The following is a 55,289-nucleotide window of genomic DNA, read 5'->3' on the forward strand; positions in this document are numbered from 1 at the left end:
GCAATCACCAAGTGGGGGTGGTTAGCATGGCTGGGTTGACGAAACCGACGAACGGGGGCCTGGACAGCCATGGAACATGGTTCCTCGGGGTCTCCCACGGCGTCTCCGGCACCCCCTCCTGTGCCCGGTGCGGCGCGGCAGCGCGTCGACCGACTGGTGCGTGAGGCCGTCAAGTTCGGGGCGGTGGGCGGGGCCGGGGTCCTGGTCAATCTGCTCGTGTTCAACCTCACGCGGCACACCACCGACCTCCAGGTCGTGCGGGCCAGCGTGATGGCGACGGTCGTGGCGATCGTCTTCAACTACGTCGGGTTCCGCTACTTCACCTACCGTGACCGCGACAAGAGCGGGCGGACCAAGGAACTCACGCTGTTCCTGCTGTTCAGCGTGGTCGGCCTGGTCATCGAGAACGGCGTGCTCTACGTGGCGACCTACGGCTTCGGCTGGGACAGCCCGCTGCAGAGCAACATCTTCAAGTTCCTCGGCATCGGGATAGCCACGCTCTTCCGTTTCTGGTCGTACCGCACCTGGGTGTTCCGCACACTTCCGGCCAAGGTGACCGTGGCCGACGCGGAGTCGATTCTGGCCACGGAGGCCAAGAAGCCGCGGCCCACGCAGCGCGTGCCGTAGGAGCGGGTCCCGGTTCCCCGTCTCAGCGAACCGTCGTCGGCTCGTCGTCCTGTGCCGACGCCTTCCTCAGCGGCGTACGCGACAGGAACAGGCCGAACACCGGTGGCTGCGTCTGGAGCATCTCCAGGCGGCCCCCGTCGGCCTCCGCGAGGTCCCGGGCGACCGCGAGGCCGATGCCCGTGGAGTTGCGGCCGCTGATCGCCCGCTCGAAGATGCGGGCGCCCAGATCGGCGGGGACCCCCGCCCCCTCGTCCGTGACCTCGATCACCGCCTGGTTGCCGGTGACGCGGGTGCGCAGCGCGACCGTGCCGCCGCCGTGCATGAGGGAGTTCTCGATCAGCGCGGCCAGCACCTGCGCGACCGCCCCGGGCGTGCCGACCGCCTGGAGGTGCCGTTTGCCGGAGCTGACGATGGCCCGGCCGACGCCCCGGTAGGCGGGCCGCCACTCGGCGAGCTGCTGCTGGATGACCTCGTCGAGGTCGAAGGTGACGGCGGAACCGGTCCGCGGGTCGCGGGAGTTGGTGAGCAGCCGCTCGACCACGTCGGTGAGGCGCTCGACCTGGGTGAGCGCGATGGTGGCCTCTTCCTTCACGGTGTCCGGGTCGTCCGTGAGGGTGATCTCCTCCAGCCGCATGGACAGCGCGGTCAGCGGTGTACGCAGCTGGTGGGAGGCGTCGGCGGCGAGCCGGCGTTCCGCGGTCAGCATGCGGGCGATGCGCTCGGCGGAGGAGTCCAGGACGTCGGCGACCCGGTCCAGCTCGGGGACGCTGTACCGCTTGTGGCGGGGCCGCGGGTCGCCCGACCCGAGGCGTTCGGCGGTCTCGGCGAGGTCGGTGAGCGGGGAGGCGAGCTTGTTGGCCTGCCGGATAGCCAGCAGTACCGCGGCGATCACCGCGAGCAGGGCCACCAGCCCGATGATCAGCAGGGTGCGGCCGACCTCCCGGGTCACCGAGGAGCGCGGCTCCTGGACGACGACGGTCTCGCCCTCCTCGCCCTTGGCCTGGGCGCGGATGACGTCACCGGTCGGCTTGGTGCCGACCTCGATGGGCGCCTCGCCGGGGATCCGGATCACGGCGTAGCGGTCCGCGGTGACCTGGTCCTTCAGGACCTCCGCGTTGACGTTCCCGGCGCCCAGCAGCCTGCTGTCCACGATGCTGGCCAGCCGGGCCGCCTCCAGGTCCACGCGTTCCTGGGCGCTGTTGCTGATGGTTCGGGTCTCGACGATGACGAGGGACACCCCGAACACGGCGATGACGACGAGCACCACGGCGAGGGTGGACTGGATCAGACGGCGACGCATGGCCTCTTACCTCTTCGGCGCCTGCCCGGCGGGCGGACGCCTGCCGGGCGGGTTCAACGGCCGGTGGCTCAACTCTTCTCGAAGCGGAAGCCGACCCCGCGCACGGTGGCGATGTACCGGGGGTTCGCCGCGTCGTCGCCGAGCTTCTTGCGCAGCCAGGAGATGTGCATGTCGAGGGTCTTGGTCGACGACCACCAGGTGGTGTCCCAGACCTCCCGCATCAGCTGGTCCCGGGTGACGACCCGTCCCGCGTCCCGCACCAGCACCCGCAGCAGGTCGAACTCCTTCGCGGTGAGCTGGAGTTCCTCCTCGCCCATCCACGCCCGGTGCGACTCGACGTCGATGCGCACGCCGTGGGTGGCGGGCGGCTGCGCCGGCTCCGCGGCACCGCGGCGCAGCAGCGCCCGGACGCGGGCCAGCAGTTCCGCGAGCCGGAAGGGCTTGGTGACGTAGTCGTCGGCGCCCGCGTCGAGGCCGACGACGGTGTCCACCTCGTCGGCGCGCGCGGTCAGGATGAGGATCGGGACGGCGAGGCCCTCGGCGCGCAGTCGGCGGGCCACTTCGAGGCCGTCCATGCCGGGCAGGCCGAGGTCGAGCACGACCAGGTCGATACCGCCCTGGATGCCGGCGTCGAGCGCGGTGGGTCCGTCCTCGCGCACCTCGACCTCGTAGCCCTCCCTGCGCAGGGCGCGGGCCAGGGGCTCCGAGATGGACGCGTCGTCCTCGGCGAGCAGTACACGGGTCATGAGGTGATGGTAGTCCGCTGATGACAAGAGGTGGAGTGTGATCGCCAAGGGTGATTCTTACCAAGGGACATGCCGGACCCCGAACCACCCCTAAACTTGGTATGAACCTATGTCCTGGTGGTGGATCTCTGTAGAGACCTTGGAAAAGGTGTGCACGGTTCCCCCGCCACCTGTGATCCGCGCCTCAAGTCCTTCCATATCCGGTGCTGTCCTGCCGTATGGTGATTCAACGCCTGTAGCACCACAGGGACCTTTGGCGGGTGTTTGACGCTGAAGGTCTCTTTTTGCGTGCGGGCTGGTTCCCGCCAGCTCTTCACGGCGTGTCCCGACCAGCAAGGATCGACCATGGCGTCCAGCCTGACGAAGGACCCCGCCACCCCGGGCAACCCCGGATCCGGGAAGACCTTCTTCGGCCACCCCCGCGGACTGGCCACTCTCTTCATGACCGAGATGTGGGAGAGGTTCTCCTACTACGGCATGAAGGCACTGCTCACCGTCTATCTGCTCTCCGGCGGCCCCGACGCCGGCAAGGGCAGCATGGGCGGCGGCCTGGCCATGGACGTGGCCACCACCACGGTGATCGTCTCCGTCTACTCGGCGATGGTGTACCTGCTCGCCATGCCCGGCGGCTGGCTCGGCGACCGGGTCTGGGGCCCGCGCAAGACGGTGGCCATCGCCGCCGTCACCATCATGTCCGGTCACCTCGTGCTGGCGCTGCCCGGCGGTCAGGCACCGTTCTTCGCGGGCCTGGCCCTGGTCGCGGCCGGTTCCGGTCTGCTGAAGGCCAACATCTCCACGATGGTGGGCCACCTGTACGACGGCCCGGAGGACCCGCGCCGCGACGGCGGCTTCACGATCTTCTACATGGGCATCAACGTGGGCGCCTTCTTCGCCCCGCTGGCCATCGGCACCGTCGGCCAGGAGGTCAACTGGCACCTCGGCTTCGGCCTGGCCGCGGTCGGCATGGCGATCGGTCTCGCCGCGTTCCTGCTCGGCACCCGCGACCTGAGCCCGCGCAGCAGCCTGGTCCCCAAGCCGCTGGCCGCCGAGGAGCGCGCGTCCTGGCTGCGCAAGGGCCTGCTCTGGGTGATCGTCGCCGCCGTCTTCTACGGCGTCGTCGGCTACACCGGCCACTTCACCCTGAACTGGGCGATGATCCCGCTCACCGTGATCGGCCTGGTCGTGCCGGCGGGTGTGCTGCTGCGCATCAAGCGGGACAAGGACCTCTCGGACACCGAGCAGTCGAGGATGACCGGCTACATCTGGTTCTTCGTCGCCGCCGCCGTGTTCTGGATGATCTACGACCAGGGCGCGTCCACGGTCCAGGCGTTCGGCGAGGGCAAGGCCGCGGGCTCGCTGCTCGGCTTCGACTTCCCCTCCTCCTGGTACCAGTCGCTGAACCCGCTGTTCATCATGGCGCTGGCCCCGGTCTTCGCCTGGGTCTGGCTGTGGCTGAACCGCAACGGCAGGGAGCCGAGCACCATCGTGAAGTTCGCGATGGCGCTGGTCCTGATCGGGGTGTCGTTCTTCTTCTTCCTGATCCCGCTGGCCATGGCCGCGGACGGCACCGAGGTCAGCCCGATGTGGCTGGTGGGCATCTACTTCATCCAGACCGTCGGTGAGCTGTGCCTCTCGCCGGTCGGCCTGTCGGTGACGACGAAGATGGCCCCGGCCAAGTACGCCAGCCAGATGATGGGCGTGTGGTTCCTCGCCGTCACCGCGGGCGACTCGATCACCGGCCTCCTCTCCAACCCGGCCGTCGCCGGCGTCGACCTCGGCGGCACACCCGCCGTGTGCGGCGAGGCGGCCCTGGCGGTCCTCGCCGGTTTCGCGGTGTGGATGTACCGCCGGAAGGTCAGGTCGTTGATGGGGGACGTGCACTGAGTCCGGCCGACCCGGTCGTACCGACGAAGGGCCGCCGCACCCGCTGGGGTGCGGCGGCCCTTCGGGTCCGGGCGGTCACTTCTCCGTCCGACCGGGTCGGGTGCTGGGCGCGATAGGTCCGGGAGCCTGGGGGCGGAGCCCCAGGGCGCCCGCTACCGCGTCCGGCGGCCCGGCAGGAACGTGAAGACCGCGCCGCCGAGCAGGACCGCCGTGCCGGCGACCAGGCCGAGGGCCTTGAGCCCGGCGTTGTCGGAGGCGCCGGTCTCGGCCAGGCCGCCGGTCGTGGAGGAGCCTCCCGCCGACCCGGACGCGGACCCGGAACCGCCGGACGCGCCGCTCGCCTGCTCGGTGGTGTCCAGGGTGAGCGAGACCTCCGACGTGGTCGGCGTGCAGGTCGTCGTCGTACCGAGGGCCATGACCGTGAGAACGCCCGGGGACAGGGTCGACTCACCGGTCGCGCCCGGCTTGTAGGTGCCCGTCAGGTCCGGGATCGTCATCGGGTCGCCCGACTTGATGTCCTCCGCGTTGGTCGGCCCCTCCACATGCACCGTGCCCGTGTCGGATCCGCCCAGCACCACCTCCATCGACGGCTTGACCGAGTCCTTGGGGATGTCGGCCGGGCTGTCCATCACCGACCCCTTGAACTGCACGGTGAGGTCGTAACTCCCGCCGTTCTTCTTGGCGTTGATCTGCACCGGCGAGGTCGCGTCCTTGTCCCCGATGGGCGTCTTGCAGGCGTAGGGCACCTCGACCTCCTTGCCGGTGAAGTCGGTCTGCCCGGTCCCGTCGCTCTCGGTCGCGGTGGCGCTCGGCGTGCCCGTGGGCGTGGAGGTGGGGGTGGAGGTGTCGGTCTCGGTGGGCGTGGTGGTCGGCGTCGACGTGCCGTCCCCTTCGGCCACGACAATGGTCGCCGCCGCCTTCACGGTCTCCGTGGGCGCGCACTTGGTGTCCGTCGAGAAGGCGTTGATGGCGTACGCGTCCGGCGTCAGCGTCACCTCCCCCGGTGCCGTCAGCTTCAGCGTGCCCTTCATGTCGGCCAGCACCATGGCCCCGCCCTTGGGGATGGCGGGGTTCTCGCGCGGCCCTCGCATCGCGATGTCGGCGCTCTGGGCACCGGCCGCCTTGAGGGTGCCGGACGGCTGGACGGAGTCGGCGGGCAGGTCGATCAGGTCGGGGTTCTTCGAGGCGGCCTGGACGAACTTCCAGACCACCTCGACCTGGTCGCCGACGGTCGCCGTGGCCGGCGCGGTGATCTCCACCTCGGTGGTGCCGTCGACCGGGGGCAGCCCGGCGGCGGCGGGCGGCACGCACCGCGTCGCGTACGCCACCTCGGCGGCCTGTGCGGGGACCGCGGCGACACCGACGAGCAGCAGGACCGCGCCGGCCGCGCCCACCCCCACTCTTCGTCCACCGAGTACACCGGCCGGTGTGACTCTCCTTCGCATGCTCACGTGGGTCCCTTCCTGGTGGGAGCCGTAGGACTCGTGGGAGTCGCCGGACCCGTGGGAGTCGCCGGACTCCCGGGAGTCGCCGGACCCGTGGGAGCCGCAGGGCTTCTCTGGCTGTCGTCGTGCGGTGCGGAGAGCCGACCGGCCGTCCCCGGATCGGCATCCGGGGTGAACCACGGCAGGGTCGAAGCGGAGGGGGGCGGCTGGGGCGGGGAGGACTTCGGGCCGGGCAGCCGCAGGGTGAGTTCGGGCAGGCGCAGCCCCCGGCGGGCGGCGCGGGCCCCGCCCGCGCGCCGTGGCCGTACCCGGTCCACCACCGCCATCCCGGTGCGGAACACCGCGGCCGGGACGACCAGGCAGACCAGGACCCAGAACAGGGTGACGCCCCAGGGCCGGCCCACGCCCCAGGGCTGCTCGGCGAGGACCTTCCCGCCGTACTTCAGCGACACGGTGTAGCCGCCGTGGGCGCCGCCCGGGAGCTCGACGGGCAGTCTGATCTGCGCCTTCTTCCCGGGCTGGATCGTGCCGCGCCACGGCTGTTCCTGCCACTGCGGGGCGAACACGCCGTGGGAGGTGCCGACTTGGAAGACGGGGTTCTTGACGGCGGAGGTGCCGACGTTGCCGACGGTGAAGACGAGGGTGCGGGCGGGCGGTGCCCCGAACCAGGTCAGCAGCCCGCTCGACCCGTCGAGGCGGGTGTCGGTGAGCACGGACAGCCGGCCGCCGGCCGTCTCGGCGGGCAGCGGTTCGACGGCGTGCCCGGCGACCTGGAAGATCGTGTCGGCCTCCGCCTTCGCGCCCTCGACGGTCGCCACGTGCACCACGCACGGGCAGGGCACCGGCGGCTCGGAGACGGGCAGTTTCCGGCTGAAGCGCCCCTGGGCGTCGGTGGTGACGGCCCGGCCGTCCGCGTTGGCACAGGAGTTGGTGCCGCCGACCACACCCCGCGAGGGCACGGACTGTCCGCAGATCAGGACCATCAGCAGCGCCCGCGCTCGCCAGCCGTCCCCGGTGACGGTGATCGAACCCCCGGTGCCCGCCTGCGACTTGGAGAGCTTCACGCCGGGCCCGTCCGCGGCCACGGCCGCTCCCGCCACGCCCGCCAGGGGCAGCACGAGCAGCGCGAGCACCATCGCCAGCACCGGCCCCCGCAACTTGCCGCTCCCCCGGAGGTTCACGCCGGCCCTCCGGCCGCGTCCCACGCCAAAGCTCACGTCATCGCTCCCGTCAACTCGACGTCCGTCCGCGGGTGTTCGAGCACCTCGCCGCCGTCCCGCCGACGGCGCCGGAGCCGGAGCCGTCGTACGACGACGAGGGCCCCGAGCGACACGGCCACCGCGCCTCCCGCCACCGCGCCCCGGGGCACGAACCGTGCCGAGGTCTCCCCCGTGTCGTGCGCGCCCCGACCGGCCGTCACCGTCAGCCGTACCTTCACCGCGTCGAGGGCGGGCCGGTCGGGCCATGGTTCGGTGAGGCGGAGGCGTCGGCCCGGGGGCAGTTCGACGGGCAGGGTGCGCGGGGCATGGTCGAGGACCGGGCCGAACAGGCCGTCCGCGTGCACGGCGAGCCTCGGCACCAGGGTGGTCGTACCCCGGTTGACCAGCTCGTACGTGATCCGGTCGCCGCGTACCGCCACCCGCTCGACGGTCAGCGCGGACAGGTCGGACACCTCCGGTGCGGTGGCCCGCAGTCGGAGTCCGACCCGCCGGGTCCCGCCGTCCGTGCCGCGCGCGACGATCTCGGCCCCGCGGTCGCCGGCCGGGACGGTCACCGTGAAGGGGACGTCGGCACGGGTGCGGGCGGGGACGCGTACCGTGCGGTCCGCGAAGGCGATCGGGGTGCCGGTGCCGTGCAGCCGTACGGTGATCGCCGTCCCGCCCGGGTTGGTCACGGACACCGTGTCCTGAAGGACGCTGCCGGGGGCACCCTCGCCGTAGAAGGACGGGCGTCCGCCGCCGGAGGGCGCGAGGGACCACCCGTCGGCGGCGGACGCGGCCGGGACGGATCCCAGCAGGACCAGCAGCGACAGGCACGACAGACACGACAGGCGCAGGACACGGGCGGCGGACGGCACAGGCGGCTCCAGCGGTCGGACGGGGTGGGATCCGTCAGCGGCGTGCCGCCTGGTTCCGCCGGGTCAGCCACAGGGCGCCCGCCGCGCCCGCGAGCAGCACGGTGCCGCCGAGCGTGCCGAGGGCGATCGCGGAGTCCTCGGGTCCGGTCTGCGGGAGTTCGGAGCCGGAGCCGGAATCGGATCCCGAACCGGAATCGGAGCCCGAGCCGGACCCCGAGCCGTCCTGCGAGCCGCCCCCGGCAGCCGTGACGTCCAGGCTGAGCGAGGGCCCGGGGTTGTTCGTCGGCGTGCAGGTCGTCGTCGTGCCGAGCGCCTTGATGGTGAGCACGCCCGCGGTGAAGGTGACCTTGCCGGACTTCTTCGGTGTGTACGTGCCCGACAGGTCGTTGATCTTGATGGGGGTGTCGGCGGGGATCGCGGCCTGGTTGGCGGGGCCGGTCACCGCGACGGTCCCGCTGTCGGCGCCGCCGAGCTTGATGGTGGCGCTCGGGCTCATCGCGCCCTTGCCCAGTTCGACGGGGCTGGAGGAGACACCCTTCTGCCACGACATGGTGAGCTTGTAGGCGCTGCCGCTCTTGACGGCCTCGATGTCGATGGGCGACACGGCACTCTTGTCGCCGATCGGCGTCTTGCACTGGTAGTTGACGTCGACGACCTCGGCGTGGGCTGCGGGGGCGGCCATCAGCACCGCCGAGCCGGCCAGGGCCGCGGCGGACGCGAGCGCGGCGGTTCGTTTCTGGTACGTCCGGTTCGACACCTCGGGCCTCATTCCTGACGGCACATCAGATCGGCCGTCAAGGTACGCCCGGGGTCGTGGAGAGGGAAGACAAAGTGCGCGCCGGATCTGTGGCGATCCGGCGCGGGTGCCGTGTCGGGCGCCGTGTCGAGTACCGCGCCGGGTGCCGGGTCGGGCGAGCCGGGACCGAACCGTGGGTAACCCCAAGGGGGGACTGAAGGGGCGGCTCAGGGGCGGGTTACGCCGGCGCCCCCAGCTCGGCCCAGACCGTCTTGCCCGAGGCCCCGGGGGTACGGATGACGCCCCAGTCCAGACAGAGCCGCTGCACGATGAACATGCCGTGACCGCCGGGGCGGCCGGCGCGGTGCGGGGTGCGGGGGGCCGGCTGACCGGCACCCTTGTCGGCGACCTCGATCCGGATCACCTTGTTGTCGCAGGTGATCCACATCTCGTCCGGTCCCTCGGCGTGCAGGCAGGCGTTGGTGACCAGTTCGGAGACGACGAGCAGGACGTCCTCGGCGGCGGCCCGCTGGTCGGCGCCCTCGGCGGGCAGCCAGCCCCAGGCGTACAGCGCCTGGCGGGTGAAGTCGCGGGCGAGCGGGACGACCCCGCTCTCACCTTCGAAGTTCAGCCTGCGGACCTGACGCCCGCGCCCTCCCGACGACACGGCAGCGTCCTCGTCGGACGACCCGGTCACGGGTACGCCCCCCTCGGACCCCTCGGGCGCCCCGGAAGCGCCGCTGGGCTCCGGGCTGCGGTCGCCCGGCGGGTAAGGCCGGGTGGTGCTCATCAGCGCTTCACCTCACCGATTCACCAGTTCACGATGATTCACCAGTTCACGATTCAAAAAACCTGCGCGGTCCGTTCCCGCGCAGTCGCTCACCGAACAGTCAGTACGGGAGTCTCCTGCCCGACCGCACCGGCAGAACACCCCTGTATTCGACAGGAAAGCCGTGACGCCTGAAAAAAACCGGTCACAGGGGGACGGGCGAGGCACAGTCGGCTCGTTCACGGACCGGTCCGCCGGCTCAGCCGGCTTCGCCCGGCTCGTCGGCCAGGGCCGCTTCCACCGTGGCGTGCACGGTGAACACCGCGTCCGCTCCCGTGATCTCGAAGACCCTCGCGACCACCGGCAGCATCCCCGCCAGGTGCACCCCGCCCCCGGCCGCCTCGGCCTTCAGCCGGGCGCCCAGCAGTACGTTGAGCCCGGTGGAGTCACAGAACTCCAGACGCGAGCAGTCGACCACCAGCCGACTGAATCCCTTGGCGAGGCACTCGTCGAGCGGCTCGCGCAACAAATCAGCGGTGTGGTGATCCAACTCACCCGCCGGGGTCACGACGGCACTGGAGCCCGTTTCCCGAACCTCGACCAGAAGCCGGCCCGACTGTGCGCTGCCGACTGTCCCGCGGTCCATGCCGTCTTCTCTCCCGACGTCGTGGCTGCTGACTGACGCCCCCGAACACTACGCCTTCTCCACATTCCCCGACACCTGAACAATCACCCGCAAACGGACATAACCACACAGAATGCACTTGCGGTTGCCTCGGGGAACCGGGTAGGCCTAGTAGGGACACGTACTCGACACGGCCGGCTTTGGAGGCGCCGCACACCGCAGTGCACCAACTGGCTCCGGCAGCCTTATGCCGAGAACGATGGAGGACATCATGTCACCCCGGCTCGACGAATCGCATACCCCCCGAGCGACGTCGACATCCCCCCCGGAACATCTGGATCCCATCGGGCAGGACGACGTACTCGCCGGGCTCCCGGACATCCCGCCTTTCGACGAGGTCGGGCCGGTGGACGCACGGGCCCTGTCGAAGACCCTCTTCGCGCGCCTCGAATCGCTGGAGGAGGGCACGCACGAGTACTCGTACGTCCGCAACACGCTCGTCGAGCTCAACCTCGCCCTGGTCAAGTTCGCCGCCTCCCGGTTCCGCTCCCGCAGTGAGCCGATGGAGGACATCATCCAGGTCGGCACCATCGGCCTGATCAAGGCGATCGACCGCTTCGAGCTCAGCCGCGGTGTGGAGTTCCCCACCTTCGCGATGCCAACCATCGTGGGCGAGATCAAGCGCTTCTTCCGCGACACCTCGTGGTCCGTGCGCGTACCGCGCCGGCTCCAGGAGCTCCGGCTCGACCTGGCCAAGGCCGGCGACGAGCTGGCCCAGAAGCTGGACCGCGCCCCCACGGTGGGCGAGCTCGCGGAACGGCTGGAGCTCTCGAAGGACGAGGTCGTCGAGGGCATGGCGGCGTCGAACGCGTACACCGCCTCCTCCCTGGACGCCCAGCCGGAGGAGGACGACAGCGAGGGCGCGCTCGCGGACCGCATCGGCTACGAGGACCACGGGCTCGAAGGCATCGAGTACGTCGAGTCGCTGAAGCCGCTCATCGCGGAGCTCCCCTCCCGCGACCGCAAGATCCTCTCCCTGCGCTTCGTCGCGGGCATGACCCAGTCCGAGATCGGCGACGAACTCGGCATCTCGCAGATGCACGTGTCCCGACTGCTGTCGCGGACGCTGGTGAAACTGCGGAAGGGTCTGACAGTCGAGGAGTGACGGCGGCGGGCGTGGCCCACGGTGACATGAGCGAGCGACCCGGTCCGGTTCGGACCGGGTCGCCGTGCGTCGGCCGGGGCTCGCCCTCCAGGAAACACCGGCTGCGGGCCCCGTCCGGTCGGCAGCAGACCGCAATGCCAGGAAACTGTGGACGCGGTGCCGACACGGCCGGACAGGGCCGGACAGGGCCGGACAGGGCCGGGGCATTCTCGATCGTGCGCTCGGCCCTGTTTTCGTGCGTCGCGGGCTCCACACGCGGGCTCCACGGGGTACGCACGACAGCAGGGCAGCAGGCAGGCAGGCGCCTCAAGCCGCGGGCCGTTCAGGCCTCGCGTGTGCCCCTCCGCCACACCCCGCTGACCAGCGGCACCCCCGGCCGGTAGGCCAGATGGACATGGCTCGGGGCGTCGAGCAGGGTCAGGTCGGCGTACGCCCCCGGCGTGAGACGGCCGACGTCCTCCCGCCGTAGCGCCCGCGCGCCGCCCGCCGTCGCCGACCACACCGCCTCGTCCGGCGTCATCCCCATGTCCCGTACCGCGAGGGCGATGCAGAACGGGACGGAGGAGGTGAACGACGAACCGGGGTTGCAGTCGGTGGACAGGGCGACCGTGACCCCCGCGTCGAGGAGGCGGCGGGCGTCGGGCCACTCGGCACGCGTGGAGAACTCGGCGCCGGGGAGCAACGTGGCGACCGTACGGCTGCCCGCCAGCGCATCGACGTCCGCGTCCGTCAGGTGCGTGCAGTGGTCGGCGCTGGCCGCGTCCAGTTCGACGGCGAGCTGGACGCCGGGGCCGTAGGACAGCTGGTTGGCGTGGATGCGCGGGTGCAGGCCCTTCGCCTTGCCCGCGGTCAGGATCGCGCGGGCCTGGTCGCCGTCGAACGCGCCCTTCTCGCAGAAGACGTCGATCCAACGGGCGTACGGGGCGCAGGCGTCGAGCATCTCGCCGGTCACGAGGGCCACGTACGCGGCGGGGTCGTCGGCGTGCTCGGGCGAGACGATATGGGCGCCGAGGTAGGTGACCTCGTCGGTGTGCCGGGCCGCGATGCGCAGGGCGCGGGACTCGTCCTCGACCGTCAGGCCGTAGCCGGACTTGGTCTCGAAGGTGGTCGTGCCCTGGCGGAGGGCCTCGGCGAGGTAGCGGGTGAGGGTGCGTTCGAGGTCGGCGTCGCTCGCCGCGCGGGTCGCCGCGACCGTCGTACGGATGCCGCCGGCGGTGTACGAGCGCCCGGACATGCGGGCGTTGAACTCCTGCGTGCGGTCGCCCGCGAAGACGAGGTGGGAGTGGGAGTCGACGAAGCCGGGGAGGACCGCGCGGCCGGCGGCGTCGAACCGATTGTCAGTGGCGGGTGCTTTGCTTGATTCACCGGTCCACGCGATGCGGTCGCCGTCGATGACGACGGCCGCGTCCTGGACCAGACCGAGAGAAGAACCGTCGCCTAGAGAGGAGTCGTTGGTGACCAGCGTGGCGATGTTGGTGATGACAGTGCTGCTCATGGCGTCCTCGTGGGTGGTCGTCGGGCGCGGAGGGCTTGTCAGGCGCGAAGGGCTTCGACGGCGGTCGTCAGCGCCCGCGCCACATCGGGTACGAGCGTGTGCACGCCGTCGCGGACGACCTGCCGCCCGCCCACGATCGTGTGCCGTACGTCCGCTGCCGTCGCCGCGAATACGGCCGTCTCGGTGCCGAGCCTGGGCAGCGGCCCCGCCGTTCTGACCGAGTCGAGCGCGATCGTCGTGAGGTCGGCGAGCGCGCCGGGCTCGATGGTGCCCGCCTCGCCCCAGCCGAGGGCCGCGTGACCGTCGGCGGAAGCGGCCCGCAGCAGTGCGGCGGCGGTCCAGTGGCCGCGGGTGCGGGTGCGCAGGCGCTCGTTGAGCTCCATCGCGCGTGCCTCTTCGAACAGGTCGATGACGGCGTGGCTGTCGGAGCCGAGGGAGAGCGGGGAGCCCGCTCTCTGGAGGGCGACCGCGGGCCCGATGCCGTCGGCGAGGTCCCGTTCGGTCGTCGGGCACATGCAGGTGCCGGTGCCGGAGTCGCCCAGCAGCGCGATGTCCTCGTCCGTGAGGTGCGTGTTGTGGACGCCGGTGGTGCGCGGGCCCAGCACCCCGTGGTCGGCGAGGAGCTGCGTCGGCGTGCGGCCGTACGCCTCTTGGCAGGCGTCGTTCTCGGCGGTCTGCTCGGACAGGTGCACATGGAGCGGGGCCCGCCGCTCCTGGGCCCACCGGGCCACCGTCGCCAACTGCCCCGCGGGCACGGCCCGTACGGAGTGGATGGCGGCCCCGATCCGCGCGTGATCCCGGTCCTTGAGAACGGAACAGCGTTCCGCCCAGGCGTCCGCGCTGCCGTCGGAGAAGCGGAGCTGGTGGGCGTTGGGCGGCTGCCCGCGATGCCGGTTCAGCATGGCCGAGGACAGGTAGGCGGTGTCGAGGAGGGTGATACGGACACCGGCTTCGGCGGCGGCGTCGAGGAGGGCCTCGCCCATCGCGTTCGGGTCGGCGTAGGGAGTGCCGCCGGGGGCGTGGTGCAGATAGTGGAACTCGCCGACGGCCGTGACGCCGGCCAGCGCCATCTCCGCGTACACCGCGCGGGCGAGCGCGTGGTAGGTCTCCGGGGTCAGCCGGTCGGCCACCGCGTACATGACCTCGCGCCAGGTCCAGAAGGTGCCGGAACCGACCTGGACGGTGCCGCGCAGGGCCCGGTGGAAGGCGTGCGAGTGGGTGTTCGCCAGGCCGGGGAGGGTCAGCCCGCGGAGGATCTCGGCTCCGGGCGGCGGGGTGGGGACGTCCTCACGGACGGCGGTGATACGGCCGTCCTGGACCTCCACGGCCACCCCCGGCTCGACGTGGGTGTCGAGCCAGGCGTGCTCCAGCCAGTACGTCCGCGTGTCGGGGTGGGTCACCTACAGGCCAGCCCTTCCAGTACGTCGGCGAGTGCGGTCACTCCGGCCGTGCAGTCGTCCTCCGCCGCGTACTCGGCCGGGGAGTGCGAGACGCCGGTGGGGTTGCGCACGAACAGCATGGCGGTCGGGATCGTCCCGGAGAGGATTCCGGCGTCGTGTCCGGCACCGGTACCGAGGACGGGGACCTTCAGGTCGAGGTTCCGGCCGTCGCCCCCGCCGCTGTTCCTGCCGCTGTCCCTGCCCAGGATGCGGGCGAGTTCGTCCCGCAGCGCGTGGTCGAACTCGACGACGGACGTGAAGGACTCCCGGACGACGTCCAGGTCGACGCCGTGGACGGCGGCGTACTCGCGGGCGGCGCTCTCCACCCCGCTCACCACCGTGTCCAGGGACTCCTGGTCGGCGGCGCGGGAGTCGAGCCAGCCGCGCACCAGGGAGGGGATGGCGTTGACGCCGTTCGGTTCGACGACGATCTTGCCGAAGGTGGCGACCGCACCGGCGAGTCGAGCCTCGCGGCGGGCGGCGAGCACGGTCTCGGCGTACGACAGCATGGGGTCGCGGCGGTCCACCAGCCGGGTGGTGCCGGCATGGTTGGCCTCGCCCCGGAAGTCGAACCGCCACCGCCCGTGCGGCCAGATGGCGCTGGCGATGCCGACCCGGTCGCCGCTGAGGTCGAGCGCCCGTCCCTGCTCGACGTGCAGTTCCACGAAGGCGCCGATCCGCCCGAGCCGCTCCGGGTCGGGACCGATGCCGTCGGGGTCGTACCCGGCGGCCTCCATGGCCCGCGGGAGCGTGATCCCCTCCCCGTCGGTCAGCTGGTGCGCCTGTTCCAGGGTGAGCTGCCCGGCGGCCAGCCGCGAACCGACGCAGGCGAGCCCGAACCGGGCCCCCTCCTCGTCCCCGAAGTTCACGATGGCGAGCGGCCTGGTGAACGTGACCCGCCGTGCGCGCAGTTCATCGAGCGCGGCGAACGAGGACACGACTCCGAGGGGCCCGTCGAAGGCCCCGCCGTCGGGCACGGAGTCGAGATGGGACCCGGTGACGACGGCGTCCCCGGCGGCCGGGTCGCCCAGCCAGGCCCACTGGTTCCCGTTCCGGTCCACCTCGTGGACCAGCCCCCGCGCCTCGGCCTGCGCCCTGAACCACTCCCGGCACTCGGCATCCGCACCGGTCCAGGCGAAGCGCCGGTACCCACCGGAATCAGGGTGCCGGCCGATGGGCCGCAACTCCCGCCACATCTCCTGAAAGGAGGCACCGGACGGTACGAGGCCATCGGCACCGGCCCCGCCTCCAGGCAGCCCGCGCTCACCCGACCCCGAAGCCCGTCCAAGCTCCGCACCCCCGCTCGCTCCCACAGACCGCCCGGCCTCGGCGATACCCCGCGCGGCCACACCACCACCAGCCCCGGCAGCACCGCCGGCCTGCGGGCCGCCAACAGGCTCGGCGCCGCCACCAGGCTGCGGGCCTCCGCCAAGTCCCGCACCACCACCGGGCCGCAAGCCACCGCCGGGCTGCACGCCGCCACCAGCCTCGGCGCCGCCGCCAGGCAGCGCGCTCCCGTCAGGCTGCGAGCCACCGCCGGGCCGCGGGGCGATGGGGGTTTCCCCGCTCGAACGAAGTGGAGAGTGGGGGAGGGTGGGCACAGCCGGACCCGTGGGCGGCGACGAGAGCCCGCCCCCCACCGGACGGCTGCCGCCCCGCTCGTCTCGCGGAAGGGTCACGCCTCATCACCCTCGCGCATAGGAACCCGGACGCCCCGCTCGTCGGCGACCGACTCCGCGATGTCGTACCCGGCGTCGACGTGCCGGATGACGCCCATACCGGGGTCGTTGGTGAGTACCCGGCGGATCTTCTCGCCCGCGAGCTTCGTGCCGTCGGCGACCGAGACCTGCCCGGCGTGGATGGACCGCCCCATGCCGACACCGCCCCCGTGGTGGAGGGACACCCACGACGCCCCGGACGCGACGTTCACCATCGCGTTCAGCAGCGGCCAGTCGGCGATCGCGTCGGAGCCGTCCAGCATGGCCTCGGTCTCCCGGTAGGGGGACGCCACCGACCCGCAGTCGAGGTGGTCGCGGCCGATCGCGAGGGGCGCGGCCAGCTCACCGCTCGCCACCATGTCGTTGAACCGCTCGCCGGCCTTGTCCCGCTCGCCGTAGCCGAGCCAGCAGATGCGCGCCGGCAGCCCCTGGAAGTGGACGCGTTCGCCGGCCAGCTTGATCCAGCGGTGCAGCGACTCGTTCTCCGGGAAGAGGTCGAGGATCGCCTTGTCGGTCTTCGCGATGTCGGACGCCTCGCCGGACAGGGCGGCCCAGCGGAAGGGGCCCTTGCCCTCGCAGAACAGCGGGCGGATGTAGGCGGGGACGAAGCCGGGGAAGGCGAACGCGCGGTCGTATCCGGCGAGTTGGGCCTCGCCGCGGATCGAGTTGCCGTAGTCGAAGACCTCGGCACCGGCGTCCATGAAGCCGACCATGGCCTCGACGTGCCGGGCCATGGACTCGCGGGCGCGGGTGGTGAAGCCCGCCGGGTCCTTGGCGGCGGCGTCGGCCATGTCGTCGAAGTCGATGCCGATGGGCAGGTAGGCGAGGGGGTCGTGGGCCGAGGTCTGGTCGGTCACGATGTCGATGGGGGCGCTCTCGGCGAGCATGCGCGGGAGCAGCTCGGCGGCGTTGCCCAGGAGGCCGATGGAGAGCGGGCGGCGGGCGTCGCGGGCCTCGACGGCGAGCTGGAGGGCGTGCTCCAGGGAGTCCGCGCGGACGTCCAGGTACCGGTGCTCGATGCGGCGCTCGATGGCACGCGGGTCGACGTCGATACAGATCGCGACGCCGTCGTTCATGGTCACGGCGAGGGGCTGGGCGCCGCCCATGCCGCCGAGGCCGGCGGTGAGGGTGATGGTCCCGGCGAGGCTGCCGTCGCCCCCCTTACCCATCGAGTGCAGCTTGGCGGCGACGGCGGCGAAGGTCTCGTAGGTGCCCTGGAGGATGCCCTGGGTGCCGATGTAGATCCAGGAGCCGGCGGTCATCTGGCCGTACATGGTCAGGCCGAGGGCCTCCAGGCGGCGGAACTCCTCCCAGTTGGCCCAGTCGCCGACGAGGTTGGAGTTGGCGATGAGGACGCGCGGGGCCCACTCGTGGGTCTGCATGACGCCGACGGGGCGGCCGGACTGGACGAGCATCGTCTCGTCCTGCTTCAGGGTGCGCAGGGTGCGGACCATGGCGTCGAAGGAGCGCCAGTCGCGGGCCGCCTTGCCGGTGCCGCCGTAGACGACGAGCTTGTCGGGGTGCTCGGCGACCTCGGGGTCCAGGTTGTTCTGCAGCATCCGCAGGGCGGCTTCCTGCTGCCATCCCAGGGCGCTCAGTTCCGTACCGCGCGGTGCTCGGACGGGGCGGGGTCCTGACATGGTCTGCCTCCCAGCGGATTGTTGCTGACGTTATTCACATCCTGACTTCATGAATAGAGCTAGTCAATAGGGGGGGTCGGTCGGCAGGGCCGGGCCGTGGGTGTTTGGCTGGATCCACAGGTGCCGGACGCCTGGGCAGCCGAACGCGGACAACGAGACGACAGGGGACCCAGTGGTCAACGGAATCGACGCTCACACCCAGGACGGCGACGGGGTCGCCCGCCGGGACGACGCGGTGCGTGCGGCCGTGGAGCAGGGACTGCTCGGGCCGGCCTCCCCCATCGTCGGCCTGCTCGACGTCACCGGCATCCGGGCGTCGGCCGCGGCCCTCAGGGCGGCCTTCGACGAGGTCACCGCGCCGGGCACGCCTGTGCTGCACGCCTTCGCGGTGAAGGCGGCCCCGCTGGTGCCGGTACTGCGGCTGCTGCGGGAGGAGGGGATCGGCGCGGAGGTGGCGAGCCCGGGCGAGCTGGCGCTGGCGCGGGCGGCGGGGCTGTCGCCGGGCCGGACGGTACTGGACTCGCCCGCGAAGACGCCGGCCGAACTGCGGGAGGCGCTGGCGCTGGGGATCGCCGTCAACGCCGACAACCCGCAGGAGCTGGACCGCATCGACGGGCTCATGCGGTCGGCGGTCAGTCGCTCCCCGCTGGGGATCCGGGTGAATCCGCAGGTGGGGGCGGGGTCCATCGAGGCCCTGTCGACCGCGACGGCGACCTCGAAGTTCGGGGTGGCGCTGCGGGACGAGGGGGCGCGCGAGTGGGTGGTGCGGGCGTACGCGGAGCGCCCCTGGCTGTCCCGGCTGCACGCGCACACCGGGTCGCAGGGCGTGCCGCTGGCGCTGATGGCCGAGGGGGTGGCGGCCACGTACGCGCTCGCGGAGGAGATCAACCGGCGGATCGGGCGACCGCAGATCGACACCATCGACATCGGCGGCGGGCTGCCGGTGAACTTCGCGTCGGACGTGACGGCACCGACGTACGCGGAGTACGCGCGCGTCCTGAAGGAGACCGTGCCCGGGCTGTTCGACGGGCGGTACGGGCTGGTGACCGAGTTCGGCCGGTCGCTGCTGGCGAAGCACGGGACGGTGGTGGCGCGGGTCGAGTACGCCAAGAGCGCGGGCGGACGGCCGGTCGCGGTGACGCACGCGGGCGTACAGGTGGCGGCGCGGACGGTGTACGCGCCCGAGGCGTGGCCGCTGCGGATCGCCGCGTACGACGGCAAGGGACGGACCAAGGAGGGGCCCGAGGTGGTGCAGGACGTGGCCGGGCCCGCCTGTTTCGCGGGCGACCTGCTGGCCCGGGCATATCCGCTGCCGCTCCTCGAACAGGGCGACTACGCGGCGGCGTTGGACACGGGCGCGTACTACTTCGCGCACCACTACGCGTACAACTCCCTGGCCCGGCCCGCGATCCACGGCTTCGTGCCGGACGGGGCCGGGGGCACCGCCTTCGCGACCGTGCGGGAGGAGCAGACCGTGGAGGAGATCGTGGCCGAGTCCGGAGGAGCGTACGCCGCCTCGCTCCCCACCCTTCACGCACCCGGGCGCCGTTGACACGAGCCGGTGAATCTGGTGATCAACTTGTCTGAAAACAAGGCAAGTTGACCCACCTTAGTCACTCGCCGCATGTTCCACCGGAAAATGCCAGAACCCTCACCCGTCACGCACACGTTGCGTAGCTTCGGCGTCACTCAGCCGAACCAAGGGCGGGAGGGGAGCCACGGTGCCCGGAATCGACGAGTGCCTGCTCGAAGCCATGCGACTGCCCGGTGCCCGGGGCGCCGCGCTGGTCGACTGGATGAGCGGGCTGGCGCTGGGCGTGGTCGGGGAGTCCCCCGGCGGCGACCAGGAGACGGCCGCGGTCGAGGCCGCCGAGCTCGCCCGGCTCGCCGCCGAGCAGCACGCCTTCGCCCCCGACAGCGGCCCCGGGGACGGCGCCGCCGACCCCGACGAGGAGGGCACCGGTCCACCGGTCGAGGACCTGATCATCAGCAACCGGGACAGCTACCACGTGCTGCGGTTCGTGCGGACGTCCTTCGACAGCAGTGTGTGTCTGCACCTGTGGCTGGCCCGCTCGGAAGGCAATCTCGCGCTGGCCCGCATCCGGCTGGGCGAGATGGCCGGACGGCTGGTGCTGGGGTGACCGCCGTGCAGACCACTCCACCGCCCCGGCTGCCGGTGCGGGACAAGGCGGCGGCCCGGGACCGGGGCTGGGGCGGCGTCTCACCGATGCTGACCCGGCTCGCCGCCGAGAAGGCCACCGGCGTCCTGGTCCGCGAGCGCGGCTCGCTCCATCTCACCGAGGGCCGGGTGGTGCACGCCGACAGTCCGTCCGCCCCCGGCCTGGACATCCTGCTCACCGCGCGCGGCACCCTGGACGTCGGCACCTGGCGGCAGGCGCTGGCCGAGACCGGCGACCGGCACCGCGCCGGGCACCTGCTGGTCGACGGCGGGCTCCTCGCCCCGGGCACGCTGGAGGTGTGCCGGCTCGTCGCGCTGTACGACGCCGCGTACTTCGCCCTCGCGCCCAGCAGCACCCCGGGCCGCTTCCGCTACAGCACCGAGGACGACACCGAGAGCGGGACGGACGACGGGACCGGAACGGACGACGGGACCGGAGCGGACGGCAGGGGGGAACAGGGCCCGACGACCGGGCCGGGGCTGGGACCGGGGCTCGGACCGGTGACCGGATCGGGGCTCGACTGCGGGTGCCCCGTGCCGGTGGCCGCCCTGGAGCGGGAGACCCTGCGCCGCCGGGACCTGCTGCACCGCATCTGGCCCGACCCGGCCACCGACGAGAAGCCGCTGACCCGGGCACACCGCGCCGCTCCCCCGGCGCCCACCGCCCGCCAGCGGGCCGTCCTGGCCGAGCTGGACGACGTACGGACGGCGACGGACATCGCGCGGGAACTGGGCCGGCCCGCGTTCCACACGCTCGTGGACATACGGCGACTGGCCGCGGCCGGCATCGTCTCGCCGCATCTGCCACCGCCCCCGCCCGTTCCACCCGTTCCACCCGCCCCACCCCGTGCGCCGCAAGCGCCCGACCCGCTCGCAGGGATCCCGGCCGAGGTCATCGATCCCCACGTCACGCTGCTGAAGAGGCTCAGGGATGCGTTGGAGGCCCTTTGAACGGCAGCGGCAGCAGCAGCGGACCCGCGCCGAGAGGAGAAGCCTGATGGCAGCGGAGCCCGACATCCTGGAGGAGTTACGCCGGCTCAGAGCCCGCGTGCCGCAGCTCACCGGTGCCCTCGCGGCCGACGCCGACGGTCTCGTCCTGGCCCAGGACACCCCCGGCGTCGCCCCGGAGAACGTGGCCGCGCTGGCCGCGACCGCCCGCGGCCTCGCCACCCAACTGGCCGACGCCACCGGGCAGGGGGACTTCCGCGAGCTGGTCGTCCGGGGGGTGTACGGCTACGTCGCGACGTACGCGGCGGGCCACGGCGCCGTGCTGACGCTGCTCGCCCAGGACCGCGTCAACGTGGGCCGCCTGCACCTGGAGGGCCGGCGGGCGGGCGCCCGGATCGGCGAGCTCGTCGATGCCACGGCGGCACCCCCGCCGAAGCCTCCCGCGAAGCCGACCGCCCCCCGCACCAGGGCCGCCCGCACCACCCGCGCCAAGCCCGCGGACACCCGCACCCCAGCCACCGAAACGCCCACTGCACCAGCAGTGGCACGCACCACCGTCACCGAAAGTTGAGAGGAACCGAGGGAACAGTCATGGCCAATACCGAAACCACACTCAAGGAAGCACTCGCCTCCATCGAGGGTGCCACCGGCGTCGCACTCGTCGACTACACCAGCGGTATGGCGCTGGGCACGATGGGCGGCAGCAAGAGCTTCGACCTCAACGTCGCCGCCGCCGGCAACACCGACGTCGTCCGCGCCAAGCTCCGCACCATGGAACACCTCGGGCTCAAAGGCCAGATCGAGGACATCCTGATCACCCTGTCCGACCAGTACCACCTGCTCCGGCTGATCGCCGGGCGCGGCGGCAACGGGCTGTTCATCTATCTGGTCCTGGACGCCAAGCGGGCCAACCTCGCGATGGCCCGGCACCAACTGAAGAAGATCGAGGAAGACCTCGAGGTCTGAGAGAAACCGGAGGTCCCACTAGACGAGGGCCGCGGTGCGGCGGCGTGCTCCCCCCGGAGCCGCGTCGCCGGCCGCGATGCCCGTACTGCGGTAGGCCTTGACGGTCTTCCCGGCCGGGCGTCCGCCGTTCGCGGCGAGCCAGTCGACGCGCACCCACAGCAGCGCGTCCCCGGCCCGCTCGTGCCTCCCGAGCCAGCCGGCCTTCAGCCACAGCCCCGCCCCGCACCCGGCGAGCAGCATGCCGCCCGCGGCGGGCACCGCGAACGCGCTGCCCAGCGCGGCGGCGAAGGCCAGCAGCAGCCACCAGCGGTGTCCCCGGCGCCAGGCGCGCGCGCTCACCGCGCGGTCCTGCAGCACGTCGTGCTTCCCCGCGCGCACGGCCGGGCGCGCCAGCGCGACGAACCGCCGGCGCCCGCGGTACGCGACGAAGGCCGTGGCCAGCAGGAACAGCACCGCGCCGGCCATCACCCCGATCCGCCGGCCCGTGACCCCCGGCACCAGCACACCGATGCCCGCCGCGAACACGCCGAGCCACCACATCGGCGCGGCTCCCGCCCGTACGACGACGGCCACCCGGGCCAGTCCTTGACCTCCGCGAACTCCGCGTGCCACGTCCGCCTCCTCGACGTCCCGATCCCAGTACCGGCACTCTCTCGGTCGCGCAGATTAGCGAGCGAAAGTGAGACGAGTCTTAGAGCCCACGAGACACGTCGTGGAGGACACCCGAGCCGCCCCGACGCCCCTCGACCCCATCAGTCCCGTCAGTCCCCCAGCTCCGGCAACCCCGGCAACCCCGTCACTCCACGAACAGCCCCCGTGCCGCCGCCCCCGCGTCGAACTCCTCCAGCCGGGCCTGCGCGTCCGGCAGGTCGTCGCACATCGCCTCCAGCAGGACCCGGCCCAGCAGCATCGGCGCGCAGGCGGTGTCGAAGGCGAGCCCGGTGCCGACGGCCGCCGGCAGCAGCAGGTCGGACACCTTGGCGACCGGCGCGAACGCGGAGTCGGCGACCGTGACGACGGTCAGTCCCGCCTCCTTCGCGTACGCCAGCGTGTCCACGACCTCGCGCGGATGCCGGGGCAGCGCGAAGCACAGCAGGGTCGAGGCGCCCGCGCGGACGGCGGCGTCGATCCGGTCGTGGATCATCGTGCCGCCCTCGTTGAGCAGCCGTACGTCCGGATGGACCTTGGCGGCGAAGTAGGCGAAGCCGTACGCCTGGGAGGCCGCGGCCCGCAGGCCGAGCACGGGGAGCGGGCGGGAGGCGGCGAGCAGCCGTCCCGCCTTCCGCAGGGGGCGCGGGTCGGCCAGCACCTCCGCGAGGTGCTTCAGGTTCTCGATCTCGGCCTCGACGGCCTGCTGGTACTCGTTGTACGACGCGGCGGCCGCGCTCTGTTCGGCGGGCGCGACCTCGCGCAGGTGCTTGCGCAGGGCGGGGTAGCCGTCGAAGCCGAGGGCGACCGCGAAGCGGGTGACGGAGGGCTGGCTGACCCCGGCCAGTTCGGCCAGCTCCACGCTGGACAGGAACGGCACGTCGGCGGCCCGCCGCACCATGCTGTGCGCGATGCGCCGCTGGGTCGGCGTCAGCCGGTGCCCCTCGAACAGCGCCTGCAGCCGGGCGGCCGGACTCTCCGGCAGGGCCCCGCGCCCGTCCGGCGCGCCCGCGCCGCCACCCCCGTTCACCGCACCCGCCCCGGCGCCCCTGCCCGTGTCCGCACCCGTCCCCGTGTCCACGCCGGTCCCCGTCTCCGTCTTCGTGTCCGCGCTCATGCCTCGCTCCCCCTCCAGATCTCCGTGAACCGGTCGAGCAGTGCGGCCGCGGCCGTCACGTCGTGTGTGAGCGGCCGGTCGGCCGGGTCCTCGTCGAGCAGTGACTCGGCGAGTTCCAGCGCCCGGCCGACCGGAAGGTCCGGTTCGGGCTTGAGGCCGCGCTGCCGCAACGCCCGGACGGCGGCGACGAGTTCGCAGCCGACGACGAGACGGTACGCGCCGCACACGCGCAGTGTCTGGCGGGCGGCGAGCGAGGCGAAGCTCGCCTGTTCCTCGACGCCCCGGGAGAGTACAGCGTGCCCCAGGGAGGCGGGCGCGGAGAAGGCCCGCAGGTCGCCGAGGGCGGCACCGGCGGCGTACTCCAGGATCATCACGCCGGAGGAGGCGGGCTCCGGGTCGGCGAGGAAGGGCCGCAGCCGGGTGAAGCCGGGCTCGTTCAGGGACGACAGCCGGGACGTCGACAGTCGTGCGACCTGGGTCATCGCCAGCCTGAAGTGGTCCAGGGCGAGGGCAAGTTGGGCCTGGTAGAAGCCGCCGTGGTGGTAGGCGGCGAGGTCCTCGGGGCAGATCAGGGGGTTCTCGGCGGCGGCGTTGATCTCGATCCGCAGCACCTCTTCCAGGGCGTCGGCCGCGTCGTGGGCCGGGCCGTGGATCTGGGGCAGGCAGCGGAAGCCGTAGGGGTCCTGGATCCGGCCGAGCGGTGGGGTGGGCCGGTCGGCGGCGCCGATCAACTCCCGCATCAGGCGGGCGACTTCGCTGGAGCCGCGGTGCGGGCGGGCGGCGTGCACGGGAGCGGCGTAGGCCTCGTGCGAGCCGTCGACGGCGAGCAGGGAGAGGGCGCCGACGACCTGGGTGGCCTCCAGGAGTCCGCGCAGTTCGTGCAGGGCGAGGGCGGACTGCCCGAGGGTGAGGGCGTTGCTGCTGATGAAGGCCAGGGCGTCGTTGTTGTCGAGGGGCTGCGGTTCGGGGGCGCCCGCGCCCCGCCAGGGATGTTCGCCGGCGAGGGCGAGGCCGGCCTGGGCGAGGGCGGCGATGTCGCCGGTGCCGACCGAGCCGAACTCGTTGACGACCGGGTGGGCGCCGCTCTCCAGGGCCTCGCACAGGGCCGTGACGACGGTGGGCCTGAGGCCCGCGCCGCCGGCCAGCAGCTGGTTGGCGCGGACGGCGAGCATGGCGCGCACCTGCCGGGCGGGGAGTTCCTCGCCGATGGCGCCGGCGTGGCTGCGCAGCAGTCGCAGGCCGTGTTCGGTGGCCGCCTCGGTGGGCACGTCCTCGTTCCGGTTGGCGCCGACGCCGGTGGAGCGGCCGTAGACGCGGCCGGTGGCGGCGATCCGGCGGGCGGCGTCCCAGGCTCCCTCGACCCGTCGTGTCGCCTCGCTGTCCGGGACCGGCCGTGCGGCGCCGTCGGCGAGCCGCACGACGTCCGCGACGCCCAGCCCGACCCCGTCGAGGACCACGAGACCGGAGCCCATGACCGTCGACCTGTCCACGATCCGAGACGACATCAAGGACAAACTCCCCTCAAAGCGGACTTTCGATCTTGCCCTTCGGTCATCCGTTACCTCGGATTAACACCGAACCGTTGACAAGCTATTCAGTTACGGAGAACTCTGCATGACGTTATACAGCCGGGCAAGGGACAACTCATGATCCAGTTCGACGCGGTCCACAAACGCTTCCCCAACGGCACGACAGCAGTCCACGATCTCTCCCTGGAGATGCCGGAAGGCGGCGTGACCGTCCTCGTCGGATCCTCCGGTTGCGGCAAGACGACCACCCTGCGCATGGTCAACCGGATGGTGGAGCCGACCTCCGGCACCATCCGGGTCGGCGGCAAGGACGTCACCCGCCAGGACGCGGCCGAACTGCGCCGCTCCATCGGGTACGTCATCCAGCAGTCGGGCCTCTTCCCGCACCGCACGGTGCTCGACAACATCGCCACCGTGCCGCTGCTGCTGGGCCACGGCCGCCGCCGGGCGAGGGCCCGCGCGGCCGAACTCCTCGAAACCGTCGGCCTCACCGCCGAGTCCGGCCGCCGTTACCCGCACCAGCTCTCCGGTGGCCAGCAGCAGCGGGTCGGCGTCGCCCGCGCGCTCGCCGCCGACCCGCCGGTCCTGCTCATGGACGAGCCCTTCGGCGCGGTCGACCCGGTCGTCCGCGCCCAGCTCCAGGACGAACTGCTCAGACTCCAGAAGGAGTTGAACAAGACCATCGTCTTCGTCACGCACGACATCGACGAGGCGGTCCGGCTCGGCGACCGCATCGCGGTCTTCCGCACCGGCGGCCACCTCGTCCAGTGCGCGGCGCCCGCCGAACTCCTCGCCCGCCCGGCCGACGACTTCGTCGCCGACTTCCTCGGCGCTGAGCGCGGCCTCAAGCTGCTCTCGCTGACGACCCTCGCAGACGTCCCGCAGGGCCCGGCCCCCGAGGGCGGCACCTGGACCCTCACCCTCGACGCGGCACGCAAGCCGCTGCACTGGGCGTCGAAGGACGCCGAGATACCCGTACGGCCGCTCAGGGACACCGACTCCCTGCTGGCCGCACTCGACGAGTCGGTCGCCTCCCCCACCGGCCTGATCGCCCGCGTCGACGCGGACGGCGTCCTCACCGGCGTCTCCTCCCGCGACGACATCCACGAGCACGCGGGCCGGGCGCACACGGATGCCCGGGTCACGGCATGACCGTCGACTGGTCGTGGATATCCGGCCACACCGACGACCTCACCACCCTCACGGTCTCCCACCTCCAGGCGGCCCTGACCGCGGTCCTCCTCGGCCTGCTGATCAGCCTTCCCCTCGCGGTGGTCGCCCACCGGGTCCGTTTCCTGCGCGGTTTCCTGCTCGGCGCGTCGAACGTCCTGTTCACGATCCCGTCGATCGCGATCTTCGTGCTGCTGCTGCCGGTCAGCGGCCTCACCCGCACCACGACCGTCATCGGCCTGACCGTCTACACCCTGGTCGTGCTGCTGCGGAACACCGTCGAGGGCCTCGACTCGGTGCCCGCCAGGACGAAGGAGGCCGCGAAGGCGATGGGCACCCGCCCCCTGCGCACGCTCCTCACCGTCGAACTCCCGCTCGCGCTCCCCGTGATCATGGCGGGCGTCCGGATCGCGACGGTCATGTCGATCTCCCTGGTCTCCGTCGCGACCTACATCGGCGACGGCGGCCTCGGCCAGCTCTTCACCGACGGCTTCCAGCGCAACTACCCGACCCCGGTGATCGTCGGAGTGGTCCTCACCCTCCTGCTCGCCGTGGTCGCGGACGCCCTGCTGGTCGCCCTCCAGTACGTCCTCACCCCGTGGAAGAGGCGGCGAGCCTGATGTACGAACTCTTCGAGAACCTCGGCGGCTGGCTGACCGACGGCACCGTGTGGTCCGGCTCCGACGGCATCGCCCACCGCCTCGCCGAGCACCTCCAGTACTCGCTGCTGGCCACCCTCATCGCCACCGCCATCGGCCTGCCGCTGGGCCTGCTGATCGGCCACACCGGCCGGGGCGCCTTCGTCGCGATCAACCTGGCGTCCTTCGGCCGCGCCCTGCCGACCGTGGGCCTGGTCGTCCTGGTCTTCCTGGCCGGCGGCCTGTCGATGCTGCCGGTGTACGTCGCCCTCGTCGCCCTCGCGGTCCCGGCGATCGTCACCAACACCTACGCCGGGATGACCGCCGTCGACCCGGACGTGAAGGACGCGGCCCGCGGCCAGGGCATGCGCGGCCACCAGGTCCTCTTCCAGGTGGAACTGCCCCTCGCCCTCCCGCTGATCATGACCGGCCTGCGCCTCGCGCTGATCCAGGTGGTCGCCACGGCCACCATCGCCGCGTACGTCTCCTTCGGGGGCCTGGGCCGCTACGTCTTCGACGGACTCGCCCAGCGCGACCTGGTCCAGGTGCTCGGCGGCGCGGTGCTGGTAGCCGCCGTGGCCGTCGTCCTCGACCTGGCCCTCTCCGGCCTGCAGCGCTTCCTCTTCCGCCACCGCACCGCCTAGGGAACCCCGCCATGAATCGTCGTACCCTCCTCGGCGCTCTCGCCGGAGCGGCCGTCACCGTCCCCGCCCTCTCCGCCTGTTCCAGCGGCATCACGTCCCTCGACAGCCAGGGCTCCACCTCCGGCGGCAGCGGCTCCAGCAAGGGCGGTGTCACCATCGGCACCGCCAACTTCACCGAGAACCAGGTGCTGGGCTATTTGTACGCGGCCGTCCTGGAAAAGGCCGGTGTGAAGACGAAGGTCCGCCCCAACCTCGGCACCCGCGAGATCCTCATCCCCGCCCTCAAGGGCGGCGACATCGATCTCCTCCCCGAGTACCAGGGCGCCCTGCTGCACTACCTCGACCCGAAGGCGACGGCGACCGAGGAGGGCGCGATGCAGAACGCCCTCGCCGTCGCCCTCCCGGCCGGCCTCCAGGTGCTGCCGTACGGCATGGCCGAGGACTCGGACGCCTTCGTCGTCACGCGGGAGACCGCCAGGAAGTACGGGCTGACCTCGCTGGCCGACCTCAGCAAGCAGAACGGCAAGCTGGTCATCGGGGCCGCGCCCGAGGTCAAGACCCGCCAGGTCGGCGCGGTCGGCCTCAAGGACGTGTACGGAGTGGAGTTCAAGGAGTTCAAGTCCCTCGACTCCTCCGGCCCGCTGGTCAAGGGCGCCCTGCGGAAGGGCGACGTCGACGTGGCGAACCTCTTCACCACCGACACCGACATCGTGGCCAACGACTGGGTCGTCCTCACCGACCCGAAGAACCTCATCCCCGGCCAGCACGTCGTCCCCCTCATCGCCGACCGCAAGGCCGACTCCACGGTCCGCAAGGCCCTCGCCGAACTCGGCAACATCCTCACCACGAAGCAGCTCACCGAGCTCAACCGCCAGGTCGACAAGGACAAGAAGGACCCGGAGAACGTGGCGAACGCGTACGCGAAGCAGCACGGACTGGCGTGAACGCACCGCGGGCCGCGACCGGACGAACCGGCCGCGGCCCCGACCCGCCGTACCCGTGTCAGTGGACGGTCGTCCGCTCCCGGGGCGCCGTCAGCGCCGGCGCGAGGACCAGCAGGACGACCAGGGCGGTCAGCGCCCAGAAGGCACCGTCCCCGGAGTTCCCGGCCGCCGGTCCGGTCGCCCCGGAGTGGGACGAGGCGGCCAGCAGGGCGGTGAGCGCGGCGATGCCGTTGACACCCACCGCCGAGCCGACGTTGCGCAGCATGGTCGCCGCGGACGTCGCCACCCCGAGCTGCTCGACGGGGGCCTGGTCCTGGAGCAGGGCCAGCGTCGCCGCGGTGACGGCGCCGGTGCCCAGGCCCGCGGTCGCCCCGGCCAGCCAGGGCAGTACCCCGGTCGCGCTGCACACCGTGCCGGCCAGCAGCGCCAGCGAGCCGACGACCATCGGCGGCCGGTTGCCGCGCCTGGAGACCATGCCCCCGGTCACCGCGCTGCCCAGCACCCAGCCGACCGCGGAGATCCCGACGACGACGGCGACCTTCGTGGTCGAGGCACCCTGCGCGGCGAGCCGCACCGGCAGGACGGTCACCGTCGCGTACATCACCACGCATGCCCCCACGGTGGCCAGTGCGGCGCCCGCGGAGGGCGTCCGGGCGAAGACCTGCCGCGGCACGAGCGCCCCGCCGAAGCGGCGCAGCAGCGCCAGCACCCCGAGGCCGACCACCACGGCCGCCGTCCCGCCGACCGCGCCGAGCCCGAGCGAGGAGCCCTGCAGACCGGCGAGGACGAGCACGGAACCGCTGGTGACCAGCGCGTACTCCAGGCCGGGGAAGCCCCGCGAGGGTGCCGGGGCGCCCGCTGCCCTGCCCGGCCGGGCGGGCAGGGCGAGGGACACGGCCAGGACGACGAGGACGCACAGCGGCACGTTCAGGAAGAACACCCAGCGCCAGCCCCAGGCCCCGGTGATCGCGGCGCCGACGACGGGACCGAGCACCGCGGCGATGCCCCAGACCATGCTGAGCATGCCCTGGGCCGCCGCCCGGCGCTCGGGACCGTAGAGCCGCCCCACGAGCACATAGCTGGAGACGACGAGCGCGCCGGCGGCCAGGCCGTGCACGACCCGGGCCGCCACCAGTGCCCCGAACGAACCGGCGAACCCGGCCGCCGCGGAGGCGGCCAAAAACGCCAGGGTCGCGCCCACCGCGAGCACCCGGTCGTCGAGCCGGTCGGCGATCCAGCCCGCCAGCGGGGTGCCGGCGACCTGCGCCAGCATGAACCCGGAGACCAGCCAGGCGTAGCCGCCGCCCGAGCCGCCGCCGACGTCGGCGAGGACGTCGGGCAGGACCGTGCCCATGACGGTGGCGTCCATCGCGGCGAGCAGCAGGGCGAGCACCGCGGCGGCCACACCGAGCCGGCCCGCCAGGGCGCCGGCCCGCGGCGCGGTCGCCGGACGGCTCACGTCCACCGCCGAGGAGGTCACAGCGCGCTCCCCGGGACCGTGGCGGACAGCAGGGGCGCGTCCGCGCGGTGGACGCGGCCGACGCCGGCGAACGCGGTGATCAGCTCGCGCAGTTCGTCGTCGAGCACCTCGTCGACGGTGTGCAGGGTGCCGTCGGCCGCGAACAGCCTCTCGCCGAAGCCGATCGTCATCCTCAACTGCACGGCCGCGGACGGGTTCCCGGTGACGAAGTCGACGCCGAGCGCCTCGGTCGTCGCCTCCTGGAAGGCCGCCGCGAGCCGCCGGTTGAGGTCCTCGATCCCGGCGAGCAGCACCCGTACCCGGGCCTGCTGGTCCTCGGTGAGCGCCGGGTAGAGCAGCTTCATCGCCACGTGGTCGATCTTGACGTGCCGGGCCTCGTCCAGGCCGTGGGTGTGCAGCAGGCGCGTGAAGAACCGGTCGCGCCGGGGATCGAGGCTGTCGGTGCGGTGCTCGAAGACGGTGATGACGGACTCGCCGACGTAGGCCGAGCAGCACAGCGCGACGAGCTTCACATAGGGGTGGTCGTCGGTGCGGAAGACGTCGAGCCGTTCGTCGAACAGGGACTTGTACACCCGGGGTTCGACGCCGGTGAGCGCACGGACGTAGCGGTAGAACGTGTTGGCGTGCTGGATCTCCTCCGCCGCGAAGCAGGAGAGCGCGTGGTGCAGTTCGTGCCCCGTGTTGACGGGGTCGCGCAGGTCGTGGAGCTGCCCCAGGACCAGGGCCATGACCGCGCTGACGTGGCGTTCGATCTCGGCCAGCTGGGCGAGTTCCTTGGTGATGTAGGCGACGGCCCCGGCCTCGTGGCCGCTCTCTCCGTAGGCGACCGTCGACAGGTACGCCAGCTCGTCCGGGGTGGCGGCCTCGGACCAGTCGAAGGCGTTCGGGTGGAAGGTGTTGACGTGCGCGAGCCGGGTCACCGAGGCGAGTTCGGCCCGTACCGCGTCCGCGATGTCCGCGAACTGCCCGGCTGCCGTGGTCTGTTCAGGCGTGGTCATGGGCCTGCTCCTTCTCGTACTCCTTGTAGCCGTCCGGGACGCCGATGGTGATGTCGTGGATGCGCACCCAGCCGCGGGCGATGAAGTCGCTGTCCCGCAGCCCCTCGACGAAGTGGTAGTAGGCCTTCAGGTCGTCGGTCTCGATCAGCAGGAAGTCGGAGTAGTCGGCGGCGAACGCCTCGGCGTCGAAGTGCCGGACGGTGAGCCGGTCGGCGTACGGGGCGACGATGTCCTTCTGGAAGACCTCCTCGTACCGGCCGCGCTCCTCGCGGGTGAGCCGCAGCCAGGAGGCGTCGAACTGGTAGCGGATGACGATGCCGTAGTTCATGGTCAGCTCCTGGCGTAGCTCTGCGAGTTGAGGATGGTGCGGTCGGGGTCGGTGATGGCGCGGCGGCCGTGCATGACCCGGGAGTTGTCGATCAGGACGATGTCCCCGTCCTGCCACGGGATGTTCTCGGTGACGGCCTCGGTGACCTTCGTGTACTCGGCGACGAGGTCGTCGGGCAGGGGCGAGCCGTCGGCGAAACGTATGTCCGGCGTCTCGTAGTTGAAGGAGGGGCCGAGCAGGCTGTTGGCCCAGGCGGTGCGCGTGGACCACTTGGTGGGGTGGGCGGCGTACACCTGGTAGTCGTAGTGCAGGCTGCCGTCGGCGTTCTCCCGGAACTCCACCGTCGAGCCGGGGTTGGCCTGCTCGTACAGGTCGGCGACGGAGACGTCGTCGGGGCCGCGGCCGTCGCCGGCCATGAACGCGGCGAGGCGGCGCCACAGTTCGGCGGGCACGGTACGGGCGTACCGGACGGGCTGCGCGGCGAAGGCGTCCTTGGCCCGGTCGGAGAGCGCGTCCCAGACGCGGTAGCCGTCGCAGACGGTGGTCTCGGAACCGGACCGGGCGGCCTTGACGCAGTGGAACCAGAGCAGTTCGGGCGCGTACGGCGTGCCGCCGTTCTCCAGGTGCAGGCCGATCGGGTCGTGACCGGAGTCGACCTTCTGCGCGGCGGAGCCGTGGAAGACGCGGGCGGGGTCGAGCGTGGTGCGCGAACTGTACTGCTGCACCAGGTCGTTGAAGTCCTCCACCGTGGGCTGGAAGCCGCGGATCAGGAGGTGCCCGGCGTCGGCCAGCAGTCCGTCGAGTCCGGCGTCGAAGAGTGCGGCGAAGGAGGCGCCGGCGGTGTGTCCGGGGTTCGGGGCGATCATCATGCCGTCGCCGACGGACGTCAGCCGCAGGGCGTTGTGGGTCCGCTGGTTGTTCCGAGTGGTCAGGGCAGCGTTCATCTCATCCCCCATGAGTTGGGATCTGCGTGGGTGTCGGGTGTGTGCGTGTTCGGGTGGTGCGTGTCGGGTGCGGTCAGTGGGCGCGGGCCGGTTCGGCGGCCCGCACGAGTTCGGCGAGGATCAGGTCGCGCCGGGGGCGCCCGGTGACGGTGAAGTACCGCTCCCGCAGGGCCGTTTCGTCCGGTACGGCGATGAAGTGCTCGGGCCGGTCCGTCTCCGCGAGGTGCCCTGCCGCGTAGGCGCGGGCCTGCCGTACCGCCGCTCCGTCGGCGGCGGCCGTGGCGTCCGAGGTGACGAGCAGCGCGGTGAGGTACTCCATGCCGTCACCGAAGAGCACCGCGTCGACGACGGCGGGGCAGGTCCGCAGCCGGCCCTCGACCCACTCCGGGGAGACGTTCCGGCCGTGGCTCGTGATGATCACGTTCTTGAGCCGGCCCAGGATGCGGATGCTGCCGTCCGGGTCGATCTCGGCGCGGTCGCCGGTGTGCAGCCAGCCGTCGGCGTCCACCGGGCGGCTGGTGGGGTCCTCGACGGTGTAACCGGCGAACAGGGAGGTGGACTTCACGAGGAGTTCGCTCTCGTCGGAGAGCCGTACCTCGCAGTGCGGCAGGGGCAGGCCGACCGTGCCGGGCCGCCAGTGCGCGGTGGTGTTCCAGGAGACGACCGAGCTGTTCTCGGACAGCCCGTACCCCTCGTGGACGCGCAGTCCCGCCGCGTCGAGGCGGAGCAGCGCGGCGGCGTCGACCGGTGCGCCGCCGGCCATCAGGAACGGCCGCCGGCCGGGCCCGAACAGGGTGTCCGCGTCGGCTCCGCTGCCGGCCACCGCCTTGTCCAGCGCGCTGACCACCGCGGGCGGCAGCACCGCCGCGGTGGGGCGGCCCGCACCGAGCCACTCCAGCGCGTCACCGGCCCGGGAGCCCGCGGTGCCGAGCAGGGCGACCGAGTCGGGCAGCAGCACCATGCGGCCGCCGCGCAGGATCGGCAGATAGACGGCCGTGACCTGCTCGATCAGCAGGCTGAAGGGCACCAGCGAGAGGTAGCGGTCGAAAACGCCGGGCGGGCAGACGGTGTGCAGCGAGTCGAGGAGCGCGGCGAGTCCGTGGGCGCGGATCCGCACACCCTTGGGGGCACCGGTCGTCCCCGAGGTGTGGATGATCTTGACGACGCGGTCGGCCGCGTCCGGGGCATCGCCCGGCACCCCGGGGTCACTCGCCCCGTCCGCCCCGTCCGCCCCGTCCGCCCGGTACGGCGTGACGTCGATGACGGTCACCGACTCGGCCAGGCCCCACTCCTCGATCCGGCGGGCGCCCGCCGCGTCCACCAGGCACACCCGGACGTTCCGCAGCAGGGACGCGGCCTGCTCCGCCGAGAAGGCGAGCGGGACCGGCACCTCCACCCACTCCCCGAGGAGCAGCGCGAGGTCGGCGGCCACCCACTCGGGGCCGTTGCCCGCGACCAGGCCGACCGGGGTCCCGGCGGGGGTGTCCCGGGCGGCCGGCACCTGCCGGATCGCCTCGCTCCAGGCCCGCGTCTCGCCGTAGGTGAGGGTCCGCGGGGGCGAACCGTCGTCGGAGAGCTGTTCGACGAGGGTGCTGTCCCGGTTCCCGGGCGCGTACAGCGCCTCCAGGACGGCCTTCACCGCGCACCCGCCGGCTCGGCCAGGGACGCGGGCCGGTCCCAGGTGACGGCGAGGTGGTAGCCCAGTTCGGTGCGGGTGCTGATCTCCGCGCCGAAGTGCCGTACGTCGACGTATCCGGCGATGGGACCGGCGTCGTAGTAGGTGCCCCAGCGGCCGTGCTGCTCCGGGGGCAGCCGGTCCTCGCGGGCCGGCGTGACCGGGGTGAAGCGGATGCCTATGCGGGCCAGCAGGGCGGCCAGTTGGCGGGTGATGGTGCACATGATGAACTCGGCGCCGTTGCACCAGCACAGGGCGGGCAGCATCCGTACCAGCGCCAGCCCGGCTCCCGCCTCGACGGACGCCAGCGGTCCGATCTCGACCAGGGCGGTCGGCTCGCACACCGTGCCGGCCCGCTCGGCGAGGGTGTCGGCGGCGGTGGCACCGAAGTAGTTCTCGATGAGCAGCGGACGTGATCCGCCGTAGGTGAGTCCCGCGCAGGCCACCGGTGTCGTCTCGGGGCCCTCGTCGGGCGTCAGGGCGACGTAGCAGTCGGGCGAGGGCTCGATACGGGCCTGGTAGTCCCGCGCGTAGCGCGTTCGTGCCAGGTCCCCGCATGCCTCCCACAGGGCACTCCCCCTGCGGGCGATCGTGATGCGCATGTCCCCTCCGTTTCACGGTCGCCTGCTCGTGTCCGGCAGGCACGCATCACGTTATGACTACTGGTCAATTTTTGACACCCTGTTCAAGTAAGGGGGCAGTAAGAACCTGTGGGCGTCCCTCACGCGCCCTCGGCACCGGAACCCACCACATCGTTGACGACCTGCTGGATCTGCGTCAGCTCCTCGGCCTCCAGCCGCGGCCAGCCGAGCCCCTCGACCATGGCGGCCAGCACCTGGAGCCGGTCCCGGAGACTGCCCTCCGCGGCCCACAGGAACCGGCGGGAGAGCAGGTGCATCGCGGCGTAGCCGAGGATGTACGACCGCAGCGCGTCGACGGCCACGGCGGGCTCCAGCCGCGGGTTGTCGTACGGCCCCTCGGCCACCGCACGCTCCACGACCGAGCCGACCACCTGGGCCATCTGGGCCTCGACCAGGTCACGCCGCTTCAGCCGCGCCTCGGACGCGGCCTCGCACACCGCGTCGGTGCGGGCGGTGATGCTGCACTCGAACAGGACCGGGGCCACCTCCGCGTGCCGCATGTAGGCGAGCATCAGCGCGTACAGCGCCTGCACACCGCCCCACGCCAGGTCGGCGATCGCCTGGTAGTAGCGCAGTTGCCGGCGGGCGCTCTCGGCGGACAGCTCGATGAGCAGGTCCTCGCGACAGGTGAAGTGGTTGTAGATGGTTCCCTTGGAGTACCCGGCCAGGTCGGCCAGTTTTCCGAGGGTGAGATTGTGGAAGCCGTCCCGCTCGACCATGTCGAGCGCCAGCCGGACCAGCAGCTGGTCACGTTCGGCGACCTCTTTGGCTTTCCTCTGAACCGTACGCATGGGCGTCAGTATGGATGACGACTCGTCGAATATCGACACTTGGTCAAATATTCTCCCCGGTGGCCCCACCACAGCTCCACACGGACAGCTCCACACGGCACGGCCCGCAAAGAGGGGGGATATCCCCAGTGCGACGGGACGCCGGCCTGCCTACCGTGGATCTCATGACCGGAATGGACGCGCGGGACACCGAACTCAAGAAGGAACTCGACGCCACCCTGCAGGCGCGCAGGGAACTGGGTGTGGAGTACGAGTCCGCGCTGGTCGACTCGTTCATGGAGAAGGTCGACCAGCGGATCGACGGCGCGGTGGAGCGCCGGGTGCGACGGCAGATGGCCGAACACCAGATGGTGGCGGCCCGGGGTTCCCGGTCGCCGCAGCCCACCGACTCCTGGGGGGAGCGCTTCGGCTTCGGCATCGTGTCGCTGGTGCTGGCGATCCCGCTGTCCGCGATCGGCGGCGGCGTGGGTCATCTCCCGGGCCTGCTGGTCGCCTGGATCGGCATCGTCGGGGTCAACGCCGTACAGGCCGCCCGCAGCAACCCCGGCCTGTTCCGCGGCCGGCGCCCACGCTCCTCCCAGGACAGCGACTGGGAGGACTGACCGGGAGGCGTTCGGAGAAAGCTTGCGCGGGGACCGCCGCACCCCCGTTGCCGGGGGGCGGGACGACGGCGGTCCCCGCGAAGGACGCGGGCCGGGTCAGGGCCAGGCCGGCGCGTCCAAGGCGTCGGTGGAGGTCCGGGAGCCGCTCCGGAGGTCCGTGACGCCGTTTTGGTGTCGGCCGGGGCGGGGAGCCGCTCCCGCCCTGCCGACATCCACCAATGTGCCGGACCCGTGTTAAGCGTGTGCTGCGTGGACGTGACGCGCTCGTACCACTTCTGCGAAGTCCACGATCCGGACGGGGAACCGGGCGGGAACGCGGGCGGGAAACCGCAAGTTCGCCTCGCCCACGCCCGGTTCGCCGGACGTTCCCCGCCCGGAAGGGCGCCCGGCCCCTACTTCCCGCCCCTGGCCAGGAAGGCCAGCAGGTCCTGGCGGCTGATCACGCCGGTCGGCTTGCCCTCGACGAGGACGATCGCCGCGTCGGCCGCGCCGAGGACGGTCATCAGGTCGCCGACCGGTTCGCCGGAGCCGACCTGGGGCAGCGGGGCGGACATGTGCTTCTCCAGCGGGTCGCCGAGCGAGGCCCGCTGTGTGAACAGGGCGTCGAGCAGCTCGCGTTCGACCACGGAGCCGACGACCTCGGCGGCCATCACGTCCGGGTGACCGGCGCCGGGCTTGACGATCGGCATCTGCGAGACGCCGTACTCGCGCAGCACCTCGATGGCCTGGCCGACGGTCTCGTCCGGGTGCATGTGCACGAGGGACGGGATCGCGCCGTGCACCTTGTCGTCGAGCACGTCGGCGACGCGGGCGCTGGGGCCCTCGTCCGCGAGGAAGCCGTAGTCGGCCATCCACTCGTCGTTGAAGATCTTGCTGAGGTAGCCGCGCCCGCTGTCGGGGAGGAGCACGACGACCACGTCGTCCGGGCCCAGCCGCTCGGCGACCCGCAGCGCGGCGACGACGGCCATCCCGCAGGAGCCGCCCACCAGAAGGCCCTCCTCCTTGGCCAGCCGGCGGGTCATCTGGAAGGAGTCCTTGTCGGACACCGGGACGATCTCGTCGGCGACGGTCCGGTCGTACGCGGTCGGCCAGAAGTCCTCACCGACCCCCTCGACGAGGTACGGCCGTCCCGATCCGCCCGAGTAGACGGAACCCTCGGGGTCCGCGCCGACGACCTGCACCCGGCCGTCACTCGCGTCCTTCAGGTAGCGGCCCGTCCCGGAGATGGTGCCTCCCGTGCCCACGCCCGCGACGAAGTGGGTGATCTTCCCCTCGGTCTGCTCCCACAGCTCGGGGCCGGTCGAGTGGTAGTGGGAGAGCGGGTTGTGCGGGTTGGAGTACTGGTCGGGCTTCCACGCGCCGGGCGTCTCACGGACCAGCCGGTCGGAGACGTTGTAGTACGAGTCCGGGTGCTCGGGGTCCACGGCGGTGGGGCAGACGACGACCTCGGCGCCGTAGGCACGCAGCACGTTGATCTTGTCGGTGCTCACCTTGTCGGGGCACACGAAGACGCACTTGTACCCCTTCTGCTGGGCCACGATGGCCAGCCCGACACCGGTGTTGCCGCTGGTCGGCTCGACGATCGTGCCACCGGGCTTGAGCGCGCCGCTCTCCTCCGCCGCCTCGATCATGCGCAGGGCGATGCGGTCCTTCACGGAACCGCCCGGGTTGAAGTACTCCACCTTGGCCAGGACGGTTGCCCGAATGCCCTTGGTCACGCTGTTGAGCCTCACCAGCGGGGTGTTGCCGACGAGACTGATCATCGAGTCGTGGAATTGCACCGTTGTCTCCGGATGCTTGCAAAAGAAGTGGTCGTGATTGGTTCCGCCAGCCTATGGCCTCTCCGCGACCCTTGACGGTCGTTCACTCCCCGTTGAGATTGGGCGACCGTCCGTACGGGGCAAGGAGTGGTTGTACGGACACGAGGAGGTGGCGGCGGCGCATGACGCACATGTCGAGGGCGAGGGTGGCCCGGCGGATCGCGGCCGGGGCCGCGTACGGCGGCGGCGGGATCGGGCTGGTCGGGGCGGCGGCCATGGGGCTGCTGCTGGCGGAGATGCAACTGGCCAAACGCCAGGTGGGCAACGGGACGTCACCGCACGTCCCACAGGCGGAGGGGCGGTACGGCAGTTCCTACACCCTTCCCGGCGAACCGGCCCTGCGCCTGGTGCTGCTGGGCGACTCCACGGCCGCCGGACAGGGCGTCCACCGGGGCGGCCAGACACCGGGCGCGCTGCTGGCATCGGGCCTGGCGGCGGTGGCGGAACGCCCGGTGGAACTCCGTAACGTCGCCTCCCCCGGGGCCTGCTCCGACGACCTGGACCGCCAGGTCGGCCTGGCCCTGGCGGATCCGGCCCGGTTCCCCGACGTCTGCGTGATCATGATCGGCGCGAACGACGTGACCCACCGGATGCCGGCCACCCGCTCGGTGCGCCATCTGTCGGCGGCGGTACGACGGCTGCGCACGGCCGGCGCGGAGGTCGTCGTGGGCACCTGCCCCGACCTGGGCACCATCGAGCCGGTGCAGCAGCCGTTGCGCTGGCTGGCCCGCCGGACCTCCAGACAGCTGGCGGCGGCCCAGACGATCGGCGCGGTCGAGCAGGGCGGCCGTACGGTCTCGCTCGGCGACCTGCTGGGGCCCGAGTTCGCGGCGAACCCGCGAGAGCTGTTCGGCCCGGACAACTACCACCCCTCGGCGGAGGGCTACGCCACGGCGGCGATGGCCGTCCTGCCGTCGGTGTGCGCCGCGCTGGGCCTGTGGCCGGCCGAGGAGGAGCGTCCGGACGCCTCCCGCCGCGAGGGCTTCCTGCCGGTGGCGCGGGCCGCCGCGGAGGCGGCGTCGGAGGCGGGCACGGAGGTCGCCGCCGCGATGTCGACGGGCCCCAAGGGGCCCTGGGCACTGCTCAAGCGGCGTCGGCGGCGGCGGGTGTCGGTGACGGAGCCCGAGACCCAAGCAAGCGCTTAGTAAATTGCGGCCAGAGTCACACCGCCAGACCCGTGACCGAGGCCATACGTACGGGTAACTTCCCACACAGCCCTGCCCGCCCACTGCCCGCACCACCAGCTCAGCCCCGCCCCGCCCCGCCCGTACTCCCACCCGCCGCCCGACCACCGCCCCTCAACGAGGCGCTACGCGCCGCCCCTGCTTGTCTGGAGCCGTCATGCCCGAAGCCGTCATCGTCTCGACCGCCCGCTCCCCCATCGGCCGCGCCTTCAAGGGCTCCCTCAAGGATCTGCGCCCGGACGACCTGACCGCCACGATCATCCAGGCCGCCCTCGCCAAGATCCCCGAGCTGGACCCGCGGGACATCGAGGACCTGATGCTCGGCTGCGGTCTGCCCGGCGGCGAGCAGGGCCACAACCTCGGCCGGATCGTCGCCGTGCAGCTGGGGATGGACCACCTGCCCGGCTGTACCGTCACCCGCTACTGCTCGTCCTCGCTCCAGACCAGCCGCATGGCCCTGCACGCCATCAAGGCCGGCGAGGGCGACGTCTTCATCTCGGCCGGCGTCGAGATGGTCTCCCGCTTCACCAAGGGCAACTCCGACAGCCTCCCGGACACGCACAACCCGCTCTTCGCCGAGGCCGAGGCCCGCACCGCCGAGGTCGCGCAGCAGGAGGGCACCTCCTGGCACGACCCGCGCGAGGACGGCCTCGTGCCGGACGCCTACATCGCGATGGGCCAGACCGCGGAGAACCTGGCCCGCATCAAGGGCGTCACCCGCCGGGACATGGACGAGTTCGGCGTCCGCTCGCAGAACCTCGCCGAGGAAGCCCTCAAGAACGGCTTCTGGGAGCGCGAGATCACCCCGGTGACCCTCCCGGACGGCACGGTCGTCTCCAAGGACGACGGCCCGCGCGCCGGCGTCACCCTGGAGGGCGTCGAGGGCCTGAAGCCGGTCTTCCGCCCCGACGGCCTGGTCACCGCCGCCAACTGCTGCCCGCTGAACGACGGCGCCGCCGCGGTCGTCGTCATGAGCGACACCAAGGCCCGCGAGCTCGGCCTGACCCCGCTCGCCCGCATCGTCTCCACCGGCGTCTCCGGCCTCTCCCCCGAGATCATGGGCCTCGGCCCGGTCGAGGCGTCCCAGCAGGCCCTGCGCCGGGCCGGCCTCACCATCGACGACATCGACCTGGCCGAGATCAACGAGGCGTTCGCCGCCCAGGTGATCCCCTCCTACCGCGACCTCGGCATCGACCTCGACAAGGTGAACGTCAACGGCGGCGCCATCGCCGTCGGCCACCCCTTCGGCATGACCGGCGCCCGCATCACCGGCACGCTCATCAACTCCCTCCAGTTCCACGACAAGCAGTTCGGCCTGGAGACGATGTGCGTCGGCGGCGGTCAGGGCATGGCGATGGTCATCGAGCGCCTGAGCTGACCGACCGGCCACGGCGTCAACCCGCTGTAGCCGTACGGAGACCCAGCGTCACCCTTGAGCCCGGAACCCTTGAACCACCAGGGTTCCGGGCCTATTTGTGATCCAATCTCCCCCAGGATGTGACCTATCTCCCTTCGAAAAGGGATTCGCGCAGGTCAGACCTACTTCAGCCCTATCCACCGGGCCCAAAGTCCTGTCCGTTTCGTGACGTTACGCACTGACAGCGGGTTAGTCCGCCCTTCAAGCTGATGTAGGAAGTCGGGGGTCGACTTTGAACCGGGAGTACGTCAGTGAGCGCCATGCCGATCGCCTTGCTGGTCACCACGGCCGCCACCGGTGCCGTGGGCGTCGCCGTCCTGCGCACCCTCATGGTGCTGCGCCGACAGTTCGCCGCCCTGCACGCGGAGCTCGTCGAGAACAACGCCGCCGCCGCGCGGGGTCTCGTACCGGCCGCCCGCAGCTCCGCCGACGTCGACGGCATACGTGCCGCCGTGGCCGAGGCGCTCGCCGAGGAACGGGAGCGGGAGCTCGCCGAGGCGCGGGCGTTCTGGGCCGCCCAGGAGGCCCGTGACGCCTCCGACGCGCCCTCGCTGCTGGGTCTTCCCGACAGCGAGCTGTTCCTGCCCAGGCAGGCCGATTTCGTGGGTCTGGAGCACCTGGAGCCGGTCACCGAGTCCGGCGCGGACGCCGACGAGTTCGCCGGGGAGTCCGCGGAGCTGGCCGCGGCCCGCCGCCGCCACCCCTCGCACCCGGACTTCGTGCCGGTCTCCTCGCCGATCGTGAACGACCACGAGCGCACGGTGGCCACCCTGGAGGAGCTCGCCTCGTCCCGGACCGAGCTGGCCGACGTCCGCCCGGGCCCGCTCGGCACCCTCGACGTCTACGTCTTCGCCGACGGCACCACCCTCTGCATGACCCCGGGCCACCGCGAGACGGCGGAACGCCTGGCCGCGGCCCTGAACGCCGGCGAGACCCCCACCCTGCTGGGCGGCTCCGGCATCTCGGGCGCCTACACGCTGACCTTCGCCTGCGGCGAGGAGAACGTGTACATCCTGGCGGACCGGGTCATAGCGTCCCTCTAGAGCCGACGCCGGAGCCGGCACCGGAACCCGGAGTCGGGGCCGGAGCCGAGACCCGGACCGGGGGCCGGGCTCACACACCCGCCCGCTTCTGCGCCTCCTCCACCAACCGCACAGCCTCGTCGACCTGGTCCTCGTCCGTCAGTACGAGGGCCAAGTCATGTACGGCGACGGTGATTTGGTCGGCCGCGGCGAACATCCCCGCGTCCGGCATCTCCCGCGGCTCGGCGCCGGGCTCCTCCACCCGCTGGGCCCGGCAGGCGAACTCCCTGGCCAGTCCCAGCGCCTCCGCGGCGGCGCCCCGTTGCAGTCGGGACTGCGGCGCCGCGCGCAACCGGTCGGCAAAGTGATCCACGGCTCGGGTCAGACGCGTCGTATCCACCACGGCGCGAGCCTACGCGCCGCTGCGGGACTGTTGCCAACAGGCGAACGCTCAGGCACGGTGACCTGAAGGACCGGCTTACATCCCCTTTGCGTCCGGAGGCGCCGATGTCCCACGTCCTCTCCGAGGAGACCCACCGCAACATGCTCGCCCGCATCCCTCACTGCACCGGTCGTGAAGTGTCCGACTGGCTCCGCACCGTAGAAGAAGGCCCCTCCCTCTTCCGCTTCGAGGAGAAGGTCAGCTGGCTCCGCCACGAGCACAACCTCGCGTACGGCCACGCGAAGGCGATCATCCACGAGTACGACCTGAGGAGGGCCGCGCGCAAGTTCGCCTAGGCGCGCACGGAGACGACTCCCGCACACGTCGAAGGGCCCCGGGTGACGCACACCCGGGGCCCTTCCGTGACGGTCGCGGCGCGCTAGTCGCTGCTGTTGAGGATCGCGATGATCCTCAGGAACTCCATGTAGATCCAGACCAGCGTCAGCGTCAGGCCGAAGGCCGCCAGCCACGCCTCTTCCTTCGGGGCACCGTAGGCGATGCCGTCCTCGACCTGCTTGAAGTCGAGGGCGAGGAAGCAGGCGCCGAGCAGGATGCCGACGACACCGAAGATGATGCCGAGCGGGCCGCTGCGGAAGCCGAGGCCGTCACCGCCGCCGAAGACGGCGAACAGCAGGTTCACCGCCATCAGCAGGACGAAGCCGAGCGCGGCGGCCATCACGAAGCCGTAGAACCGGCGGTTCACGCGGATCCAGCCGGCCCGGTAGGCCACCAGCACACCGGCGAAGACCGCCATGGTGCCGATCACGGCCTGCATGGCCGCGCCGTCCGCGATGCGGTTGTCGACGATGTTGGAGACGACTCCGAGGAACACGCCCTCGAAGGCGGCGTACGCCAGGATCAGCGCGGGCGAGGCCTTGCGCTTGAAGGACTGGACGAAGGCCAGGACCATGCCGATCAGCGCGGCACCGATGCCGATGCCGTACGACCGGCTGATGTTCGCGTCGTCGATGGGCAGCAGCGCCCAGGAGAGCGCGGCCGTGACGATCAGGACGCCGAGGGTGGTGCCGGTGCGCAGGACGACGTCGTCGATCGTCATGCCCCGGGTACTGGCCGGGGCCTGCGGCGGTGCGCCCTGCTGAAGGTCCTGCTGCGCGTACGGGTTCTGCGCGTACGGGTTGCCGGCCTGCGGCTGCGCGGACGGGGTGCCCTGGGTACCCACGGCTGCGCCCCCGGCCTGCGGCGCGGTGTTGAAGCCCGCGTAGCCGTTGTCGCGGCTGAACCCCCGTCGCGAGAAGACCGGGTTGCTGCTCCTCATTTCACTCCTCCATGGCCACCCTGCGTGGCCTTGGCTCAAGAGTAATAGGTAGGCAAAGGAATGACCCTAGTGCTTGGGGAGGATCTTTCCCTCGTCTTGGTCGGGAACACGCTACGCGGGCGGGTGATTCCCGACACCCGAGGGGTGGCCCGGAGGCCGGCGGCGGGCCGAGGGCCCGGGAGGTCGCCCGGGGCGCTCAGTCGAACGCGAAGCCCGTGTAGCCCTCGGCGAGGTCCGTCTCGGCGGCCCGGGAGGATGTGATCCGCTCCAGGCGGGCCAGCTGGAGGCGGTCCTCGAAGGGAGTGGCGTCGGGGGCCCGGTGCAGCAGTGTCGTCATGTCGTAGGAGAACCGCTCGGCCTGCCAGACGCGGCGCAGGCAGGTCGCGGAGTAGGCGTCGAGCAGCTCCGCCGAACCGGTCTCCTTCTCGTGCGTCAGGGCCCTCGCGAAGGTGACGACGTCCCCGACGGCGAGGTTGAGGCCCTTGGCCCCGGTGGGCGGCACGATGTGGGCGGCGTCACCGGCCAGGAAGAGGCGGCCGTGCCGCATGGGCTCGTGGACGTGGGAGCGCATCGGGGTGACCGACTTCTGGGTGACGGGACCGCGCGCCAGACGCCAGTCGTCGTCGGTCGCGAAGCGGCGCTCCAGCTCGTCCCAGATCTCCTCGTCGCGCCACGCCTCGGCGTCGGTGCCCTCGGGCACCTGGAGGTAGAGGCGGGAGACGGACGGGGAGCGCATGGACAGCAGGGCGAAGCCGCGGTCGTGCCGGGCGTAGACCAGCTCGTCGTGGGAGGGCGGGACGTCGGCGAGGATGCCGAGCCAGCCGAAGGGGTACGTCCGCTCGAAGGTCCGGGACACCGAGGCGGGGATCGCCTTGCGGGCCACGCCCCAGGAGCCGTCGCAGCCGACGACGTAGTCGCACTCCAGGACGTCCTCCTCGCCGCCCGCACGGCGGAGGCGGACGCGCGGGCTGTCGGTCTCGGCGCCCTCGACGGCCAGCGCCTCGGTCTCGAACAGCAGCGGCCCGCCCTCCTCGATCTGGAGGGCGATGAGGTCCTTGCACACCTCGGTCTGGGCGTAGACCGTCACGGACCGGCCGCCGGTGAGGGCGGGGAAGTCGACGCGGTGGCGTTTCCCGGCGTACCGCAGCTCGATGCCGTCGTGGCGCAGCCCCTCGCGGTCCAGGCGTTCGCCGGCACCGGCCGCGCGCAGCACGTCCACCGTGCCCTGCTCCAGGATTCCGGCCCGCTGCCGCTGTTCGACGTAGGCACGGTCGCGGCTCTCCAGGACGACCGAGTCGATGCCGGCGTTGTGGAGCAGCCGGGCGAGGAGGAGGCCGGCGGGGCCCGCTCCGATGATGCCGACGGTGGCGCGCATGGGGCACCCTCTCTGTTCGTACGGTACGGCTGTGCCTACCGGGCGCGCCGTTCATACCGTGCGCGCTGTTTACGCTGTTCGCGTGGTGAAGTTTTCTTCACTATCCTGCGCACATGAGTCTCCGACCGCCATACGTCCGCTGTCAACGGTCGCGCGGTTGGAGTCTTCGATGGACGGTGCAGGTGTCGGAAGTGCCCGGAGCCGGACTTGAACCGGCACGCCCGCGAAGGGGCAGCGAGGTTTAAGCTCGCCGTGTCTGCATTCCACCATCCGGGCAGGCCGAGGGCTCCGCGTCGAAGGTCCCGAGCCTATCGGGATACGTCCCTCGATCAGCGGATGGACGGCCCGATGTTGTCTTATTTTATTGACGTCTGAGGGTGCATCAGCCCATGGAACAGTCCATCCGCACTTGCCAACAGCCTGTCGCGCGACCGACGGCCGCGCATGCGGAATGACGGAATTTCACCGTCTGAACGAGGACGCTCCACCTGTTCTCGACGTGACCGTCCCCGTGCCCGTCCCCGTGCTCGCGCACATGACCTTCCGCAGGGCCTTCCCCTGGCCCTCCCCATGACCTCGGGTATGACCTTCCTCAGGGGTGGTGGTCATCCCCAGGTATGACGGCGCGGGGTGAGGTCCGACCCGAGACTGTCCTCGGAACCGGAACAACGGGTGACTACACGGCCCTCCGCGGCCGAGACGATGGGTGTCGTCCCTCCGATCACACCTCGTCCACCTGGAGTGCCTTCTCGTGACCACCGCATCCATCGCCGGCCGGGCCACCGCCGTGGCCGCGCGCGCCACGGATCTGTCGAAGATCTACGGACAGGGCGAGACCCAGGTGGTCGCCCTCGACCGGGTCTCCGTCGACTTCCGGCAGGCCGAGTTCACCGCGATCATGGGCCCCTCCGGCTCGGGCAAGTCCACGCTGATGCACTGCGTGGCCGGCCTCGACACCTTCTCCTCCGGCTCCGTGCGCATCGGCGACGCCGAGCTCGGCTCGCTGAAGGACAAGCAGCTCACCAAGTTGCGGCGGGACAAGATCGGCTTCATCTTCCAGGCGTTCAACCTGCTGCCGACCCTGACGGCCATGGAGAACATCACGCTCCCGATGGACATCGCGGGCCGCAAGCCGGACAAGCAGTGGGTGGACTCCGTCATCGCGATGGTGGGCCTCGCCGACCGGCTCGGTCACCGTCCCTCCCAGCTCTCCGGCGGCCAGCAGCAGCGCGTCGCCGTCGCCCGGGCGCTCGCCTCCCGGCCCGACATCATCTTCGGCGACGAGCCGACCGGAAACCTCGACTCGCGCTCCGGCGCCGAGGTGCTGGGCTTCCTGCGCAACTCCGTGCGGGAGCTCGGGCAGACCGTGGTGATGGTGACCCACGACCCGGTGGCCGCGGCCTACGCGGACCGGGTGGTGTTCCTGGCGGACGGCAGGGTCGTCGACGAGATGTACGGCCCCACGGCCGACAAGGTTCTCGACTTCATGCGGCATCTTCCCGGGGGCGGTAACACCCGCGGCTCCGCCGCGGGCTCCCAGACCTCCGAGTTCGACGCGAAGGGCCGTACCAGCTGATGTTCCGCACTGCCCTGCGCAACGTGTTCGCGCACAAGGCAAGGCTCCTGATGACCGTCCTCGCCGTGATGCTCGGCGTGGCCTTCGTGTCGGGAACCCTGGTCTTCACCAACACCATCTCCGAGGCCTACCAGAAGAGTTCGGCCAAGGGCTTCGACCAGGTCGACGTGGCCGTGGAGCCCACGTACCAGGAGAGTGAGGGCGACACCGTCGGCAAGGAGCCCGAGCTGACGCAGGCCCTGCTCGACGAGTCCGCGAAGGTGCCGGGGGCCGCCTCCGCCATCGGCGTGGTCAACGGCTTCACCGCCATGGCCGACAAGGACGGCAAGCTGATCGGCGGCGGCTTCCAGTCCCAGGGCGGCAACTACTGGGGTGCCGAGGACCCCCGGTATCCGCTGGCCGAGGGACACGCCCCGAGCGGCGCGAACGAGGTCCTCATCGACTCCGAGACCGCCAAGCGCGCCGGGTACCAGGTCGGCGACACCGTGCGGATCTCGGTGGACGGCCCGGTCCTCGACCCGAAGATCACCGGCATCTTCACCACCGACGACGGCAATGTCGCCGCCGGCGGCAGCCTCGCCCTCTTCGACACCGCCTCGGCCCAGCAACTGTTCGGCAAGAAGGGCACGTTCGACCAGATCGACGTCAAGGCGAAGCCCGGTGTCAGCCAGGCGGCGCTGAAGGCGGAGCTGGACAAGGCGCTGCCGAAGGACCTCGTCGAGACCACCACCGCCCGCCAACTGGCCGACGCCCAGGCGAAGATGATCTCCGCCTCGATGTCCGGCCTCAAGCAGGGCCTGCTGGTCTTCGCGGGCATCGCGCTCTTCGTCGGCACGTTCATCATCGCCAACACCTTCACCATGCTGGTCGCCCAGCGCACCAAGGAACTCGCGCTGCTGCGGGCGGTCGGCGCCTCGCGCCGGCAGGTCACCCGCTCCGTGCTCATCGAGGCGTTCGTGGTCGGCGTGGTCGCCGCGGTGACCGGTCTGATCGCCGGTATCGGCATCGGGGCCGGGCTGCGGTCCCTGATGGGCACGCTCGGCGCGACCGTCCCGGACGGCCCGCTGGTCATCACGCCGGGCACGGTCGGCGCGGCCCTCGCGGTGGGCATCCTGGTCACCATGCTGGCGGCCTGGCTGCCGGGCCGCCGGGCGGCGAAGATCCCGCCGGTGGCGGCGATGAGCAGCCTGCACGCCGCGGCCACCACCAAGTCGCTGGTGCTGCGCAACACACTGGGCGCGCTGTTCTCGGCGGCGGGCGTCGCGGTCGTCCTCGCGGCGACGACGATGTCCGGCTCGGACGGCCAGGCCCCCATGGGGCTCGGCGCGGTCCTCCTGATCATCGGCGTGTTCATCCTGACCCCGCTGCTGTCCCGCCCGCTGATCGCGGCCACCGCCCCGGTGCTGCGGGTGTTCGGCGTCTCGGGCAAGCTGGCCCGCCAGAACTCGGTGCGCAACCCGCGCCGCACGGCCGCCACCGCGTCCGCGCTGATGATCGGCCTCACCCTGATCACCGGAATGACGGTGATGGCGGGCAGCCTGCAGAAGTCGATCGACAAGATGGCGGCGTCCGCGATCAAGGCGGACTACGTGGTCTCCATGGCGAACGGCAACCAGCTCTCCCCGGACGTCGCGAAGAAGCTGGAGCGGGTCGACGGCGTCACCGCCACCAGCCCGCTGCGCAACGCGCCCTCCCGCATCGGCGGCGAGACCGAGTACCTCACCGGTGTCACGGGCGGCACCATCGCCCGGCTCACCGACCTCAAGGTCGACAGCGGCTCCTTCAAGGTCGGCGGCAGCGACGTCGTCATCGACGACAGGACGGCGAAGTCGCGTGGCTGGAAGGCCGGTTCGAGCTTCACCGTCTCCTACGAGGACGGCAAGAAGCAGAAGCTGACCGTCGCGGGCGTGTACGAGGGCAACGAGATGATCCAGGGCATCATGCTGGACAACGCCACCCTCACCCCGCACCTGAGCGACCCGGCCGACATGCAGGTGATGGTCAAGACGTCCGACGGCACGTCGAGCGCGACGAAGGACAAGCTGGAGAAGGCCCTCGGCACCAACCCGGCCATCAAGGTCCAGGACAAGAAGGACCTCTCCAACGACATCGCGCAGATGTTCACGCTGATGCTGAACATGCTCTACGGCCTGCTCGCCATGGCGGTGCTCGTCGCGGTCCTCGGTGTCATCAACACCCTGGCCATGTCGGTCTTCGAACGCTCCCAGGAGATCGGCATGCTCCGCGCGATCGGCCTGGACCGCAAGGGCATCAAGCGGATGGTCCGCCTGGAGTCCCTGGTCATCTGCCTCTTCGGCGGAGTGCTGGGCCTCGGCCTCGGCGTCTTCTTCGGCTGGGCGGCCGGCGAACTCATCGGGACGAGCATGTCGACGTACGAACTCGTCCTGCCGTGGGCGAGGATGGCCCTCTTCCTCCTCCTCGCCGCGACGGTGGGCGTCCTGGCGGCCCTGTGGCCGGCCCGCCGGGCGGCCCGGCTGAACATGCTGGCGGCCATCAAGTCCGAGTAGCCGTACGGCAGTCGGGCCCCGTTCCTGGTCGAGGAACGGGGCCCTGCCGTGTGTGTGGGGCTCAGTTCCAGGTGCGGGACCGCAGTGGCAGCCCCGAGGCCCCGGACTCGGGGGCCTTCACCGCGAGGACCTGGTTGACGCCGATCCGGTTGTGCTCGAAGGCGAGTGCGCTGGCGGCCATGTACAGTCGCCAGACCCGGGCCCGCCCGGCACCGGCGAGCCGCACCGCCCGTGCCCACTCCGCCTCCAGGTTGGTGACCCAGCGGCGCAGGGTGAGGGCGTAGTGCTCACGGATCGACTCGACGTCCCGCACCTCGAACCCGGCACGTTCGAGCTGGGTGACGGTGGTGCCGACGGGGGCGAGTTCACCGTCGGGGAAGACATAGGAGTCGATGAACGCGTCGATGTGGTATGCCGATTCGTTCCCCGCGGGCCGACGGGCGATCTGATGGTTGAGCAGCCGCCCGCCGGGCCTGAGCAGCCGGAAGAGATCCTCCGCGTACTCCAGGTACCGCTCGGATCCGACGTGTTCGGCCATCCCGACGGAGGAGACCGCGTCGTACGGCCCATCGACGACATCCCGGTAGTCCTGTACGCGGATCTCGACGCGGTCGGTGAGCCCCTCTTCGGCGACGCGCTTGCGGGCGTACGCGGCCTGCTCCTGGGAGAGGGTGATGCCGACGACGCTCACCCCGTGCTCACGGGCGGCGTGGATGGCCATGGAGCCCCAGCCGCAGCCGACGTCGAGGAGACGCTGACCGGGGGTGAGGCCGAGCTTGCGGCAGATGAGTTCGAGCTTGTCGCGCTGGGCGGCCTCAAGGGTGCCGCCCTCGGACTCCGGGGCGGCCCAGTAGGCGCAGGAGTACACCATGCTCGGCCCGAGGACGATCTCGTAGAAGTCGTTCCCGACGTCGTAGTGGTGGCTGATGGCACGCTTGTCGGTGCGCTTGGTGTGCAGGCCGCGGGGTCTGCGGATCTCCTCACGGGGCGGCGCGGGCGGCAGCGGCGGCCCGGCGAGCGCGACCAGCCCGCGTACGGCGGCCCGCGCCTCGGGATCACGCAACGCCTGACCGAGACCGCGGGCATCCTCCCCACGCACCCACACCAGCCCCGAGATCAGGTCGAGGGCCGTGTAGAAGTCCCCCTCGATGTCCAGATCCCCGGCGACCCAGGCCCGGGCGAGCCCCAGCTCCCCCGGCTTCCACAGCAACCGGCGCACGGCCCGCCGATGACGCACGACGAGGGTCGGCGCGCCCGGCGGCCCCGCCTGCGAACCGTCCCAGGCGCGGATGCGCACCGGTAGCGGTACACCCAGCAACTGTTCGACGAGGCTCTTCAGCCGCAGGGCGGCATCTGCCATGGCGTGCACCTCCGTGACGAGGGATCCCGGAATGTCCCACACCACGTAAACACCTGATGGGCTCGGCCGCAGTCCCCCGATCGCGTTACGACTTCGCAAAATGCGTGTAGCCACCATGGGGCTGGCTCGGAGGTGACGTCACTGCTGCTCGGGCTCCGGGGCCAGGCCCAGGTCCTTCGCGCTGTAGCGGGGCAGGTCCGTGGTGTCGATCGTCCAGGTGCCGAGGTCGGCGACAAGGGTGACCGGCTTCCCGTACGGGAGGTGCAGCCGGTTCTCGTAGGCGGGCCGCCCCTCGGCTCGGCCGATCTGCCACTGGTACGTCCACGTACCGTCGCGGGGGTCGAGGATCAGGTAATGGGGGATGCCCATGGCGGGGTAGTCGCGGGTCTTGTCGCGGTAGTCGTTGTCCGGATTGGACGGAGAGACGATCTCGATCGCCAGTGCGATCTCGCGGGGATCGAGCGGGTCGTCGGTCTCCATGGCCTCGTACGCACAGACATGGAGATCGGGGACTCGAAGCTTGCCCAGTGCCTCGTCGTCGGTGTCCGTGGCCTCGAACACCCCCAGGCCGTCGGGGAGCTGCGGGTTGAGCTGGTCCCGTACGCGTGTCGCGGTCAACTGGTGCCGCGGACGCGGGCTCATCATCATGACGATCTTCCCGTCACTGATCTCGGGCCAGGTCAGGCCGGGCGGCGGCGTGAAGTGGTCACGCACCTCGCGCAGTCGCCGGTACAGGGTCTGCTGGGTCATGGGTCCTCCCGCCTCCCAGTATGGGGGCGGTGGTCCGTCCGTGCGGAGAGCAGGGCGCGCTGGTGATGATGCCGGTTCGAGGGAGGCGGTGAAGGTCATCCGGCGGGCTCCCCGGAGCCGAGAGCGATGTGGGCCCAGACCGTGAGCCCACTACCGGCCCAGCGCGTTCCCCACCGGTCTGCCAGCGTGTCGGTGATCAGCAGCCCGCGGCCGTGTTCCTGCTCCGGGACCGGCCGTCCTGAGGTGCCTGGGGGCGGCACCGGCGGCTGCCCTGTGCCCTCGTCGGTGACACTGATCGTGGCCATACGGACGGTGAGGGCGCAGGTGACCACGACGGTGTGGCCATCGGCGTGCTCCAGGGCGTTGGCGACCAGCTCTCCGGTGACCGTTTCCAGATCGTCAGTCGTCTCGGGTGACAGCCCCCACGCCTTGGCCGTGTCGCGCACGTAGCGCCGGGCAATGCTCGCGGAGGTGAGGTCGCGACCAGGGAGGACGCGCAGGCCGAAGCCTTGGGGCTCGGCGGGGAGGTGCCCCAGGGAGTGCGCGAAGGCGTCGTGAAGGACGATCGCCGGGGACGGAGAGGAGTCCGGCACGACATCTTGGCCGCCCTCCCGGGATCGCCGCTCCCCACCGGGCCGAACACCTCGCGAGACGGCGATCAGGAGCACGTCCTGGAGAGCGTCCGCCAACTGGTGCGCCAGGCCGGCGAATTCGGCGGCACCACTCGACCCAGGCTCAGCGAACCCTGCTCGCGCACGCCCCAGAAGCCTCTGCGCGAGCCCGAGTTGTACGTCTTCGACCTCATCGGCCAACCGGGGGGCGACGCCACCGCCCGCGTCGGTGAGGAGAGGGCTGGACTGTCCGTGCGCTCCGGTCCACGACAGGAGCCGTACGCAGCCCGCTTCCTGGCTCATGACGCGGCCCCCAGCACGGCGTGAATGTCACGGACATCGAGGTCGACGCCGTACGTGGCACACCAGAGGGTCTCGCGACGGAGGCGCTGGAGGCGGGCCTTTTCGTCGCATTCGTGTGCGGTGAGATACGGGCGGACGAGGGGGGTTGAGGTGCCGTCGATCGGGATGTACCAGCGGCGGACGGTTGGGGCGAGGTGAGGCAGTTCCGGATGAAGCGGGACGGATCCGGAAGCCCGGGACGGCTGGCACCTCAATGGCAGGCGCGATGCTCGATGACGCCCGATTGGTCCGGCGAACATCCTTACCCAGTAAATGAGTTGACTGATCATTCGCCACATAAGGACTCCTTCGACGGACGCTCAGGGCATGAGCGCGCCACGCACAGCAGTCACCACCAATGAGGGACTCAACACGTTCCGCGCTCATTAGGTATGCTGCCATTGAATTTCAACGCCCGATGCCCCGTTGCCTCAACTCTCCCCCGACAGGGTGAACTTCAAGGAGGGAGCACTGGGCACGCCAGCCCCGAATACGCTCTGGTTGCCCCGCAGGCAGGGCGCGCGAGTGACCATGACAGCCGAGTGGGAGATGAAACGGTGACCGTACGAGGATCAGCGGGTCCTGCTGGCCGCATGCAGATCGCCCGTGGGCTCAAGGCTCTCCGCACCCAGGCCAACCTCACACAGTCCGAAGTGGCAAAGCGTGCAGGAGTCTCGGTCGGGACCGTGAACCGGTACGAGACGTGGCAGGACCGCGCCAAGCTCAGAATCCCGACCGTGAGAGCGATCGCGGACACGTGCGGCGCGACGTCCGCGGAACTGGACGCCCTGATCCAGCTCGTCCGCAATCAGGAGAACGGCTGGTGGATGGACCATCCCGCCGTTCCCGAGGTCATGGACCCCCTGATGTCCTTCGAGGATGTCGCCGAATACGAGCACGTCTTCGCGAATGCCCTGGTACCGGGCCTGCTCCAGACACCCCGATACGCCCTCGCTCTGCACGAGGCTCAGGACGTCCGCACGGAAGCCGACGTCATCACGCAGAAAGTGGACGCCCGCATCAAACGCCAGTCGATTCTGGAGCGCTCCCCGGCGTTGCACCTCTGGGCGGTGCTCGACGATGCGGTCCTCAGGCGGCACGTCGGCGGCGCCGACGTGATGGCCGAGCAGGTCGGCCATCTGTACGCCATGGCCCAGCGTCCCAACGTGGACATCCAGATCCTCCGGTTCACGGCCGGTGCCCACGCGGCCGGCTCGGGCGGCCACTTCCTGATCCTCGGACGTGACGACGATCGCGACCCGCTCAACAGCATGAACGTGGTCTATCTGGAGCTCCACAAGCGAGGTCTTTATCTCGACGCTCCCGCCGATGTGCAGACCTACAAACTCATGTTTGACTACCTGCGCTCGCAAGCGGCCGACACGGCCGTCAGCCTGGAGCTACTGGCCGCAGCACGACAGGAGTTCACCCGATGAACAACCCTCCAGCCGCAGCCCGGCACACGGCAGGCCTCTGGTTCAAAAGCAGCTACAGCTCAGCCGACAACGAGTGTGTGGAGGTGGCCCACGCCCTGCCAAGGGTAGGCATACGTGACTCCAAAGCCTCAGGTGAGAACGGGATAACCGTAAGTGCCGCCGCGTTTGACTTGTTCGTCGACGGGCTGAAGGAAAGTTCTGCTCCGGCATGCCCCGGTGAGTCAGTCCATCACGTGCCGAGAGTCGCGCTCAGCAGAACCTAGAAGCGCTCGACCTCTTCGCCCTCCGGAACCTTGTAGCAACCGGATACGACGGTCAGGCTCAGTTTCGGAGGGTCGTTTTTCGACATCTGAACGATGTTTACGCCGACCTTCTTCTTGTCGTTGTCAGCGGTCATTTTGATGTTCTTGTTCTTGCTGGTGTCCGGCCCGTATTCGACGATCTTCCACCCATGTTTAGGCAGTTCCGTCTTGAGCCGCTCCATCGCTCCGTCAAGATCGCTCGCCGATGTGGGGTAGAAACTCCACGGGTGGAACATACGGAAGTACGTCTTCGTGTCCTTTCCCGAGCAGTCCATGACTCCTGGACGGCTGTCGGACGCCTTCCCCTTGACGCCGATCAGATCGTAGATACCGCTGGACACCTTCTCCATCACATCGGAGGCGTCACGTGATGTGCTGGTGCCCGCGAACGGAGTTTCGTCAGAGTCGTTGTCAGTCATGCTGCATCCGGTGAGGGTAGTGAGTGCAAGGGGTACGGTGAGCGCGAGGGTGCTCAGTTTGGTCTTCACGTCAGGGAGCCTTACTTTGTCGGACTGAGCTGCGGGCTTTCCTACTTCACGTGCGCCCACGGGTCGGGCGGCGGCTTCAGTTCTACGTTGTCGCCCTTACCGACGACAACCAGGGCCTGATTCCTCAGACTCTTGGAGTCCTCATTCCAGTAACCGCTGTGCCCTTCGGTGTCCGTGGTCATCTCGTTGGCACCGAATTCCGGATCGCTGGGGATGATGAAGCCGTCCCCTCCGTGGCCCCAGCGGCCGAGGTCCGGAACCGGGTCTCCGTCGGCCTCCTCGTTCCACACATGCCCCTTGGGGGCATCCATCTCATCGGCACCGGACACCTTGACGCCGGGACTGCCCGCGAAAACGACGTCATCGGCGTTCAGATGCCCTGTCTCGGCCGCGGCGCCGACAAGGGTCGTTCCGTACGAGTGGGCAATCACAGTGGCGTGCGCTGCGGAATCCCCGGAATGCGATGCCTCAAGTCCGTCCATGAAATCACGGAGTGCCGGTGCACCGTCGTATGCGTAGTGTTCGAACGGTGCGTCCTTGACGACGCTGTCGGGCGCTTCGTAGCCAAGCCAGGTGATCGTGGAAACGGATTTTCCATCAGCTTCGTCATTGGCCGCATGCCAGACATTGACCATCCGGTTGATGTCTCCGCCGACACTTCCCAGTTCCGACGTTGTACCCGGAACGTAGACCGCTTGGTGATCTGCGGCGTCCGGGTTTCCGTTGGCAATGATCGCGCGACCGTCTCCTTCGGTACTGAATCCCAGGAGGTACGCCTCGGGAAGTCCGTTCGTACCGGTCGCGTCAAATCGATCCTGGATCGCGTCCATGCCGTCGAGAGACTTGTGAGCGTTCTTCCGTTCCTCTTCCCAGTCCTTCCACGCCTGGGTTTCCACATTGACGCCCTTCATCACGGTCCCGGTGTAGGGGTCGATGTAGGTCTGGAACCGCTCGGGCTCCGGGTGCTTCTTCAACCAGGTGTCGTACCCGACCTGCGCGACACCATGGGCCTCGGCGAGCACCATCCGGTTCGCCTCGTCCCGAACCGTGGAAGGCAGGCCGTCGATCGCGCCCACGAAGTCGGGCCGCATGGAGACCCACGCGGCCTGCTCCTCCGCACTGAGTCCCTTCCACCACTCCGCGTTGTCCCGCGGGCTGCCTTCCTCGGGTGGCTGCGGCAACGAGTCGAGATACTCCTTGCCCGCCGCGCGCACACCGCTGGTGTCCGAGGACGCGTCGGCCCAGTCCCGGTCGGAGACGGCCAGATCGTCGTCCGCCTTCAACGCCCGCAGCTTCGGCGCCCATTTCGCGTCGGCCTCCGTCGCCTCCTTGAGGGCCGCGGCGATCCGGTCCACACAGTCCTGTGCGCGGCGGTGGTTGGGGTTGGGGTCGATGTTGGCCGCCTGACGCCCGATGGCGGAGGCCGTGTCATCCGTCAGGCCGGTCACCGTG

53 protein-coding genes and 1 tRNA gene (1 of these 54 only partly in view) are annotated in these 55,289 nt (G+C 71.0%); 22 read left to right on the forward strand and 32 right to left on the reverse strand.

Annotated features, from left to right (window positions below; all coding sequences use genetic code 11):
• The first annotated feature begins 69 nt into the window (after window positions 1-69).
• Window positions 70-627 carry a GtrA family protein gene (locus ACZ5VD_RS18305; protein ID WP_468548817.1) on the forward strand — a complete coding sequence of 186 codons (558 nt, stop codon included), beginning with the start codon at window positions 70-72 and terminating at the stop codon, window positions 625-627.
• 22 nt (window positions 628-649) lie between these two features.
• On the opposite strand, the gene ACZ5VD_RS18310 is transcribed toward ACZ5VD_RS18305, so the two are convergent.
• Both ACZ5VD_RS18310 and ACZ5VD_RS18315 read right to left on the reverse strand, forming a co-directional pair.
• The gene (locus tag ACZ5VD_RS18310; RefSeq protein ID WP_468548818.1) at window positions 650-1,927 is read right to left on the reverse strand and encodes an ATP-binding protein; all 1,278 of its coding nucleotides are present in this window, start codon (window positions 1,925-1,927) and stop codon (window positions 650-652) included.
• Between the two features lie 68 nt (window positions 1,928-1,995).
• Entirely contained in the window at window positions 1,996-2,673 is a 678-nt protein-coding gene (locus ACZ5VD_RS18315) for a response regulator transcription factor (RefSeq protein WP_468548819.1), read from the reverse strand.
• A 345-nt stretch (window positions 2,674-3,018) separates the two neighbouring features.
• Between ACZ5VD_RS18315 and ACZ5VD_RS18320 the strand changes: the two genes are divergently transcribed.
• Window positions 3,019-4,557 (forward strand): peptide MFS transporter, encoded by a 1,539-nt coding sequence (locus ACZ5VD_RS18320; RefSeq protein ID WP_468548820.1) that lies wholly within the window; start codon window positions 3,019-3,021, stop codon window positions 4,555-4,557.
• Between the two features lie 152 nt (window positions 4,558-4,709).
• Here the strand turns inward: ACZ5VD_RS18320 and ACZ5VD_RS18325 are convergent, their stop codons facing one another.
• The 6 genes from ACZ5VD_RS18325 to ACZ5VD_RS18350 all read right to left on the reverse strand — a co-directional run bounded on the left by ACZ5VD_RS18325 (window position 4,710) and on the right by ACZ5VD_RS18350 (window position 10,230).
• Window positions 4,710-6,002 carry a hypothetical protein gene (locus ACZ5VD_RS18325; RefSeq protein WP_468682708.1) on the reverse strand — a complete coding sequence of 431 codons (1,293 nt, stop codon included), beginning with the start codon at window positions 6,000-6,002 and terminating at the stop codon, window positions 4,710-4,712.
• A 2-nt stretch (window positions 6,003-6,004) separates the two neighbouring features.
• Complete coding sequence (locus tag ACZ5VD_RS18330) at window positions 6,005-7,138, reverse strand: hypothetical protein (protein WP_468682878.1); 1,134 nt, start codon at window positions 7,136-7,138, stop codon at window positions 6,005-6,007.
• A gap of 77 nt (window positions 7,139-7,215) precedes the next feature.
• A complete protein-coding gene (locus tag ACZ5VD_RS18335) occupies window positions 7,216-8,079 on the reverse strand; it encodes a hypothetical protein (protein ID WP_468548822.1) in 864 nt (287 codons plus the stop codon).
• Between the two features lie 34 nt (window positions 8,080-8,113).
• Complete coding sequence (locus tag ACZ5VD_RS18340) at window positions 8,114-8,848, reverse strand: LPXTG cell wall anchor domain-containing protein (protein ID WP_468548823.1); 735 nt, start codon at window positions 8,846-8,848, stop codon at window positions 8,114-8,116.
• Window positions 8,849-9,053: 205 nt separating this feature from the next.
• The gene (locus tag ACZ5VD_RS18345) at window positions 9,054-9,605 is read right to left on the reverse strand and encodes an ATP-binding protein (protein ID WP_468682709.1); all 552 of its coding nucleotides are present in this window, start codon (window positions 9,603-9,605) and stop codon (window positions 9,054-9,056) included.
• Window positions 9,606-9,843: 238 nt separating this feature from the next.
• A complete protein-coding gene (locus tag ACZ5VD_RS18350; protein ID WP_468548825.1) occupies window positions 9,844-10,230 on the reverse strand; it encodes an STAS domain-containing protein in 387 nt (128 codons plus the stop codon).
• Between the two features lie 238 nt (window positions 10,231-10,468).
• Here ACZ5VD_RS18350 and ACZ5VD_RS18355 point away from each other — a divergent pair, with 238 nt between their 5' ends.
• Window positions 10,469-11,374 carry an RNA polymerase sigma factor SigF gene (locus tag ACZ5VD_RS18355; RefSeq protein ID WP_468548826.1) on the forward strand — a complete coding sequence of 302 codons (906 nt, stop codon included), beginning with the start codon at window positions 10,469-10,471 and terminating at the stop codon, window positions 11,372-11,374.
• A 322-nt stretch (window positions 11,375-11,696) separates the two neighbouring features.
• On the opposite strand, the gene hutI is transcribed toward ACZ5VD_RS18355, so the two are convergent.
• From hutI to hutU, 4 genes are all read right to left on the reverse strand, one after another.
• A complete protein-coding gene (hutI, locus tag ACZ5VD_RS18360) occupies window positions 11,697-12,869 on the reverse strand; it encodes an imidazolonepropionase (protein ID WP_468548827.1) in 1,173 nt (390 codons plus the stop codon).
• Between the two features lie 38 nt (window positions 12,870-12,907).
• Window positions 12,908-14,269: a formimidoylglutamate deiminase gene (locus ACZ5VD_RS18365; protein ID WP_468682710.1), complete on the reverse strand. Its 1,362-nt coding sequence runs from the start codon at window positions 14,267-14,269 to the stop codon at window positions 12,908-12,910.
• Window positions 14,266-15,564: an allantoate amidohydrolase gene (locus ACZ5VD_RS18370; protein WP_468682879.1), complete on the reverse strand. Its 1,299-nt coding sequence runs from the start codon at window positions 15,562-15,564 to the stop codon at window positions 14,266-14,268. The genes ACZ5VD_RS18365 and ACZ5VD_RS18370 overlap by 4 nt, the downstream gene beginning before the upstream one ends.
• Window positions 15,565-15,983: 419 nt before the next feature.
• On the reverse strand, window positions 15,984-17,666 hold the full coding sequence (gene hutU, locus ACZ5VD_RS18375; protein ID WP_468548829.1) for a urocanate hydratase: 1,683 nt from the start codon (window positions 17,664-17,666) through the stop codon (window positions 15,984-15,986).
• 172 nt (window positions 17,667-17,838) lie between these two features.
• Between hutU and ACZ5VD_RS18380 the strand changes: the two genes are divergently transcribed.
• The 5 genes from ACZ5VD_RS18380 to ACZ5VD_RS18400 all read left to right on the forward strand — a co-directional run bounded on the left by ACZ5VD_RS18380 (window position 17,839) and on the right by ACZ5VD_RS18400 (window position 21,759).
• Window positions 17,839-19,218, forward strand: coding sequence for a type III PLP-dependent enzyme domain-containing protein (locus ACZ5VD_RS18380; RefSeq protein ID WP_468682711.1), 1,380 nt, complete (start codon window positions 17,839-17,841; stop codon window positions 19,216-19,218).
• A gap of 169 nt (window positions 19,219-19,387) precedes the next feature.
• The gene (locus ACZ5VD_RS18385) at window positions 19,388-19,807 is read left to right on the forward strand and encodes a hypothetical protein (RefSeq protein ID WP_468682712.1); all 420 of its coding nucleotides are present in this window, start codon (window positions 19,388-19,390) and stop codon (window positions 19,805-19,807) included.
• Window positions 19,804-20,796 (forward strand): hypothetical protein, encoded by a 993-nt coding sequence (locus ACZ5VD_RS18390; RefSeq protein ID WP_468682713.1) that lies wholly within the window; start codon window positions 19,804-19,806, stop codon window positions 20,794-20,796. The genes ACZ5VD_RS18385 and ACZ5VD_RS18390 overlap by 4 nt, the downstream gene beginning before the upstream one ends.
• Window positions 20,797-20,842: 46 nt before the next feature.
• Window positions 20,843-21,364 (forward strand): roadblock/LC7 domain-containing protein, encoded by a 522-nt coding sequence (locus ACZ5VD_RS18395; protein WP_468548833.1) that lies wholly within the window; start codon window positions 20,843-20,845, stop codon window positions 21,362-21,364.
• A gap of 20 nt (window positions 21,365-21,384) precedes the next feature.
• Window positions 21,385-21,759, forward strand: a complete 375-nt coding sequence (locus ACZ5VD_RS18400; protein ID WP_468548834.1) for a roadblock/LC7 domain-containing protein — start codon at window positions 21,385-21,387, stop codon at window positions 21,757-21,759.
• 18 nt (window positions 21,760-21,777) lie between these two features.
• Here ACZ5VD_RS18400 and ACZ5VD_RS18405 read toward each other — a convergent pair whose 3' ends face one another.
• The 3 genes from ACZ5VD_RS18405 to ACZ5VD_RS18415 form a co-directional block, all read right to left on the reverse strand.
• Window positions 21,778-22,371: a hypothetical protein gene (locus ACZ5VD_RS18405; RefSeq protein WP_468548835.1), complete on the reverse strand. Its 594-nt coding sequence runs from the start codon at window positions 22,369-22,371 to the stop codon at window positions 21,778-21,780.
• A gap of 184 nt (window positions 22,372-22,555) precedes the next feature.
• Window positions 22,556-23,524, reverse strand: coding sequence for a MurR/RpiR family transcriptional regulator (locus ACZ5VD_RS18410; RefSeq protein WP_468682714.1), 969 nt, complete (start codon window positions 23,522-23,524; stop codon window positions 22,556-22,558).
• Window positions 23,521-25,029 (reverse strand): aromatic amino acid ammonia-lyase, encoded by a 1,509-nt coding sequence (locus tag ACZ5VD_RS18415; RefSeq protein WP_468682715.1) that lies wholly within the window; start codon window positions 25,027-25,029, stop codon window positions 23,521-23,523. Before ACZ5VD_RS18415 ends, ACZ5VD_RS18410 begins: the two co-directional genes overlap by 4 nt.
• Before the next feature lie 141 nt (window positions 25,030-25,170).
• Between ACZ5VD_RS18415 and ACZ5VD_RS18420 the strand changes: the two genes are divergently transcribed.
• Genes ACZ5VD_RS18420 through ACZ5VD_RS18435 form a run of 4 tightly spaced genes read left to right on the forward strand, consistent with a single transcriptional unit; the run spans window position 25,171 to window position 28,449 of the window.
• On the forward strand, window positions 25,171-26,205 hold the full coding sequence (locus ACZ5VD_RS18420; RefSeq protein ID WP_468548838.1) for an ABC transporter ATP-binding protein: 1,035 nt from the start codon (window positions 25,171-25,173) through the stop codon (window positions 26,203-26,205).
• The gene (locus tag ACZ5VD_RS18425; protein ID WP_468548839.1) at window positions 26,202-26,843 is read left to right on the forward strand and encodes an ABC transporter permease; all 642 of its coding nucleotides are present in this window, start codon (window positions 26,202-26,204) and stop codon (window positions 26,841-26,843) included. Before ACZ5VD_RS18420 ends, ACZ5VD_RS18425 begins: the two co-directional genes overlap by 4 nt.
• Window positions 26,843-27,505 carry an ABC transporter permease gene (locus ACZ5VD_RS18430; RefSeq protein ID WP_468682880.1) on the forward strand — a complete coding sequence of 221 codons (663 nt, stop codon included), beginning with the start codon at window positions 26,843-26,845 and terminating at the stop codon, window positions 27,503-27,505. The genes ACZ5VD_RS18425 and ACZ5VD_RS18430 overlap by 1 nt, the downstream gene beginning before the upstream one ends.
• Before the next feature lie 11 nt (window positions 27,506-27,516).
• A complete protein-coding gene (locus ACZ5VD_RS18435; protein ID WP_468682716.1) occupies window positions 27,517-28,449 on the forward strand; it encodes an ABC transporter substrate-binding protein in 933 nt (310 codons plus the stop codon).
• A gap of 58 nt (window positions 28,450-28,507) precedes the next feature.
• Here the strand turns inward: ACZ5VD_RS18435 and ACZ5VD_RS18440 are convergent, their stop codons facing one another.
• The 7 genes from ACZ5VD_RS18440 to ACZ5VD_RS18470 form a co-directional block, all read right to left on the reverse strand.
• On the reverse strand, window positions 28,508-29,929 hold the full coding sequence (locus tag ACZ5VD_RS18440; protein WP_468682717.1) for an MFS transporter: 1,422 nt from the start codon (window positions 29,927-29,929) through the stop codon (window positions 28,508-28,510).
• The gene (locus tag ACZ5VD_RS18445; RefSeq protein WP_468548842.1) at window positions 29,926-30,927 is read right to left on the reverse strand and encodes a ferritin family protein; all 1,002 of its coding nucleotides are present in this window, start codon (window positions 30,925-30,927) and stop codon (window positions 29,926-29,928) included. The genes ACZ5VD_RS18440 and ACZ5VD_RS18445 overlap by 4 nt, the downstream gene beginning before the upstream one ends.
• Window positions 30,914-31,255 carry a darcynin family protein gene (locus ACZ5VD_RS18450; RefSeq protein ID WP_468548843.1) on the reverse strand — a complete coding sequence of 114 codons (342 nt, stop codon included), beginning with the start codon at window positions 31,253-31,255 and terminating at the stop codon, window positions 30,914-30,916. Before ACZ5VD_RS18450 ends, ACZ5VD_RS18445 begins: the two co-directional genes overlap by 14 nt.
• A gap of 2 nt (window positions 31,256-31,257) precedes the next feature.
• Window positions 31,258-32,199, reverse strand: a complete 942-nt coding sequence (locus ACZ5VD_RS18455) for a TauD/TfdA family dioxygenase (protein WP_468682718.1) — start codon at window positions 32,197-32,199, stop codon at window positions 31,258-31,260.
• 73 nt (window positions 32,200-32,272) lie between these two features.
• Entirely contained in the window at window positions 32,273-33,838 is a 1,566-nt protein-coding gene (locus tag ACZ5VD_RS18460; RefSeq protein ID WP_468682719.1) for an AMP-binding protein, read from the reverse strand.
• Window positions 33,835-34,476: a thermostable hemolysin gene (locus ACZ5VD_RS18465; protein ID WP_468548846.1), complete on the reverse strand. Its 642-nt coding sequence runs from the start codon at window positions 34,474-34,476 to the stop codon at window positions 33,835-33,837. Before ACZ5VD_RS18465 ends, ACZ5VD_RS18460 begins: the two co-directional genes overlap by 4 nt.
• A 119-nt stretch (window positions 34,477-34,595) precedes the next feature.
• Window positions 34,596-35,306 (reverse strand): TetR/AcrR family transcriptional regulator, encoded by a 711-nt coding sequence (locus tag ACZ5VD_RS18470; RefSeq protein WP_468548847.1) that lies wholly within the window; start codon window positions 35,304-35,306, stop codon window positions 34,596-34,598.
• A gap of 173 nt (window positions 35,307-35,479) precedes the next feature.
• Between ACZ5VD_RS18470 and ACZ5VD_RS18475 the strand changes: the two genes are divergently transcribed.
• A complete protein-coding gene (locus ACZ5VD_RS18475) occupies window positions 35,480-35,908 on the forward strand; it encodes a hypothetical protein (RefSeq protein WP_468549208.1) in 429 nt (142 codons plus the stop codon).
• A 392-nt stretch (window positions 35,909-36,300) separates the two neighbouring features.
• Here ACZ5VD_RS18475 and ACZ5VD_RS18480 read toward each other — a convergent pair whose 3' ends face one another.
• Window positions 36,301-37,689, reverse strand: coding sequence for a cystathionine beta-synthase (locus ACZ5VD_RS18480; protein WP_468548848.1), 1,389 nt, complete (start codon window positions 37,687-37,689; stop codon window positions 36,301-36,303).
• Window positions 37,690-37,850: 161 nt separating this feature from the next.
• On the opposite strand from ACZ5VD_RS18480, the gene ACZ5VD_RS18485 reads away from it, so the two are divergent.
• The 3 genes from ACZ5VD_RS18485 (at window position 37,851) to ACZ5VD_RS18495 (ending at window position 41,372) form a co-directional block, all read left to right on the forward strand.
• A complete protein-coding gene (locus tag ACZ5VD_RS18485; protein WP_468682720.1) occupies window positions 37,851-38,873 on the forward strand; it encodes an SGNH/GDSL hydrolase family protein in 1,023 nt (340 codons plus the stop codon).
• A gap of 196 nt (window positions 38,874-39,069) precedes the next feature.
• On the forward strand, window positions 39,070-40,290 hold the full coding sequence (locus ACZ5VD_RS18490) for an acetyl-CoA C-acetyltransferase (protein ID WP_468548850.1): 1,221 nt from the start codon (window positions 39,070-39,072) through the stop codon (window positions 40,288-40,290).
• Between the two features lie 299 nt (window positions 40,291-40,589).
• Window positions 40,590-41,372: a hypothetical protein gene (locus tag ACZ5VD_RS18495; protein ID WP_468549209.1), complete on the forward strand. Its 783-nt coding sequence runs from the start codon at window positions 40,590-40,592 to the stop codon at window positions 41,370-41,372.
• Between the two features lie 70 nt (window positions 41,373-41,442).
• Here ACZ5VD_RS18495 and ACZ5VD_RS18500 read toward each other — a convergent pair whose 3' ends face one another.
• Window positions 41,443-41,754, reverse strand: coding sequence for a hypothetical protein (locus ACZ5VD_RS18500; RefSeq protein ID WP_468548851.1), 312 nt, complete (start codon window positions 41,752-41,754; stop codon window positions 41,443-41,445).
• Window positions 41,755-41,858: 104 nt separating this feature from the next.
• Between ACZ5VD_RS18500 and ACZ5VD_RS18505 the strand changes: the two genes are divergently transcribed.
• Window positions 41,859-42,089 carry a DUF4287 domain-containing protein gene (locus tag ACZ5VD_RS18505; protein ID WP_030040937.1) on the forward strand — a complete coding sequence of 77 codons (231 nt, stop codon included), beginning with the start codon at window positions 41,859-41,861 and terminating at the stop codon, window positions 42,087-42,089.
• A gap of 83 nt (window positions 42,090-42,172) precedes the next feature.
• Here the strand turns inward: ACZ5VD_RS18505 and ACZ5VD_RS18510 are convergent, their stop codons facing one another.
• The 3 genes from ACZ5VD_RS18510 to ACZ5VD_RS18520 all read right to left on the reverse strand — a co-directional run bounded on the left by ACZ5VD_RS18510 (window position 42,173) and on the right by ACZ5VD_RS18520 (window position 44,720).
• Entirely contained in the window at window positions 42,173-43,069 is an 897-nt protein-coding gene (locus ACZ5VD_RS18510; protein WP_468548852.1) for a Bax inhibitor-1/YccA family protein, read from the reverse strand.
• 196 nt (window positions 43,070-43,265) lie between these two features.
• The gene (locus tag ACZ5VD_RS18515) at window positions 43,266-44,444 is read right to left on the reverse strand and encodes a 4-hydroxybenzoate 3-monooxygenase (RefSeq protein WP_468682721.1); all 1,179 of its coding nucleotides are present in this window, start codon (window positions 44,442-44,444) and stop codon (window positions 43,266-43,268) included.
• Between the two features lie 192 nt (window positions 44,445-44,636).
• Window positions 44,637-44,720 (reverse strand) — tRNA-Leu (locus tag ACZ5VD_RS18520).
• Between the two features lie 475 nt (window positions 44,721-45,195).
• Here ACZ5VD_RS18520 and ACZ5VD_RS18525 point away from each other — a divergent pair.
• Together ACZ5VD_RS18525 and ACZ5VD_RS18530 are read left to right on the forward strand one after the other, a co-directional pair.
• On the forward strand, window positions 45,196-46,020 hold the full coding sequence (locus ACZ5VD_RS18525) for an ABC transporter ATP-binding protein (protein WP_468548854.1): 825 nt from the start codon (window positions 45,196-45,198) through the stop codon (window positions 46,018-46,020).
• Window positions 46,020-48,548, forward strand: coding sequence for an ABC transporter permease (locus tag ACZ5VD_RS18530; protein WP_468682722.1), 2,529 nt, complete (start codon window positions 46,020-46,022; stop codon window positions 48,546-48,548). Before ACZ5VD_RS18525 ends, ACZ5VD_RS18530 begins: the two co-directional genes overlap by 1 nt.
• Before the next feature lie 61 nt (window positions 48,549-48,609).
• Here ACZ5VD_RS18530 and ACZ5VD_RS18535 read toward each other — a convergent pair whose 3' ends face one another.
• The 3 genes from ACZ5VD_RS18535 to ACZ5VD_RS18545 form a co-directional block, all read right to left on the reverse strand.
• A complete protein-coding gene (locus tag ACZ5VD_RS18535; protein WP_468682723.1) occupies window positions 48,610-49,908 on the reverse strand; it encodes a class I SAM-dependent methyltransferase in 1,299 nt (432 codons plus the stop codon).
• A gap of 138 nt (window positions 49,909-50,046) precedes the next feature.
• Entirely contained in the window at window positions 50,047-50,658 is a 612-nt protein-coding gene (locus ACZ5VD_RS18540; RefSeq protein WP_468548857.1) for a Uma2 family endonuclease, read from the reverse strand.
• Window positions 50,659-50,753: 95 nt separating this feature from the next.
• The gene (locus tag ACZ5VD_RS18545) at window positions 50,754-51,251 is read right to left on the reverse strand and encodes an ATP-binding protein (protein WP_468548858.1); all 498 of its coding nucleotides are present in this window, start codon (window positions 51,249-51,251) and stop codon (window positions 50,754-50,756) included.
• 6 nt (window positions 51,252-51,257) lie between these two features.
• Between ACZ5VD_RS18545 and ACZ5VD_RS18550 the strand changes: the two genes are divergently transcribed.
• From ACZ5VD_RS18550 to ACZ5VD_RS18560, 3 genes are all read left to right on the forward strand, one after another.
• A complete protein-coding gene (locus ACZ5VD_RS18550; protein ID WP_468682724.1) occupies window positions 51,258-51,596 on the forward strand; it encodes a hypothetical protein in 339 nt (112 codons plus the stop codon).
• 608 nt (window positions 51,597-52,204) lie between these two features.
• On the forward strand, window positions 52,205-53,047 hold the full coding sequence (locus tag ACZ5VD_RS18555) for a helix-turn-helix domain-containing protein (protein ID WP_468548860.1): 843 nt from the start codon (window positions 52,205-52,207) through the stop codon (window positions 53,045-53,047).
• Window positions 53,044-53,310: a DUF397 domain-containing protein gene (locus ACZ5VD_RS18560; protein ID WP_468682725.1), complete on the forward strand. Its 267-nt coding sequence runs from the start codon at window positions 53,044-53,046 to the stop codon at window positions 53,308-53,310. The genes ACZ5VD_RS18555 and ACZ5VD_RS18560 overlap by 4 nt, the downstream gene beginning before the upstream one ends.
• On the opposite strand, the gene ACZ5VD_RS18565 is transcribed toward ACZ5VD_RS18560, so the two are convergent.
• Window positions 53,307-53,837 (reverse strand): hypothetical protein, encoded by a 531-nt coding sequence (locus ACZ5VD_RS18565; protein WP_468548862.1) that lies wholly within the window; start codon window positions 53,835-53,837, stop codon window positions 53,307-53,309. The genes ACZ5VD_RS18560 and ACZ5VD_RS18565 overlap by 4 nt on opposite strands.
• A gap of 41 nt (window positions 53,838-53,878) precedes the next feature.
• On the reverse strand, window positions 53,879-55,289 hold the 3' portion of the coding sequence (locus ACZ5VD_RS18570) for an alpha/beta hydrolase (protein ID WP_468682726.1). It continues 395 nt past the right edge of the window; 1,411 of the gene's 1,806 nt are visible here — the last part of the coding sequence; its start codon lies beyond the right edge, outside the window; the stop codon is at window positions 53,879-53,881.

It is taken from the genome of Streptomyces sp. NPDC032822 (assembly GCF_055578825.1).

What these genes read in the sequence shown, in the direction of transcription:
- ACZ5VD_RS18445 (WP_468548842.1), bottom strand. Translation starts at nt 30,927, where the DNA reads ATGACCACGCCTGAACAGACCACGGCAGCCGGGCAGTTCGCGGACATC.
- ACZ5VD_RS18485 (WP_468682720.1), top strand. Translation starts at nt 37,851, where the DNA reads ATGACGCACATGTCGAGGGCGAGGGTGGCCCGGCGGATCGCGGCCGGG.
- ACZ5VD_RS18355 (WP_468548826.1), top strand. Translation starts at nt 10,469, where the DNA reads ATGGAGGACATCATGTCACCCCGGCTCGACGAATCGCATACCCCCCGA.
- ACZ5VD_RS18415 (WP_468682715.1), bottom strand. Translation starts at nt 25,029, where the DNA reads ATGTCGTCTCGGATCGTGGACAGGTCGACGGTCATGGGCTCCGGTCTC.
- ACZ5VD_RS18475 (WP_468549208.1), top strand. Translation starts at nt 35,480, where the DNA reads ATGGACGCGCGGGACACCGAACTCAAGAAGGAACTCGACGCCACCCTG.
- ACZ5VD_RS18420 (WP_468548838.1), top strand. Translation starts at nt 25,171, where the DNA reads ATGATCCAGTTCGACGCGGTCCACAAACGCTTCCCCAACGGCACGACA.
- ACZ5VD_RS18425 (WP_468548839.1), top strand. Translation starts at nt 26,202, where the DNA reads ATGACCGTCGACTGGTCGTGGATATCCGGCCACACCGACGACCTCACC.
- ACZ5VD_RS18495 (WP_468549209.1), top strand. Translation starts at nt 40,590, where the DNA reads ATGCCGATCGCCTTGCTGGTCACCACGGCCGCCACCGGTGCCGTGGGC.
- ACZ5VD_RS18470 (WP_468548847.1), bottom strand. Translation starts at nt 35,306, where the DNA reads ATGCGTACGGTTCAGAGGAAAGCCAAAGAGGTCGCCGAACGTGACCAG.
- ACZ5VD_RS18540 (WP_468548857.1), bottom strand. Translation starts at nt 50,658, where the DNA reads ATGACCCAGCAGACCCTGTACCGGCGACTGCGCGAGGTGCGTGACCAC.
- ACZ5VD_RS18325 (WP_468682708.1), bottom strand. Translation starts at nt 6,002, where the DNA reads ATGCGAAGGAGAGTCACACCGGCCGGTGTACTCGGTGGACGAAGAGTG.
- ACZ5VD_RS18315 (WP_468548819.1), bottom strand. Translation starts at nt 2,673, where the DNA reads ATGACCCGTGTACTGCTCGCCGAGGACGACGCGTCCATCTCGGAGCCC.
- ACZ5VD_RS18310 (WP_468548818.1), bottom strand. Translation starts at nt 1,927, where the DNA reads ATGCGTCGCCGTCTGATCCAGTCCACCCTCGCCGTGGTGCTCGTCGTC.
- ACZ5VD_RS18465 (WP_468548846.1), bottom strand. Translation starts at nt 34,476, where the DNA reads ATGCGCATCACGATCGCCCGCAGGGGGAGTGCCCTGTGGGAGGCATGC.
- ACZ5VD_RS18320 (WP_468548820.1), top strand. Translation starts at nt 3,019, where the DNA reads ATGGCGTCCAGCCTGACGAAGGACCCCGCCACCCCGGGCAACCCCGGA.
- ACZ5VD_RS18400 (WP_468548834.1), top strand. Translation starts at nt 21,385, where the DNA reads ATGGCCAATACCGAAACCACACTCAAGGAAGCACTCGCCTCCATCGAG.
- ACZ5VD_RS18350 (WP_468548825.1), bottom strand. Translation starts at nt 10,230, where the DNA reads ATGGACCGCGGGACAGTCGGCAGCGCACAGTCGGGCCGGCTTCTGGTC.
- ACZ5VD_RS18330 (WP_468682878.1), bottom strand. Translation starts at nt 7,138, where the DNA reads ATGGTGCTCGCGCTGCTCGTGCTGCCCCTGGCGGGCGTGGCGGGAGCG.
- ACZ5VD_RS18490 (WP_468548850.1), top strand. Translation starts at nt 39,070, where the DNA reads ATGCCCGAAGCCGTCATCGTCTCGACCGCCCGCTCCCCCATCGGCCGC.
- ACZ5VD_RS18560 (WP_468682725.1), top strand. Translation starts at nt 53,044, where the DNA reads ATGAACAACCCTCCAGCCGCAGCCCGGCACACGGCAGGCCTCTGGTTC.
- ACZ5VD_RS18515 (WP_468682721.1), bottom strand. Translation starts at nt 44,444, where the DNA reads ATGCGCGCCACCGTCGGCATCATCGGAGCGGGCCCCGCCGGCCTCCTC.
- ACZ5VD_RS18505 (WP_030040937.1), top strand. Translation starts at nt 41,859, where the DNA reads ATGTCCCACGTCCTCTCCGAGGAGACCCACCGCAACATGCTCGCCCGC.
- ACZ5VD_RS18410 (WP_468682714.1), bottom strand. Translation starts at nt 23,524, where the DNA reads ATGAGCGCGGACACGAAGACGGAGACGGGGACCGGCGTGGACACGGGG.
- ACZ5VD_RS18395 (WP_468548833.1), top strand. Translation starts at nt 20,843, where the DNA reads ATGGCAGCGGAGCCCGACATCCTGGAGGAGTTACGCCGGCTCAGAGCC.
- hutU (WP_468548829.1), bottom strand. Translation starts at nt 17,666, where the DNA reads ATGTCAGGACCCCGCCCCGTCCGAGCACCGCGCGGTACGGAACTGAGC.
- ACZ5VD_RS18510 (WP_468548852.1), bottom strand. Translation starts at nt 43,069, where the DNA reads ATGAGGAGCAGCAACCCGGTCTTCTCGCGACGGGGGTTCAGCCGCGAC.
- ACZ5VD_RS18450 (WP_468548843.1), bottom strand. Translation starts at nt 31,255, where the DNA reads ATGAACTACGGCATCGTCATCCGCTACCAGTTCGACGCCTCCTGGCTG.
- ACZ5VD_RS18535 (WP_468682723.1), bottom strand. Translation starts at nt 49,908, where the DNA reads ATGGCAGATGCCGCCCTGCGGCTGAAGAGCCTCGTCGAACAGTTGCTG.
- ACZ5VD_RS18430 (WP_468682880.1), top strand. Translation starts at nt 26,843, where the DNA reads ATGTACGAACTCTTCGAGAACCTCGGCGGCTGGCTGACCGACGGCACC.
- ACZ5VD_RS18555 (WP_468548860.1), top strand. Translation starts at nt 52,205, where the DNA reads ATGCAGATCGCCCGTGGGCTCAAGGCTCTCCGCACCCAGGCCAACCTC.
- ACZ5VD_RS18340 (WP_468548823.1), bottom strand. Translation starts at nt 8,848, where the DNA reads ATGAGGCCCGAGGTGTCGAACCGGACGTACCAGAAACGAACCGCCGCG.
- ACZ5VD_RS18305 (WP_468548817.1), top strand. Translation starts at nt 70, where the DNA reads ATGGAACATGGTTCCTCGGGGTCTCCCACGGCGTCTCCGGCACCCCCT.
- ACZ5VD_RS18455 (WP_468682718.1), bottom strand. Translation starts at nt 32,199, where the DNA reads ATGAACGCTGCCCTGACCACTCGGAACAACCAGCGGACCCACAACGCC.
- ACZ5VD_RS18530 (WP_468682722.1), top strand. Translation starts at nt 46,020, where the DNA reads ATGTTCCGCACTGCCCTGCGCAACGTGTTCGCGCACAAGGCAAGGCTC.
- hutI (WP_468548827.1), bottom strand. Translation starts at nt 12,869, where the DNA reads ATGAGCAGCACTGTCATCACCAACATCGCCACGCTGGTCACCAACGAC.
- ACZ5VD_RS18435 (WP_468682716.1), top strand. Translation starts at nt 27,517, where the DNA reads ATGAATCGTCGTACCCTCCTCGGCGCTCTCGCCGGAGCGGCCGTCACC.
- ACZ5VD_RS18345 (WP_468682709.1), bottom strand. Translation starts at nt 9,605, where the DNA reads ATGAGCACCACCCGGCCTTACCCGCCGGGCGACCGCAGCCCGGAGCCC.